Below are 55227 nucleotides of genomic sequence, written 5' to 3' on the forward strand. Positions count from 1 at the left end.
GCGATCAGCCGGTCGACGCCGCGCCGCGACTTCCCCGTCGCGAGGCCGATCAGCACGTCCCCACGGTCATGGAGCCGGGTCAGCAGGTCGGCCATCCCGGGGAACAGTGGTTCCTCATGGGCCGGATCGAGCCGCAGGCGGTTGTAGGCCTGCTTGTAGCTCTCCGAGAGTTCCGCAACGGGGCCGTCCTCGCCGACCAGACGCCGGAAGGCCTGCGGCAGTGACAGGCCCACCACGGACAACGCCTCGCGCCGCCCCGGGGCCGGCAGGCCATTCTCCGCGAAGGCCACCTCCTGGGCCGCCACGATCAGGTGCTGGCTGTCGACGAGGGTGCCGTCGACGTCGAAGACGACGAGCCTCATCGCCGACGACGCGCCAAAGGCCGCCCCGACGGCGCGGATGGGCGGATGTCGGACTCAGTCACGGCTTCCGGCCCGGCTGTGCCGGCGCGGCCGCGGCGGGCTGACCGCCGGGAACCCGGGTCCGCTCGTAGCCGAGCCGGCAGCGGATCAGGAAACGCCGGCGCTTGCCGCCGCGCAGGCCGCGCTGGTGCGAGGCGCGGTTGCAGGCCGCATAGGAACGCCGGCGGCGCTCCGCGCGGGAACTCGCGGCCGGGCGCTGCGCGGCCTGCGTGGGCGCCGCATTCGCGGCGGGAGCGGCGGGCGGATGCGGCGACGCCGCCTCGGCCGGATGGGCGCCGTTCGCGGTCGGCGCCGCCTTGGCTGCCTCGCCCGGTGCGGCGTGCGCGATCGGCCCGGTGAGGCACAGGGCGGCGAGGCAGGCCAGCATCGCGAGCTTCATATGTCAGGGTCTCGAACCGCCGGAAACTGGCCCCGCGGCGGATCGGCGGGGCGCGGGCAGCATATGAGGCGGCACGGCCGATTGCCAAGGCATGCGCGGCACGGCCCGCCCCGATGACGGTCCACTTTCACCGGGGATACCGCAGCGCACATCTCCCGCGACAATGATTTGGGGATGGAAGGGGGATCCGGCGATGGGGCTCCTGCGGCTGCCCGCTTTGATGCGCGAAACCGACCTCTCACCGGAGACCGAGACCGCCTCACGCGCGGTCCTCTGAGCGGGGATCCCGCCATCCGGCGCGTCGCGTCGCCGCAGTGGCACCTGGGCGATCGTTTGAACCGAACGCAGGCGCCCGTCTTCGTTGCACCCTGCGTGCCGGCACGGCGGCGCAGGCGCGACGGACCGCCGGAGCCATCATCCCTATCCGCCAGCGAAGCTTGCAGGAGCCTCGACCGGACGGGCGATCGTCCCGTCGATGCATCCGGGCCGGGTCGAGGATACCGGCATCGCGACGCGCATTCGGCCGAAGGGCGACGGGCAGGGCGAAGCGGTTCTCCTGCCCGACCCGGGTCGTGGCGGCAGCTCAGGAGGTCCGGCGCGGACTCGACCAGGCGCGGCACCGTCGCGACGGCATCCCGGGCGCGGCCCCGACGGCGATCGGCGGGTCGCGCCGCAGGGCGGCGGCCGGAAGTCCCGGACGCCCTGACGAACCCGGCCGTGCCCTGGCTGCCCGCTCAGGCTTCCGGGGCCTCGACGATCGGGTCGTAGCGGGTGGCGTCGAAGCCCAGCAGGTTCCAGCTCTGCGCCATGTGGGGCGGTAGCGGCGCGCTCACGTCCACGGGCTTGCCGGTGCGCGGATGCGGGATGACGATCCGGCGGGCGAGCAGGTGCAGGCGGTTCTGGATGCCCCCCGGCAGCTCCCAATTCTCCACGGAGAAGTATTTCGGGTCGCCGACGATCGGGTGGCCGATATGGGCCGCGTGGGCGCGCAGCTGGTGCGTCCGTCCGGTCACCGGCTTGAACGACAGCCAGGACAGCTTCTGGGCGGCCTGATCGACCATCGCGTAGTAGGTCAGCGCGTGGCTCGCCCCCTCGTCGCCGTGCTTGGCGACGCGCATCCGCGCGTCGGCGTCGGTGGGCTCCTCCTTGGCGAGGTAGGTCGAGACACGCCCCTGCCGGACCCGCGGCACGCCCGCGGTCAGCGCCCAGTAGATCTTCCGCGCGGCCCGGGAGCGGAAGCTCTTGGCGAGCGTCGCGGCGGCGAGCCGGGTCTTGGCGACGATCAGGCAGCCGGCCGTATCCTTGTCGAGCCGGTGGACGAGGCGCGGCTTCTGGCCATCCGGGCCGGTGAGGGCGGCGAGCAGGCCGTCCACGTGCCGGACCGTGCCCGAACCGCCCTGGACCGCGAGGCCGAAGGGCTTGTTGAGGATCATCATGTCGGCATCCTCGTAGAGGATGAGCGACCGGATGAATTCGGCATCGTCCTGCTCGCGGGCGGCGTTGCGCGGGCGCTCGGAGGGCTGGTCGAGGCGCAGCGGCGGCACGCGCACGCTCATGCCCGGCTCCAGCCGGTCGTTCGGCTTGGCGCGCTTGCCGTCGACGCGCAGTTCGCCCTTGCGGACGATGGTCTGCACGCGGGTGAAGGGCAGGAGCGGGAAACGCGCGGTGAGGAAGCGGTCGATCCGCATGCCGGCCTCGTCCGGCTCGACCATCAGGGTCTGCACCCCGGAGGCGAGGGTCGCGGAGGCGGCCGCGCGCTGCTCGCGGCGGGTCGGACCGGGTGTCGGCGCGGAGGCAGGGGCCGGGGCAGGCGCAGGGGCCTCCGAGCGCTTGGAAACGGGCCGGCTGCCGGGCTTCGCCGCCAGCGGACCGCGCGGCGCGGCGGCGTCGCGCCGCGGCTTCGCGGGCCGGGCCGGGGCTGCGGCTGCGGCGCCCTGCGCACCCCAGGGATCGCGCGCACCCGCATCGTCGCCGCGATTGCGGGCCGCGCGCTCTGCAGCGTCGCGGGCGCTGGTGCGCGGGCCCGTACGGGCACGGCCGTCGGCCTGGAACTTGCCGGGCTTGAACTTGCCCGCATCGAACTTGCCGGCCTGAGGCTTGCGCCCCTTCGGCCCGCCGCTTTTGGGAGGTCGTGTCGTCATGCTTCCGCCGGCACCCGTCTCCGCTTCGGACGGAGCGTCCGGGCGCATGGGCCGCGGCGTCGCGGACGTCCGGACCGATGGGATTGCACGGCTGTAGCATCGCCCGCGCGCAGCGGCAAAGGCGGCAGCGCGATCGCGCCCGTCAGGGCTCCGCGTCCCACGCCGCGCGGAGCAAGGCCTTCAGCCCGGCCGGGAAGAGTTCCGGCCCGCCCGGGACGTCGAGCCCGTCGAGATCGCACCATCGCGCCACGCAGGCGGTGCCGCAATCCTCGTGGAAGACGAAGCGCTCCTGTCCGTCGAACCGGCCGGGCGGCAGGGCGACCGGGAACAGGAACAGCACCTCGTGCCCGACCTGCCCCTCGTGCAGGAAGATGTTCTCCACGACGCGCGGGCCGCCGAGCACCGTGACGGTGATGCCGAGCTCCTCTTCGAACTCCCGGATCAGCGTGTCCTCGGCCCTCTCACCGAACGCAACGCTGCCACCGAGGGGCCGGACACCTGTCAGCCGTCCGTCATCCGCATGGATCTCCGCCACCAGCAGGCTATCGCCGCGCCGGGGGAGCCCCAAGGCCTTCACGCGGATCTCCGCAGGGGGACGCCAGACCGTCATGCCGAACCGGCTAAATCGTTCCCGACGGCGCCGCAACGAACCGGCGGGCCGCCGCGTCGATCCACGACAACTCCCGGACGTGCGGTTGACGCCTGGACGCACGACGGCCAAGCTGTTCCTCGACGGTTCCCCTAGGGGATCAAAAGGGAACGCGATGAGGGGTCCGCCCCGAAGCCGCGGCTGCCCCCGCAACTGTAAGCGGCGAGCCCTTCACCACCACGTCACTGGGTCACCCCGGGAAGACGGTGCGAGGGCGGCGACCCGCGAGCCAGGAGACCTGCCGTCAGCCGTGGTCACACGCGAAACGCGCCGGGCGGGGTGTCCTGGCGGGTGTCGAGGCGCCGTCAATCCCGAGGGGAGGCGGCCGCCGAGGCCTCGTTCGCGGTGACGTGCCACAGCAAGCGCGCCCGCGACGCCGTTCCCATGTCCGTCTCCACCGTTTCGCGACCTGCGATCCCTGTTCCGGGAGGCCTCCGCGCACCCGCTCAGGCTCAGGTTTCCAGGCGGTCAAAGCATTGTAATGTTATTACAATGCTTATAGGACGAAGGGGCCGGCGCGCGCCGTGCACGGACCGCTTCCCCCATGCTTCTCTCGATCCATCGCGCCCGCTCCGGCGGGCCGGCTCCCCTCTGCGGCGTTCTCCTCGCGCTCCTCGCCAGTCCGACCGCCGCCCAGGAGGCCGTCACCCTGGATGAACTCTCCGTGGCCGGCGCGGGCGGAGACCCGAACCGCGCTGCGCCGACCGGCCTCAATCTGCGCACCCCCGACCGGACCGCGAGCCGCCTCGGTCTGACGCCGCTGGAGACGCCGGCGAGCCTCGACATCGTGTCGGGTGAGACCGCGCGGCTGCGCGGTCAGGACACGATCGCCGAGGCCGTGACCCAGGACGCCACCGGCATCACCACGATCGCGGCACCCGGCAACGGCAACGGCGCCTTCACGTCCCGGGGCTTCGCCGGCCCGAACTCGATCCAGCAGCTCTACGACGGCACGCGCTTCTACGTCGGCGCCAACACGGTGACCTTCCCGTTCGACACGTGGAACGTCGAGCGGATCGAGGTGCTCCGCGGCCCGTCTTCGGTGCTCTACGGCGACGGCGCCATCGGCGGCGTGATCAACGTGGTGCCGAAGAAGCCGGTCTTCGTGCCGATCAACGCCGCCCGCGCCGTTGTCGGCACGGATGGCGTTGCGCGCCTTGCGTTCGATTCGGGCGGTGGAATCGGTCAAGCGGAGTTCGGCGACACCTTCGCGTATCGCCTCAACGTCAGCGGCAATCGCGCCGACGGCTGGATCCGGCCGGAGGGCGATTTCCGCAACCTCGCGGTCTCGGCCGCCCTGCTGTTCCGGCCGAGCGCCGATCTGGCGTTCACCCTGAGCCACGATCTCGGCTACCAGGAGCCCGCCCGCTACTGGGGCACGCCGCTCGTCGAGGGACGGATCCCGGATCTCATCCGGTTCAACAACTACAACGTCCGGGACGCGAAGATCACCTGGGCCGACAACTGGACCCAGCTCAAGACCGAATGGTCGCCCTCGGCCGACATCACGATCCGCAACACCGCCTACCGGCTCACCAGCCGGCGCCACTGGCTCGACGTCGAGCAATATTCCTACAACCGCGGCACCGGGCTGGTGGACCGGGGCGATTATCTGGAAATCTACCACAGCCAGGAGCAGGTCGGTGACCGGCTCGACGCGACGTTCCGGGGCAGCCTGTTCGGCTTGCCCAACCAGTTCGTGGCCGGGTTCGATGTGAACCACATCGACTTCCGGCACACCAACAACTTCTACTTCGACCAGACCACCAGCGTGCCGCTCGTCGGCTACGATCCGGGCCTCTTCCCGCAGAACGGGCGAGCCCGTCCGGCCTACGCCACGCAGACGAGCCAAGCCTCGGTCTTCGCGGAGGACCGTCTGATCCTGTCGGACAAGCTCTCGTTCCTCACCGGCGTGCGCCTCGACGTGCCGACGCTGAATCGGGAGGACCTGCAGACGGGATCGCGGTTCGAGAAGACCTACCGGGCGCTGGGCTACCGGTTCGGCCTCGTCTACAACCCGACGCCGGACAGCGCGCTCTACGCCCAGTACAGCTTCGCCACCGACCCGGTGAACAGCCTGATCACGCTGAACCAGTCGCTGGCGGGCTTCAAGCTCGCCACAGGCGATCAAGTCGAGATCGGCGCCAAGGGTCTTGCCTTCGACGGTGCCGTGGAATGGACCATCGCAGGCTACCGGATCGTCAAGGACAACCTGATCTCGGCAATCCCCGGCCAGCCGACGCTGTCCACGCAGGTGGGGAGCCAGTCCTCGCAGGGATTCGAGCTGGCCTTGGGCTGGCGCTTTGCTCCGGGCTGGCGGCTGGACGGCAACCTCGCGCTGCTGCACGCGCAGTACGACCGGTTCGACCAGACGGTGAACGGCGCCACCGTGTCGTATGCCGGCAACCAGCCCATCGACGTGCCCGAGCGCGTGGCCAACCTCTGGCTGACCTGGGACGTCTACCGCGACTGGACCGCGCGGGTCGGGCTTCAGAACGTGGGGCAGGTCTACAGCGACTTCGGCAATACGGCGCGGCGCCCGGCCTACAACCTCGTCAACGTGGTCCTCGACCATCAGGTCACGGCGGAGTCGCGCCTGTCCGTGCGGGTCTACAACCTGTTCGACAAGGTCTACGCGATCAGCGGCAATGCCGTGAACGGGGTCGGGACCAACTGGCTGCTCGGGCGGCCGCGCTCGGTCGAGGTCGCCTACACGGTGACGTGGTGAGCCTGCCGCGGCGGCTCGGCAAGGCGGGGCGGCGCTGGCTGCTGCTGTTCCACCGCTGGGCCGGGATCGCCGCGGGGCTGTTCTTCGCCCTGTGGATCGGCTCCGGACTGGTGATGCTCTACGTGCCGTTCCCGGCGCTCACCGGGGCCGAGCGCCTGGACCGACTCGCACCGATCGCCTGGGAGCGCGTCGCGGTGGCGCCCGACGACGCGCTGCGGGCCGGCGGTCTTGCCGGCGTGCCGGCGGCCTTCGCCCTGGAGATGCGCGGTGCGGAACCGGTCTACCGGATCGCCGACCGCGACGGGCGCCGGGCCACGGTCTCGGCGCGGACCGGGGAGCGGCTCGGCCCGCTGACGCCCGAGGATGCGTTGCGTCTCGCGGCCGAGGGGATTCCGGGCGCACATGTCGATCCGGTCGAGCGGGACCAGTGGACCGTCACGGCCCGGTACGATCCGCTCCGGCCGTTCCTGAAGGTCGTCCTCGACGATGCGGCCGGGACCGAGCTCTACGTGTCTCAGGTCACCGGCGAGGTCGCCCTCGACACGACCCGCTTCGAGCGTGGCTGGAACTGGGCCGGCGCCGTGGCGCATTGGATCTACCTGACGCCGCTGCGCGCCCGGGCCGATCTGTGGCGGACGGTCCTTCTGTGGCTGTCCGGCTTCGCCGCCCTCGGGGCGCTGAGCGGCCTCGCGATCGGGATCTGGCGCCTGCGCCTCCGCCGCCGCTACGCGGGCGGCGCCGTCACGCCCTATCGCGGTCTCGCACGCTGGCACCACCTGTTCGGCCTCGCGGGCGGAATCGGACTCAGCACCTTCATCCTCAGCGGCTGGATCTCGATGAACCCGAACCGCTGGTTCTCGTCGAACGCTGCGCCCGCCGAGATCCGCGCCGCCTATGCCGGACAGCCCGCCCCCCTCGGCCTCGACGCCGGAGCCCTGCGGGGCTTCGCAGAGGCCGGAACCCGCGCGCTGCGCTTCGCCGCCATCGGCGGGTCCTGGTGGATCGTCGCCGACACACCGGCGGGAGCCCGGAGCCGCAGGGCGGATGACGGCACGCTCCTCGATGCCGCCGCGCTCGCGCGGGCCGCCGGTCCGGCCCTGCTCGGCGGATTACGGACGGCAGAGACCCTGACCGCCTACGACCTGTACTGGTATCCGCATGGGATCGACCCACGGCCGCTTCCGGTGCTGCGCCTGCGCTTCGCTGATCCGGACGCCACGTGGCTCCACGTCGATCCCCGGGACGGGACCATCCTCCAGCGCCTGGATCGCTCCGGCCGCATCAACCGCTGGCTGTTCGACGCCGCGCACCGCCTCGATCTGCCCGGGCTCAGCGTCAACCGCTCGCTCCACGATGCCGCCCAATGGGTCCTGAACCTCCTAGCGGCGGGGATCGCGGTCACCGGTCTGGTCGCGGGCTGGCGCCGCCTGCGCCGCGTTCTGTCGGCCTAGGGGGCCGGCCGAGGCTCCCGGTGCCCGACGCGGCCGAGCACGCCCGCTTGGTCGTCACGCCGAAAGCGCAGTGACCCGGTGCCCGCCGACAGCGCGACGTCCGACGCAGCCCTGAATGGCTTCGCCGCGCGCGCAAGGACGGCGCCGCGGCGGCCGCAGCGTTCAGAACCGCGCCGTCAGGAACAGCCGCACGTTCCGCCCCGGCAGCAGGATCTCGTCCTTCTTGAACGAGGTCGAGTTGCGGATGTCGTCGTTCAGGAGGTTGCGGCCCTGGACGCCGAGGGTGATCGCGCTCGCCCCGTAGACCGCGGGATCGACCGCCTTGGTGTAGCTCAGCTCGGCCCGCAGGTCGTCGTAGCCGGGCGTGGGCGTCTCGTAAACCGCCGTGGCGTCGTGGCTGAAGGCGTGGATGAGGTTCACCCGCGCGAACCATCCGTCGGCCCGCAGATAGACGCCGCCGCCGAGCCGGTAGGGTGGGATGCGCGGCACGTTGGTGCCGTTGTCGAACTGAGCGCGGACGAAATCGAACTGCCCCTCGATGCCGGCGAAGCCGTTGCCCACCGGCAGGAGGTCGTACTGGCCGATGATCTCGGCGCCGTAGAAGGTCGCGTTCTGCTGCTGATAGACGATCTGCCGGTTGTCGGTGCCGACACCGCAGGAGGCGAAGTCGTCGTCGCAGGTCAGCCCCGTGTAGTTGCGGTAGATGAAGCCGGTGTAGCGCGTGAAGTAGCCGGTGGCGTCGAGGCGGAAGGGTCCCTCGGCCCGCCGGATGCTGGCCTCGACGGTCCGGGCGCGCTCCTTCTTGAGGTTCGGGTTGCCGATCTCGAAGGTCGCGGTGGCGTCGTGGGGCCCCTGCGAGAACAGCTCGTAGCCGGTGGGTCCGCGCTCGACATAGGAGCCGGTGAGGCTCGCCACGAAGCCGTAGGGCAGATCCTGCAGGGCGCCGATACTGGCGCTCTTCGGCGCGAAGCGGCGGGTCCGGGCGTACTGGAACGGCTCCTGCCCGTCGACCGGCACGTAATCGCTGGGGAACTGCGCGGCCGTACTCGACAGCCGATCGACCTCGTAGCGCCCGGCCGCCTGCAGACGCGTGCCCGGACGCAGCTCCAGCTCCTCGAACAGGTAGACCGCGTTCGCACGGGACTCGGTCTTGGGCAGGAACGATTCGAGCTGCGTGTTGATCACACGCCGGTCCGACTGGAAGCCGAGCGCGCCGGTGAGCTTGCCGAGATCCGTGAAGACCGGGACGTGCTGGAGTTCCAGGCGCCCTTCGGCCTCCCGGTTCTTGAAGATCGCCTGGACGCCCTCGATCCCGTCATCGCCGATGCCGACCTCGTTGTGGCGATAGACCGAGTAGCCCGCCCAGTAGCGGATCACCTCGAAGGGGCCGTCGAGGGGCCGGTACTCGCCCCGCGACAGCACCCGATCCTGGTTCGGGGTCAGCCGGGTCCGGTCCTGCTCCGCCACGCCGCCGGGGATCGCATAGATGGCGTCGTAGTGGCTGAAGGAGATGCCGACGAAGCCGCGGTCGCCGATCGCCGAGATGCCGACCGCGCCGCCCTGCGACTCGTTGTAGGAGTTGCGCTGGATCCCGCCGGGGATCGCGTAGCTGTCGTTGGCCGTCTTGAAGCCGTCGGCGTGGACCGCGATGCCATCGCCGCCGGCATCCACCGTGGCGGCCCCGAGCCGGCCGTTGTCCACGCTGGAGAAGCCGGTGGTCACCTGCCCCTGCACCCCGTTCGCCGGAATGAAGGTCGGCACCCGGTTGTTGTCCGCCGAGACCACGCCGCCGATGGCGCCGGAGCCGTAGCGCAGGGTCGCGGGGCCGCGGATCACCTCGATCCGGTCGGCCACCAGCGGATTCACCGGCACGGCGTGGTCCTCGCCGAGGTCGGACACGCCGCCGTTGACGATGCCGTTCTCCTGGATGCGCACCCGGGCGTTGTCGAGACCGCGGATGATCGGCCGTGAGGCCGCGCCCGGGGCGTAGGACGTGCCGGAGATGCCCGGCCTGTCGAACAGGGCGTCGCCCAGGGTCCGGGGCTGATCGCGCGCGATCTGCTCCTGGGTGACCACGGTGACGGGGGAGAAGGTGTTGGTCGCCACCGGCAGCACGCCGATCGGGACCGCCGCGTCGGCGATCGGCGCCGTGCGCGGGGCCTGGATCGGGCTCGGACTGGTGACGCTGATCTCGTCGAGGGTGACGGCCTGCTGGGCCCGGGCAACGGAGGGGACGAGCACGCCGGTGCAGACGGTCGAGGACAGCATTGTGCCGGCAAGGAAGCGGAGGCGACGCAGGCGGGACATGGAGACTCACATAGTGTTATACTGTTTCAGTGTCGCGGACCTCGGGTCCGGTGCAAGGTGTAATCCCGCGCCATCCCGACACGCTTGAGAAACGTTACATCGTTGCAACAGCTTCGCCGGGTCCCGCCGCTGCGGAGCGTTTCACCGCCTTGACTTTGAAATGTTATAACATTTTGATTGCGGCATGACACAGCCCGATCGCCGCCTGCCCGTCACCGTCCTGTCCGGCTTTCTCGGAGCCGGCAAAACGACGCTGCTCAATCATGTTCTGAACAACCGCGACGGCCGCCGGGTGGCGGTGATCGTGAACGACATGAGCGAGGTCAACATCGATGCCGACCTCGTCCGCGCGGGCGGAGCCGACCTGTCCCGGACGGACGAGACCCTGGTCGAGATGACCAACGGCTGCATCTGCTGCACCCTGCGCGACGATCTGCTCGCCGAGGTCCGCCGCCTGTCGGAGACCGGGCGGTTCGATTACCTGCTGATCGAGGGCACCGGCATCGCCGAACCGCTGCCGATCGCGTCGACCTTCTCGTTCCGGGACGAGGCGGGCCGCTCCCTGTCGGATCTGGCCCGGCTCGACACGATGGTGACCGTGGTCGACGCGGTGAACCTGCTGAAGGATTACGGCTCGGCCGCGTTCCTGCGTGAGCGCGGGGAGACCGCGGGCGCCGAGGATACGCGCACGCTCGTGGACCTGCTCGTGGAGCAGATCGAGTTCGCCGACGTGGTGGTGATCAACAAGGCGGACGACGTCTCACCCGAGCATCTCGCGCTGGTCCGCTCGGTGGTGCGCGGCCTGAACGCCGACGCCCGCATCCTCGAGACCGATCACGGACGTGCGCCGCTCGCGGAAATCCTCGACACCGGCCTGTTCGACGAGGAGAAGGCGCAGCAGCACCCGCTCTGGTTCAAGGAACTCTACGGCGCCCACGCGCACGTACCGGAGACCGAGGAATACGGCATCGCCTCCTTCGTCTACCGGGCCCGGCGCCCCTTCGACCCCGAGCGCTTCAACGCCTTCGTCAACGCCACCTGGCCGGGCCTGATCCGGGCGAAGGGCCATTTCTGGCTGGCGACGCGGCCGGATTGGGTCGGCGAGTTCTCCCTGGCGGGGGCCGTGGCCAGGGTCTCCGCGATGGGGTTCTGGTGGTCGGCGGTGCCGCGGCGGCGCTGGCCGGAGGCGCCCGAGTTCCGGGAGCGCCTGCATACGGTCTGGAGCGAGGTCTGGGGCGACCGGCGCCAGGAACTGGTCTTCATCGGATCCGGGATGGACCGCGCCGCGCTCATCGCCGCGCTCGATGCCTGCCTCGTGGACACCGGACCGGATCGCGCACCTTTCGATCCCGCGCCCTACCGCGAACTGCCGGATCCGTTCCCGGCCTGGCGCCGGGCCGCGGCCTGAGCCCCGCCGGTCAGGCCGGCAGGCCCTCCGTCTCGTCCTCGGCCTCGATCTCGGCATCGGCCTCCGCCACCTGACCGGAGGCACCGGCTGCCTCGGCGAGGCCGCGGGCGGCCTTGCGCAGGAGCTTGCGCAGGCGTCGGCGGTCGGTCTTGTCGAGGTGGTCGAGCAACTCGGCCTCGACCTCTTCCTGGATCCGCTCGATCGCCTCGGCCTTGGCCATGCCGGCTTCCGTGAGCTGAACCCGGACCACGCGGCCATCGCCCGACTCGGCCCGGCGCTCGACGATGCCGAGGGCCGCGAGCCGCGTCACGGTCTTGGACGCGGTGGGCGGCCGCACCCGCAGCAGCGCCGCGAGATCACCCATGGTCATGGTGCCGGCCGCAGCCAACGCCTGCACCACCTGCTCCTGGCCGGCGAAAAGCCCCAGCTTGGCCAGCCGGTCGCCGGTGCGGGCGCGGTGCAGGCGCGCCGCCTGCACCAGCGCCCAACCGACGCTGCGGACGCCGGGCGGCCGCATCTTCTTGGACGTGTGGCCGAGCACGGCCGCAGCTTCGTCCTGATGATCGCGCTTCTGCTTGTCGCCCACCGGAGCGCCCGAATTAATGCCGGCGGCCGCCGGACGATCCTGAAACTGCACCGTCCACCCCCGTCACGCGGCCGCTCCGGTCCGTGTGGCGCTGGCCGGTGACGGTGCGATGACGGGGCCGACGTGAAGGTCGGATCAGCAGTGCATGAGGCGCTGAAGACGGTCCAGGATATCCTCGCCGGTGCAGGGCCGGGCGATGAACTCGGCATGCTCGGGCATGCGGGCCGGATCCGGGGCCGCGCGCCCGGAGACGATCAGGATCGGCAGTTGCGGCCGCGCCTCGGCCACGGAACTCGCCAGATCGAACCCGTCGGTCTTTCCCGACAGCTGCACGTCCGTGACCAGGCCGCAGATGTCCGGGCGCGCCTGCAGGATGCTCAGCGCGCGCTCGGCCGAGGCGCACTGAACGGTGTCGTAGCCGCCTTCCTCCAGCACGTCCCCGAGGTCCATGATCGTCAGCGCCTCGTCCTCGACGAGGAGGATTACCGGCCGATCGCCGCTCGAACCCGTCTGCTCGCTCGCCACTGTGTACTCCCTTTGGCAGCGTCCGGCCGCGCGGGCCGCCGCACGCATCTCCAGCCGTAGGCCCAACGGCAGAAACGGTCACGGGTTGCAGGCGCCCGCGGAGACGGATCACGGGAATGTGGAACGCCCGGTCGTCATGCCGATCCGGGCGCCAGCTCGGTCACCACGGCGGCGACCGCCTCGATCAGCCGGTCGAGATCCGCTGCATCGATCGTGAGGGCGGGGGTGAGATAGACGATGTCGCCGAACGGCCGGACCCAGACGCCGCGGGCGAGCAATCGCGCCTTGAGGACGGCCAAGTCGGGCGCACGGGCGAACTGCACCGCTCCGATGGCACCGAGTACCCGGACATCCGCCACGCCCCGCACCCGCCGCAGGGGTTCCAGCCCCTCGGCAAGACGGGCCGCGATGGCGCGGGCCTGGATCAGCCGTGGCTCCGCCTCAAACAGATCGAGGCTGGCATTGGCCGCTGCGCAGGCCAGGGGATTGGCCATGAAGGTCGGGCCGTGCATCAGCGCGGCCGCGGGGTCTTCGGACCAGAACGCCGCGAACACCTCCGTGCGGGCGACCGTGGCGGCGAGCGCCATCGTTCCGCCCGTAAGGGCCTTCGACAGGCAGACGATGTCGGGCACGATTCCCGCCTGCTCGCAGGCGAACAGGCTGCCGGTGCGCCCGAAGCCGGTGAAGATCTCGTCGGCGATGAGCGGCAGTCCGTGCCGGCGCGCCAGCCCGGCGATCGCCGCGAGCACCTCAGGCGGGTGCGTCCGCATCCCGCCCGCACCCTGGACCAGCGGCTCGACAATCACCGCCGCCAGGGTGTCGCGATGAGACGCGAGGGCCGCGTCGAGCGCCGCGGTCTCGGCCGCGCTTCGCGGCAGGTCGCAGAAGATCTGGCTCGGCAGGTAGGCACCGAAGCGGCGATGCATGCCCTCCTCGGGGTCGCAAACCGACATCGCCCCCATCGTGTCGCCGTGATAGCCGCCCCGGAACGCCAGGACCTTCGTCCGGCCGCCCACCCCGCGGTTGATCCACATCTGCGCCGCCATCTTGAGCGCGACCTCCACGGCGACCGAGCCCGAATCGCTCAGGAAGACGTGGTCGAGATCGCCCGGCAGCAGGGCGGCGAGCCGGCGCGCCAGCGTCTCCGCCGGCGCATGGGTGAGGCCGCCGAACATCACGTGGGGCATGCGCGCGAGCTGGTCGGCGACAGCGCCCGCTATGTGCGGGTGATTGTAGCCGTGCACCGCGGTCCACCAGGAGGCGATGCCGTCCACGAGTTCGCGGCCGTCGGCGAGGCGGATGCGGGTGCCATGCGTCGCGACCGCCTCCAGCGGCGGCGGGGCGAGGCGCATCTGCGTGTAGGGCCGCCAGAGATGGCCTGCGGGCGTTTCGAGGGTCATGCGTCCGGCATGGAAGCCCCTCGGACGGGGGTCAAGAGTCCGGCACCCGCCGCTTGACTTTGCCGCCGCGGCATCGCCCATCCCCATCCCCATGGACAGCCTCGACGCCTTCGCCACCGGGAAACTCGAAGCCCTCGAGGCCGGTCGCCTGCGCCGCACGCTGGTGCCGACGGAGCGCGGCTCCGGCGCCGCGGCGGCACGACGGGGCCGGACGCTCGTCTCCTTTTCCTGCAACGATTACCTCGGCCTCTCGCATCACCCGCGGGTGATCGCGGCGGCTCAGGCGGCCGTCGCGAGCCACGGTGCGGGGTCGGGCGGGTCGCGGCTCGTGACCGGCGACCATCCGTATCTCGGCGCGCTGGAGGACGGCCTCGCGCGCCACAAGGGCACGGAGGCCGCCCTGGTCTTCGGCAGTGGCTATCTCGCCAATCTCGGCATCACCCCGGCGCTGGCCGGGCGGGGCGACCTCATCCTGCTGGACGCGCTGTCCCATGCCTGCATGTGGGCCGGCGCGCGGCTGTCGGGCGCGCGGGTCCTGACGTTCCGCCACAACGATCCCGGCGACCTCGCGGCCCAGCTCGCGGAGCACCGCCCCCATTACGGGCGCGCCCTGGTGCTCACCGAGCGGGTCTTCAGCATGGATGGCGACCGGGCGCCGCTCGGCGACATCCTGGGCATCGCGGAGACCTTCGACGCCTGGACGCTGGTGGACGACGCCCACGGCATCGGCGTGGTCGAGGACGGGCCGCGGGCGCCGCTGGAAATGGGCACCCTGTCGAAGGCGCTCGGCTCGTATGGCGGCTATCTCTGCGCCTCGCGCCCGGTCATCGACCTGATGACGAGCCGCGCCCGCAGCTTCGTCTACACCACCGGCCTGCCTCCGGCCTCGGCCGCCGCCGCCCTGGAGGCGCTGACGATCCTGGAGGCGGAACCCGACCGGCGTGCCCGACCGCTGACCCTCGCCCGGCGCTTCACCGCCCGTCTGGGCCTGCCGGAGGCCGAGAGCGCCGTCGTGCCGGTCCTGGTCGGCGAGGCGCAGGCGGCGCTCGACATCTCGGCCGCGCTGGAGGCCTCGGGATTCCTGGTGGTGGCGATCCGCCCGCCGACCGTGCCGGCCGGGACCGCGCGGCTGCGGGTAGCCTTCTCGGCCGCCCACGACGAGGCCCAGGTCGACGCCCTCGCGGAAGCGGTGGCCGTCCTCACCGGGCGCGCCTGAGAACCGCTTCCCGTCCGCGTGGCGCGCACCTATACCGGGCGCCTGACGGAGCCGGAACGCTCCGGCCGGCCCGCCGCCGAGAAGCGGGTCAGATCCGGAATTGAGAGGACGACGCCATGGACGCCACCACGCTGCGAGCCCTCCAGGCTCCGATCAAGGACAAGTACCGCACCGCACCGGACGCGGCGGTCATCACACTGAAGGCCAGGGGCACGCTGGACGACACCAAGATCGCCTGCAAGGTCGAGACGGGCCGCGCCATCGCGGAGGCCGGGCTCCATCCGGCGACGGGCGGTTCGGGGGCGGAGCTGTGCTCGGGCGACATGCTGCTGGAGGCGCTGGTCGCCTGCGCGGGGGTGACGCTCAAGGCCGTGGCCACAGCCCTGGAGATCCCGCTGCGCGCCGGCACGGTCAGCGCCGAGGGCGACCTCGATTTCCGCGGCACCCTCGGGGTCGACAAGGAGGCGCCGGTGGGCTTCCGCAGCATCCGCCTGTTCTTCGAACTCGATACCGACGCGCCGGAGGACAAGCTGGCGCAGCTCCTGAAGCTGACCGAGCGCTACTGCGTGGTGTTCCAGACCCTGAACCACAAGCCCGAGCTGTCCGTGGCCACGACCACGGTCTGACGGAGGGAGCATGGCGGGCGGCATCACCCAGACCGAATACTGGAACGGCGAGGTCGGCACGCGCTGGGCGCGCAATCAGGCCGTCCTCGACGCGATGTTCCTCCCGCTGACGGAGGCGCTGTTCGCCCGCACGCCCCTCGCTCCCGGCGACACGGTGCTCGATATCGGCTGCGGTGCGGGGGCCACGACCCTGGAGGCCGCCCGTCGGGTCGGGCCCGGCGGCACCGTCACGGGGGCCGACATCTCGGCGCCGCTGCTCGCCGTGGCGCGGGACCGCGCCGCCGCGGAGGTTGCACGCACCGCCCCGATCCGGTTCGTGGAGGCGGATGTCGGGACGGCCGATCTCGGTCCTTTCGACGGGATCCTGTCGCGCTTCGGCGTGATGTTCTTCCCGGATTCCGCCGGCGCTTTCGCCAACATTCGCCGGATGCTCAAGCCGGGCGGCCGGCTGACCTTCCTGTGCTGGCGGACCTTGCCCGAGAATCACTGGGTGAGCGTGCCGCGCGACGCGGTGCTTCCGCTCCTGCCGGAGCCCCCGCCTCCGCCGCAGCCCGACACGCCGGGACCCTTCCGCTTCGCCGACCCCGACCCGCTGGTCGCGCTCCTGCGCGACGCCGGGTTCGCCGGCGTGACCTGCGACGCGCTCGACCGGGACATCGTCGTCGGTCAGGGCGAGACCGACACGGCGGCGACCGCGGCGGCCACCCACGTCTCCCTGAACCTCGGCCCCAGCTCCCACCTCGTCCGCGAGGCCGCACCGGATCTCCGGGCGCGCGCCGAGGCGGCCGTGGCGGCGGCCCTTGCACGGCACGCGGCGGGCGGCGCCGTGCGCCTGCGCGCCGCCTGCTGGCTCGTTCAGGCGGGCTGAGCCGGCATCCCGCGCCGCCGGGCGGGCGGCGCGTTCTCTCAGAGTCCCAGGGCGCCGCCGTCCGAGCGCGGGTCGTGGGTCGCCTCGATCCGACCGTTCCGGGGATGGCGGACCAGCATGCCCGCGTGCCCGAGCGAGTCGATGTAGGGTCCGCCCAGTTCCTCGATCTCGTGGCCGAGTCGGCCGAGGGCCGCGATGCAGGCCGAATCGAACCGGTCCTCCACCTTCACGCTGAGCGAGGGCGCCCCCCAGGTGCGCCCGTAGAGCAGGCGCGGCGCGTCGACGGCATCGGCCACCGACATCCCGTAATCGGCGTAGCGGGTGAAGATCTGGGCCTGGAATTGCGGCTGCCCGTCGCCGCCCATGCTGCCGTAGCTCATCACACGGCCGTCGTCGAAGGCGGCGAGCGCCGGGATCAGCGTGTGGAAGGGGCGCCGCCCCGGCTCCAGGGGATTCACGGCCTTCGGGTCGAGGGAGAACGACATGCCCCGGTTCTGCCAGCAGATGCCGGTGGCGGGCAGCACCGTGCCGGAGCCGTACTCCCAGTAGACCGACTGGATGTAGGAGACGGCAAGCCCGTCCTTGTCGATCGCGCCCATCCAGACCGTGTCGCCGTGACCCGGATCGGGCAGGGGCACCCGGGCTGCGCGACCCATGTCGATCAGCGCGGCCTCGCGGGCCAGCCGTTCCGGGGTCAGGAAGGCAGCGGGGTCGTGCCGCAGGCGGGTGAAATCGGTGACCACCCGGTCGCGGATCGCGAAGGCCCGCTTCGTCGCCTCGATCAGCCCGTGATAATGGGCCGTGCGTTCGGGCTCAGAGACATTCAGCCGGTCGAAGATCCCGAGGATCAGCAGGGCGGCGAGCCCCTGGGTCGGCGGCGGGAAGTTGTAGAGCGTCGCGTCGCGGCGCCGGATCGACAGGGGCGCCCGCTCCACCGCCGCGAAGGCCTCCAGATCCGCCCGGGTGACCGGCGCACCGAGGCGCTCCAGGTCGGCGGCGATCTCCCGGCCGATATCGCCGCGATAGAAGTCGCCGAGCCCCGCATGAGCGAGCTGCTCCAGGGTATCGGCGAGGCGGGGCAGCGCGCGGGTCTCTCCGGCGGGATAGGGCTTGCCGTCCTTCAAGAAGGTTGCCGCAAAGTTTGGCGCGTCGTGGAGCGTGTCGAGTTCCTGGGGCACGTAGCGTGCCTCCGAGGGCGAGACCGCGACGCCGGCTCGGGCCTGACCGATCGCGTCGGCGAAGAGCGTCTCCAGGGGCAGGCGGCCGCCGAGCGCCCGCGCCAGCTCCAGGGCGAGGCGCCAGCCGCCCACCGCGCCCGCCACCGTGACCATGGCGTCGGGTCCCCGCGCGGGGATCGCGTCGTAGCCCTTCTCGCGGTAGCGGGGGATCGTGGCGAGACGCCCGGCCGGGCCGCAGGCCTCGATGCCCCGCACCCGGCCGCCCCGCTCGCGCACCAGCCAGAACCCGTCGCCGCCGATGCCGTTCATGTGCGGATAGACCACCGCGATGGAGGCGGCCATCGCCACCATCGCCTCGATGGCGTTGCCCCCCTGGGCGAGGACGGTCTGGCCGGCCTGGGCGGCGAGGCTGTGGGGTGCGGCGACGGCGGCGGACGTGAAGACGGGGGTCTCGGGCATCGACGGTCCTGTGGTGTACCGGCCGCAGGGTTAGGCGAGGCGACGCCTCCTGCAAAGACCAAGCGCATACGGGCGGCGGGCCATGCTATGCTGCGCGTGTGCTGTCGCCCAGAAGCGGCCGATGTCCTGCAAACTCATGTCCTGGCTGGCCCTCGGCCTGTCGACCCTTCCCGCTGCGGCCCAGACGCGGACCGTGTACGAGGGCGCGGGCGCCGATCCGCGCATCTCGGTCTCGCAGCCGGAGACCACCAGCCAGGCCTCGGGCGGCTATGTCCGCTCGGTGGAGCCCTCTCTCGGCCCGCTCGGCGACCCGCTCGGGATCCGCCCGGTCCTGAAGGAACGGGGCATCGCGTACAGCCTGACCTACATCGCCGACGTGCTCGGCAATCCGGTTGGCGGCCTTAGACAGGGTGCGATCGTCGAGGATCGCCTCAACCTGCGCCTCAACCTCGACCTCGACCGGCTGGCGGGCTGGCAAGGCGCCACGGTCCATGCCAACGCCTACTTCATCCACGGCACCGGCCTGTCGCGCTACTATGTCGGCAACCTGCTGACCACGAGCGTCATCGAGGCGCTGCCGTCCACGCGGCTCTACGTGCTCTGGTTCGACCAGAGCCTGATGGACGGCCAGCTCGGGATCCGGATCGGGCAGCAGGCTGCCGACACCGAGTTCTTCGTCAGCCAGACCGCGACGCTGTTCGTGAACTCGACCTTCGGCTGGCCGGTCATCACCGGGCTCGACCTGCCGAGCGGCGGGCCGGCCTACCCGCTCGCAGCCCCGGCGATCCGGGCCAAATACGTGCCGGGCAACGGCTTCTCCCTGCAGGTCGGGCTCTACGACGGTGATCCGGCCGGTGCGAACCGTCCGGGTGACGATCCGGAGGCGCAGCGCCTCAACCGGACGGGCACCAATTTCCGCCTGCGCGATCCGGCTCTGATCATCGCCGAGGCCACCTACGCGTACAACATCGCGCCCGGTTCCCGGGGCCTGCCCGGCGACATCACCCTGGGCGGCTGGCAGCATTTCGGCCGGTTCGACAGCCTGCGCTTCGACATCACCGGCGTGCCGCTCGCCGACCCGAACGCCACCGGGATCGGCCGGCCGGTGCGCGGCAATGCCGGCCTCTACGCGATCTACGACCAGACCCTCTACCGGGAATCCGGCAAGGACGACGAGGGCCTCGGCTTCTTCGTGCGTGCCGCGTGGTCGCCCACCCGCTCCAGCCTGATCGACGCCTACCTGGATACCGGGCTGGCCTACAAGGGCCTGTTCGACGGGCGCGACGACGACACGATCGGCCTCAGCGTCGCCTACGCGCGCATCAGCGACGAGGCCCAGCGGGCCGACCGGGACACGATCCTCTACTCGGGCATGCCGATGCCCCGCCGCCGCGCCGAGGCGGTGATCGAGGCGACCTATCAGGCCGTGGTCGTGCCGGGCTTCACGGTCCAGCCCGACGCGCAATACGTCATCCGGCCGGGCGCCGGCATCGCCGGTCCGGACGGCCGCCGGCTGCGCAACGCGGCGGTGCTTGGGGTACGCGCCACCGTGCAGTACTGAGCCGGCCTGCGACCGTGGGCCCCGGAACGGTCCCGGGGCTCCGCCTCTTTCAGCAGCATGTTAGTCTTCGAGTGGGTCGTCGGCGTCCTGTTCGGCGCCGTCCTACTGGCCGGTGTCGCACGTCGGCTCGGGGCGCCATATCCGGCCTTCCTGGCGCTGGGCGGTGTCGGCCTCGCCTTCGTCCCCGGCGTCCCGAACCTGCGGCTCGATCCCGAACTGGCGCTCGCGCTGTTCCTGGCTCCGGTCCTGCTCGATGCCGGCTTCGACGCCTCCGTGCGGGATCTGAAGGAGAACTGGCGCGCGGTGGCCGGGCTCGCGGTCGGGGCGGTGGCGGTGACCACGCTCGCCGTCGCGGTCGTGGCGCGGCTCGTCGTCCCGGACATGCCGCTCTCCGCCTGCATCGTGCTCGGTGCCGTGGTCGCGCCGCCCGACGCCGTGGCGGCACTGGCGGTGCTCAAGCACGCGCCGATGCCGCACCGGCTCGCCACGATCCTGCGCGGCGAGAGCCTGCTCAACGACGCGGCCTCGCTGCTGATCTACCGGCTCGGCGTGACGGCCGCGATGGCCGGCACCTTCCACCCGGCGGAGGTGGCGCCGGCGTTCCTCCTGGGCGTCGTCGCGAGCCTCGTCGTCGGCCCCTGCCTCGGCCTGCTGTTCGTGGCCGTGACCCGGCGCGTGACCGACCCGGCGAGCGCGATCGTGATGCAGTTCGTCGCCGCCTTCGGGATCTGGCTCGCCGCGGAGCGGCTCGAGCTGTCGGGGGTCCTGACCATCGTGACCTTCGCGGTGACGGTCGCCCGCCGGGCCCCCGGCGTCACCGCGCCCCGGGCTCGGGTGATCTCCTACGCCGTCTGGGACACGGCGGTGTTCGTGCTCAACGTCCTGGCTTTCGTGCTGATCGGCATCCAGATCGACCCGATCCGGGAGCGGCTGAGCGGCGCGGATGCGTGGCAGGCCCTGATCCTCGCGGGCGCGACCTTCGCCACCGTGGTGGTGACCCGCCTCGCCTGGGTCCTGCCGACCACCGGGAGCCGCGAATTCGGCCTCCGCCAGGCCGGAGTTCCGGCGCGGCTGGGGCCGGGCATCGCCCTGTCCTGGGCGGGCATGCGCGGGATCGTCACCGTGGCGGCCGCCCTGGCGCTGCCTGCCCAGTTCCCGCACCGGGATCTCGTGGTCGTCGCCGCCTTCGTTACGGTACTCGGAACCCTGATCGTTCAGGGCCTGACCCTGCGGCCGCTGCTCGCCCATCTGCGGCTCGAGGACGACGACCCCGTGGGGCGTGAGACGGGCCGGGCCCGGGCGGCGGCCTACAAGGCCGCCCTCGACAGCCTCGCGGATGCGGAGGACGCACCGGCGACCGACGCGCTGCGCGCCGAGTTCCGCGCGGCCCTCGCGGAGGCGGAGGCGCACGACGAGGGCCTGGCGCCGGAGAGCCTGCCGGCGGACGCCGCCCGGCGCCAAGCCGTCGAGGCCGCCCGCGACGCGGTGCTCGCCCTGCGCCGCCAGGGCCGGATCGGCGACGACGCCTATTTCCTGCTGGAGGAAGAGTTCGACTGGGCCGAACTCAGCGCGACGCCGCGCGCGGAGACCTGAGGCCGCGCGCCGTCACACGCCCTTGCGTGCCGCGATCCGGGCCTCGATCGCATCCCAGACGGCGACGGACAGGTCGGGGCCCCCGAGCCGCTGGATCGCCCGGATGCCGGTGGGCGAAGTGACGTTGATCTCGGTGAGGTGCCCGTCGATCACGTCGATCCCCACCAGGATCAGGCCCCGCCGCGCCAGCTCGGGCCCGATCGTGGCGCAGATCTCGCGCTCGCGGTCGGTCAGCTCGGAGGCGGAGGCGGCCCCGCCGCGGACCATGTTGGAGCGGATGTCGTTGGCCGCCGGGACGCGGTTGACCGCGCCCATGGGGACGCCGTCGACCAGGATGATGCGCTTGTCACCCTCCGTGACCCGGTCGAGGTAACGCTGCACCACCCAGGCCTCCCGGAAGGTCGTGGCGAACAGGTCGAACATCGAGCCGAAATTCGGATCCTTCTCGGTGACCTTGAACACGGCCGCGCCGCCATGCCCGTGCAGCGGCTTCATCGCCACCGTCCCGTGCTCCAGCCGGAAGGCCTCGATCTCCGCCTTGTCGCGGCTGATCAGGGTCGGCGGCATCAACTCGGGAAAATCGAGGACGAACAGCTTCTCGGGCGCGTTGCGCACCTCGAAGGGATCGTTGACCACGAGGGTCTCCGGATGGATCCGCTCGAGCATGTGGGTGGCCGTGATGTAGGCCATGTCGAAGGGCGGATCCTGGCGCATCAGCACCACGTCCGCCTCGGCCAGGTCGAGCCGCTCCGGTGGCGCCAGAGTGTAATGCGCGCCTTCGACGTCCTGCACGCTCAGGCGTTCGACCCGCGCGGTGACGCGCCGGCCCTGCATCGAGAGCCGGTCCGGCGTGTAGTAGACGAGCGTATGCCCCCGCCGCTGGGCCTCCAGCAGCAGGGCAAAGGTCGTGTCACCCGCGATCCGGATATTCTGGATCGGGTCCATCTGAACCGCGACGGTCAGGCTCATACCAAACGCCCCTCGCCAACGGCGGACATCACAACCGGATGCGGCAATCTCAATCGTCGGACAGAGACTTGCTGCCCGTGCGCTTGTCGTAGTCGCCGATCGCCGACCGGCATTCGGGAGACAGGCGCTTGCGGTTGCGCATCATGCAGCGATCCGCGTCCTGGCTGTTCGGGTCGACGCCCGCGCAGAGGCGGAAATAGTCGTTCGCGCAGCCAAGCTGCAGGCCTTGGTCCTCGCGCTGGGCATAGGCGGGGCCAGCCGTCAGCGCGAACAGCGCCAGCGCCGCAGTAGCCAACCCGCGGCGGCGGGCGGCGCGCAGGGATCGTTCCGGAACCAGTCGCATTCAGCGGTGTCCTCAATCTCGCTCGGGCGGAGAACCGACGCGGCGGTCCCGCAATCGCCCGCGTCCGGCATATCGGTCGGGCCGGGCGGTAGGCAAGCGTTGGAGGTCCCGAGGGGTTCCGCGCAGGAACGTCGCGACCACGCTTCGCCGCGGTGTGGCTCGCGGGTCGCACGGCGGCGGCGTCCGACAAGACACGACGGTCCACATAAGAAGGCCCCGTCCGGGATCGGACGGGGCCTCAAGTCGAAGGGAGGAAACGCCCGCCATGGGCACGGAAGGCCACGCAAGTCGCGCGCCAACTCCCATCAGAGCGCTCTTCGGGCGCCGATGCCTGGAAAGACTCCGTTAACCACGTCGTGCTGGATTGTTTCGGTAGCCCTTGCCGACGCCCTCCGAAGGGCCCGGGCCAGATGCTCGGACCGCCGACAGGAGCCGGAGACCATGACCCTTTTCAAGCCGCAGGAGACCGGCGAAATCCGCTCGTCGAAGTCGGCCGCCGATCTGTCCCGCAGAGTTGCGCCGGCCGCGTCCGCGGACCTGATTCCCTTTCCGGGCGCCGAGGCGCGTCGGAGTTCCCGCATTCCGCGCTCCGGCGAGCGGCGCGGCGAGATCCTCCTGTTCCTCGGCGTGCGCTACGAGCGCCTCGCGTCCTGAGGACGTCGCGGTCCATGTCACATCGGCCGCACGCCGCCACAGACGGTTCTCCCATGTCAGCCCCGGATCGCCGGCCGTTCGACCGCGCACGCCGAGCGATGCGCCTCGGCCCCGTCGGCGCTGCACTGGCCGTGCTCGCAGCCTGCACCCAGAGCGGCGATTTCGGCCGACCGCGTACGGGGGTCTGGAACGGGCTCATCGATACGACAGGCAGCTTCAGCACCCGAGACCGCGGGCGCCTGCTGCTCGAATCCGGCCTCACCGACGACGAGCAGGCCCTGCGCGACCGCGCATGGCGATTCGTCCAGCCCGCCAGCAGCTTCACCGCCTTTCAGGACGCGGTGCTGGGCCTCGCCAGCGCCCACGTGCTCCCGCCGACCTGGCGCTACGAGGAAGTGGGATCCTATTACGAAGCCCTCACGGCGGAGCCGTCCCGCTCCCCGGTCTCCCGCTACCGGAAGCTCGGCGACGACGCCACGGCCGATGCCCGGCTGATCCCGATCTTCGTGGCGCTGGCCGCCCGCGTCATCGACGCCGATGCCGCGCGTCTGCGCAGCCTGCCCTTCGCCAAGACCCTCGACAACGCCGACGTGCTGGAGGCCGCCCAGCGGGTCGCCGAGAATCGCTGCCTGATCGCCTGGGTGCGCTTCGAGGCCGGCCTGCGGCTCGCGCGCTACCGCTTCGCCCTGGAACACCTGTTCGCCGCGGCGCCGGCACCGGAATCGGTCTCGGCCGAGCGGTCCATCATGATGCTGGCCGCCCGCCGCAACCTGCTCGACCCGCTCCTCCCGCCGGATGCCGCGGCCCGCTGCGGCCTCGGACCGGCTCCGCTGCCGCCCCCGGTGCCGGTCGCGCAGGCGGAGCCGCTGGTGGTCAAGTATTGAACGACCGAGACTGCGGTCGCGCCCCACCCTGACGACGACAGCGCCCGTGCTGCCGCGACATCGGCCGCGGGGCCGACCTGCAGGCCTGCGCGTGTCCGGATCGTGGGTCACGGCGATGGGCAGGCCCATCCGGCCGACCGCACAGCGCTGGAGACGCGGACGATCAGCGGACCCCCGAACGGACGAAGGTGGCTGAGGGCCGCCGCACGTCGATCGACGCAGCCAGCCCGTTCGAAGGTCCCGCTAGCGTCCCGTCCCCTTGCCGGGCCCATCCTTGCCGGGCCCATCCTTGCCGGGCGCGTCCTTGCCGGGCGCGTCCTTGACGGCCGCGTCCTTGCCCGTCGGCGCATCGTCCGTCGACGTGTCGGTGGTGCAGGAGACGGCCTGGACCGCGGCATTCGCGGCGGGACGCTGGCTCGGGAGACCGGCGATCACCCGCACCACCACGAAGCCGCGCGTGTCGGGCGCCACGATGCGCACGTCGCGGCTCGGATCGTTCTCGTCGTCGTCCGCAAGCGCCTCGTCGTACTGGGCGCGGGTCAGGATGACGAGGTCGAGGGCGCCACGGACCGCGGCCTGGTCGGTCACCGCGTAGAAGGCCCCGCGGCGGGCATGCGCGGCGAGCGACAGGGACAGGGGACCGGTGCGGGCGGAGACGCGCATGGGCCCGTCCGCGAGGTTGTAGGCGCAGACGCCCACCGCCACCGCCGGATCCGGGATCGGCAGCCATGCCTCGGGCGGGGAGGGGTCGTCACCGGTGGCGACCGTGTAGATCGACTGCGGATGGTCCAGGTTCTCGCTGGTGCGGGCGCGCGAGACGGCGTCGGCTTCCGAGAGGGCAGGGATCGCCAGGACCGCCGCGATGTGGACGATCCCGGCGAGCACGAGGCCGATCAGCGTGGCGTAGACGAAGCGCAGGCTCACGAGGCGCATCCGAGGCGAGTGACGGCCGGCACGGAACTCCGGTCGAGGGACCCGACGCTGGCGGCCACCGGCGTATCGTAGAGGCGCAGCGCCAGCCGGACCGGACCGGTCGCCCGCGGGCTCGGGAGCCAGTTCCCGGGCTGCACATCCGGCGCGAGCACGATCGAGAACCAACCGTCGGGCGCGCGCAGCACCTCGGTGGAGGTGAAGCCCTCGCGCAGGGGCGCACGGCCGGGATCGCGCGGGCCGCGGCCGGCCACCGTGATCGTCCAGGCGCGGGCGGGCGGCGTCGCGCCGCCGATCCGGTAGGTGCAGGTGGCGTCGAGCGCCTGTCCGGCATCGTCGACCGCCGCCGTCAGGAGCAGGCCCTCACCGACCGCCAGAGGGATCTCTCCCCGGCGGGCATTGACGGCGCGGGTGTAAGGATCCGCATTCGCCGCGCCGGCCCGCGGCCAAGCGGTCCAGGCACCGACCTGAACGCCCCCGAACGGATAGCCGCCGCTCGTCGCCCAGTCGGCGCTGGCGAGGCCCAGGAGGGCGCCCAGCGCCAGGGCGTAGACGGCAAGGCCGGCGATCGAAGTCTTGCGCCACAGCCGTCGGACGAACCGGACCGCGCGGCTGCGCGGGGCGCCGGCGGACATGGAGACGCGGCCGAACGCGTCGGGAATCGTGAGCTTCATGCGCTCACCGAACCTCGGTGAAGCCGCCGACCGGGCGGCTGCCCTCGGCAAGTTCGCGCAGCTGGCCGGACGGCGGCACCGCGGCCCGGTCGCCGGGCTTCCTGCCGGTCTTCCGCGCGTCTCCGGTTCCGGAGGGTGCGTCCGGAGCCGGTTCTGCGGGGGCGCGCTCGACCGTGCGGAACAGGCCGTTCAGGCCGCTGATCACCTCGAAGGAGCGGCGCGAGAGCTTGCCGTAGGCGCTGGCATTGGGGTCGATCGGGGCGGTCGGGCCCCCGGAAGCCTGCTGCTGGGCGGCGCGCGGGCTGTCCTTCAGGCCGGGCAAACCCTTGATCTCGATGCCCTGATGGGCCGGCTCCATGATGTCGTGCCAGGTCTGGGCAGGGAGCGAGCCGCCGGTCAGCTTGTTGGTGGAGGTGTGATCGTCGTTCCCGAACCAGACGGCGCCCACGTAATTGCCCGTGTAGCCGACGAACCACGCGTCCCGGTAGGCGTTCGTGGTGCCCGACTTGCCGGCCACCTTCACGCCCTCGAGCTGAGCCCGCTTGCCAGTGCCCTCCTCGACCACCTTGTTCAGCATGAAGTTCATGTCGGCCACGACCTGGGGCGAGAGCACCCGCTCGGGCGCCTCGTCGGCGTGGCGGTAGATCACCTCGCCGGACGAGTTCTTCACCTCGATGGCCGCGTAGGGCTTGGCGCGGAAGCCGCCGTTGGCGAAGACCGCATAGCCCGCCGCCTGGTCGATCACCGTCACCTCGTCCGAGCCGATCGGCATCGACACCGTGTCGATCAGGTTCGAGGTGATGCCCATCTTGTGGGCAAGTTCGGTGATCTTTGCGCGGCCCGCCTTGGCGGCCCGGGCCTCGTGACTGATGCCCATGGCCTTGCCGAGGGAAATCGAGATCTTGATCGGGATCGTGTTGATCGACTTCGCCACCGCGAGCCACATCGGCACCCGGCCGGCATAGGAGCGGCCGTAATTCTGCGGGCACCAGTTGCCGATGCAGACGGGACTGTCGACCACCGTTGTGTCGGGCTTGAACAGGCCGGAGGCGAGCGCGGCCGAATAGACGTAGGGCTTGAACGACGAGCCGGGCTGGCGCAGGGCGTCGGTGGCGCGGTTGAACTGGCTCTCGCCGTAATCGGCGCCCCCCACCATGGCGCGCAGCGCCCCGTCCGGGTCGAGGATCACCATCGCGGCCTCGTCGACGTCGTAGGCGTCGCCGGACTTGCGCAGGATGTCGGCCACGACCTCGTCGGCCCGCTTCTGGATGGCGAGGTCGAGGGGCGTCTTCACGGTCAGCACACGGTCGCTGCGCAGCTTGCCCGCGTCGGCCATGGCCTTGATCTCGCCGAAGGCCCAATCGAGGTAATAGTCGGCGGTGATGTCGCGGGTGCGGGTCACAGGGGTCGCAGGGTTGCGGAGCGCCGTCTGGATCTGGCCCTCGGTGACGAACCCCGCCTCCACCATATTGTGCAGCACGTCCGCCGCCCGGGCGCGCGCCGCCGGCAGGTTGACGTGCGGGGCGTACTTGGTGGGCGCCTTGAACAGGCCCGCCAGCATGGCGGCCTCGGCGAGGCTGATGTCCTTGAGCGGCTTTCCGAAATAATAGTCCGCCGCCGCCACGGCGCCGAAGGTGCCGCCGCCCATATAGGCGCGATCGAGGTAGAGCTTCAGGATCTCGTTCTTGGTGAGGTGGCTCTCCAGCCACAGGGCCAGGAACGCCTCGTTGATCTTGCGCTCCAGGGAGCGCTCGTTCGTCAGGAACAGGTTCTTGGCGAGCTGCTGGGTGATCGAGGAGCCGCCCTGCGTGCCGCCGCCGCCGCGCGAGTTGTTGACCAGCGCCCGGAGGGTGCCGATCGGGTCGATGCCCCAATGCTCGTAGAAGCGCCGGTCCTCCGTGGAGACCAGCGCCTTGATCATGATGTCGGGAAAGTCATCGAGCTTGAGCGAATCGTCATGCTTGATGCCGCGGCGGCCCACCTCGGTGCCGTAGCGGTCGAGGAAGGTGACGGCGAGGTCCTGCTGCTTGAGCCAGTTCTCGCTCGTCAGCTGGAAGGCGGGCTGAGCCAGGGCGAGCATCAGGACAGCGCCCCCGGTCCCGATGGTGACGCCCTCGCTCGTCAGGTCGAGGGCGACGCGCTTCCAGCCGCGCACGGCGAACCGGCTCATGACGCGCTGGAAGCGCTCGTAGGCTTCGCCCGTGGACTGGCCGCCATCGTACAGGCTGGCATTGACCCAGGCGTCGAAGGCGAGCGCGGCGCGTTCGAGGCGGACCTTGATCTCGGTGAGCGTCGGCAGGCGCACGATGTCGAACCCGGCTTGTCGAGCGCCTCTGCGGCGGATCCTGGCGGCGGATGGTCGAGGGCCCGCGCCGCGGACACGAACCCTGCGCCTGCGCCACCGCACGGCATCCGAGGTCCATAGCAGGATCCGGAACCGTCGGCGAGGCTCTGCGCAGTCTCGCGAATCGCCGCGGACCAGCTTGGGCGTAACGCACGACGGTGCGATCCGGTCGCATGGAGGTCGTCGGCGGCCACGCTTGCAGCGGTGCCCGGGCTCGGGCAGAGAGGCGGCTTCCCATCCGAGAGACTTTCCCGATGCCCAAGCCCGAGGCGCCGCGCCGCGGGGCGGTCGAGCCGTTCTGGCGGACCAAGACGCTCGAAGCCATGACCCCGTCCGAGTGGGAGAGCCTGTGCGACGGCTGCGGCCGGTGCTGCCTGATGAAGCTCGAGGACGAGGATACCGGCGAGGTCCATCACACCGATATCGGCTGCACGTTGCTCGACGGCCTCACCTGCCGGTGCCGCGACTACGCGCGGCGCCAGAAGCGGGTGCCCGACTGCGTGCGCCTAACGCCGGAAGCGGTGCGGTCGATCGCCTGGCTGCCGCCGACCTGCGCGTACCGGCTCGTGCGCGACGGGCAGCCGCTCTACCCGTGGCATCCCCTGATCTCCGGCCGGGCCGCGAGCGTTCACGAGGCGGGCATCTCGGTCCGCGGCCGGCTCGCCGGCAACGAGGAGGAATTCTCCGAGGACGAGCTGCCGGACCGGATCGTGGACTGGCCGGGCCTCGATCCCAGCGCCGCCTGAGGCGAGCGCGCCGGACGCCGGGGCCCGCAGACCGGCTGACGCCGCGTGGTCGCGGCCCGGCGCCCCGACCGGTACGCCCTAGCCGGCCTCGGAGTGCCGGCCGAGCAGCCGGCCGCCCGCCAGGCCGTTCGCCGCGATGACGATGGTCACCGCCGCCGCGTGGAACAGGAGATCCGTGGCGGTGGCGTCGTGGGGATGGACGGGCATGAGCAGCGCCGCCGCCGCCGCCGCCACCGCCAGCCCCCCGAGGGCGGCGGTGAGGTTCGGCCGCAGCGGGCAGGCGCGCCGCAGCATCACGACGATCAGCACCGACAAGGGCACCGAGACGCAGATCAGGAAGCTGAAGCAGCCCGTGATCGTGTGCTCGCCGGGCACGTCGGCCCCCGGCGCGATCCAGTCGCGCAGGCAGCCCAGCCCGCTCGCGCCGACCCAGAGGGCGAGGGGCGGAAGCGGCAAAAGCGCCCAGCGGCTGGACCGTCCCGGCACGCTCGTGGCGAAGGCCGCGAAGGCGGCCGTGATCGCCGTCAGCACGGCGCCGACCGCCGCGAGGGCCAGATCCGGCACATGCATGCGCAGCATGAAGCCGCCGGTTCCGATCCAGGCCGCGAGGACGACGCCGACCACTAGCGTCACGCCGAGCCAGAGCGCCGCGCGGGCCTCCGGGGTCGGCAGCGGCCGCACGGGTTCGAGGCCGCCTGCGAGTTCCTCGACGAGTCGGTCGTAACGGGACAGGTCCCCGCCGGCCCGATTGCTCCCCTCTCCGGGCATCACTCCCGCTCCTGCGTCAGACTGGCCCGGAGCGCCTTCAGCGCCCGGTGCAGGTTCACCTTGAGGGCTCCCTTGCTGCGACCGGTGAGGGCCGCGGTCTCGTCGAGCGACAGCTCGCGCAGGCCCAGGTGCTCCACGGCCTGCCGCTGGCCGTCGGGCAGGGCCGCCACCGCCCTGGCCAGGGCGGCCGCCCGATCCCGCGCCTCCAGCCCATGACCGGGGATCGGGCCCGGATCGACCTCGGCCTCGTAGGCCAGGGGGTCGTTGACCTCCCGCGGGCGCCGCCCGGCGCGGCGCAGCCGGTCGATCGCCCGCCGCTGGGTGATGGCGCGCAGCCAGGGCAGGAAGGGACGGGCCGGATCGTAGCTCGCCCGGGCCCGGTGGACGGTCATCAGCGCGTCCTGCACGACATCGTCCACCGCCTCGCCGCGCACGCCCTGTGCCCGGGCGATCGCCGAGACCACGGGCAGACACGCCTTCAGCAGCGAGCGGTAGGCGGCCGCGTCGCCGCCCTGCGCCGCCGCCATCAGGGTCGCCAGTTCCTCTTCGAGCGCCATCCGGGCTCCGCCGTCGTTCCGCCCCCCGGCCCGCGTCGTGTCTACCCCGCGGTGGGATCCCGACGCCAGCGCCCAAGCGCGCGCGGGCATCCCGCCCGAAACGGCGAGCATCATCGTACGGCCTCCCGTCCCGTCTCGGCGGGGGCCGCGGCGAGTCGCGCCGCGCCGAGGATGCGCCCGTCATCGGCCTGAAGCAGCAGGGCCGCCGTCTCGCCCTCCGGGCGGGTCGCCGTGAAGGTCGCGGCGGTACCGGACCAGCGCCCGAGATCCTGCAGCGAGCGGACGACGTTGGCCTGCTCGAGGGTCCGCCCGGCATTCTCGCCGCGCAGCACCCGCGTGGTGTGGCTCGGATCGTATCCGATCAGCAGGACGCGGCCGGAGGCCCCTCCGGCGTCGGGCGCAGGCCCGATCTGCGCGACGACGCGCCCGCCGTCGCGGGCCAGGGTCGCCGGGATGCCGGGGCCGGCCTCCCGGGCGCGGGCGATGGCAGCGCGCAGCCCGACCTCGTCGGAGCCGACGAGCCCGGTCTGTCCGTCGATCACGGCCTGCGGCGTGTAGGCGGGTCCGCCGAGGCGGGCCGCGTAGGATTCCTGGCGTGCGGTGGCGGCCGGCAGGGCGTAGGGGTCGCGCCAGTTCAGGTGGTTCCAATAGGTGACGTGGAACGCGAGCGGCAGGACGTCGCCCTGCGCACCCGCCGGCTCATGGGCGAGGCGGCCGATCAGCGCCTCCGCGGGCGGGCAGGAGGAGCAGCTCTGCGAGGTGAACAATTCGACGACGACGGGGCGCGCCGCCGCCTCGGCCGAAGGGAGGACGGCACACGACAGGACGGCGGCGATCAAGAGGGCAGGGCGCATGGCCGGAACTCCCGCACGCCGGCGGTTCGGACCCGGCGTACCGGCTCCTTCGGCGCTGCCGCGGCGGCGGTTACACGTCCGGGTCGAGTTCGAAAGCGTCGACGTCGCGCAGGAGGGCGAGGAAGGCCCGGGCGCCGTAGTCCAGCGCCGCACGACCCGCCTCGGCGGTTCCGAGACGCGCATCGCCCATGGCGCCCGAAGGATGGAGGTCGCCGGCCTTCCACGCGAAGGCGGCGGGGCGGCCGGCACGCAGGTGAGTGAAGTCGCGGACCATCGCCCGCGTCCGCGGCGGGAAGTCGGCGATCCGGTCGGCCCGGACGAGGTCAGGCCGCAGGGCCAGCATCAGCGCCGTCTCGATCCCGCCGGCATGGATGCCGTGAGCGATCTCGTCGGCGGGGAACAGGAACTCGGGATAGCCGAGTCGCGCCCAGGAGGTCGTGACCGCCACCATGCGGAATCGGGCGCGCAACTCGCCCGCCACGAGATCGATGAGCCCGCTGTTGCCGCCGTGACTCGTGACGAGCACCAGCTTTCGGCAGCCGGCGCGGTGGACGGCCGCGCCGATTCCCGTCCAGGCGGCGAGCGCCGTCCCGGTGTCCAGGGAGAGCGTACCCGGGAAGGAATCGTGCTCGTCCGACTTCCCCACCGGCTGGACTGGCAGCAGCAGCACGTCGAGATCGGGCGGCGCGTGGTCGCGCACCCGGGCGAGGTAGCCCTCGGCGATGAGGGTGTCGGTGGCGAGCGGCAGGTGCGGGCCGTGTTGCTCGATGGCGGCCACCGGCAGCACCGCGATCGCCCGCCCCATATCGCGACGCGCCAAGTCTTCGGTGGTCAATTCGGACCAGAACCGCGCCGTCATTCCTGCCGAGGCCTCCTTCCGGCGCCGCCGGGCGGCAGCGGGTTCGGGAGGCGATCTAACCGGCAGGCCGCCGCCGAGTCGACTAGCGCGTCGGCGGTCGACGCCTCGCCGGCAGGGTTCGCCTCAGGCGAACAGCGCGTCGATGTCGTCCTGGGAGGGCGTGGCGTCCACAGCCTGCGGACCGTTCAGCAGGAGATCCTCCGCCCGGGCCCGCCGGGCGCGCTCGGCGGGATCCATGGAGGACGCGTCGCGGGCCTTCACGGCCCCCACGAACCGCGCCAGGCGCTGCTCGAACAGGCGCAGCGATTCGACCACCTTGGCGATCCGCTGGCCGGTGATGTCCTGGAACGCGCAGGCTTCGAAGATCGTGTTGATGCGCTCCTCGACGGCCTCGCGGTAACCCGGTCCGTCGGGCAGGCCGAGCATCGCCTCGGCGGCCTCCATGATCGTGTTGGTGGCGCCTGCCGTCGCCGCGACAACGCTGCCGAGTTCCTCGTGCGCCATGGGGATGCGGTCACGGCTCATCTCGTTCGCGCGCAGCGCCCCGATCTCCTCACGGAGATGGGCGATGTAATCCGCGATCTCGATCAGCTCGGCGATCACGGTCTGCGGTTCACGAAACCGCAGATCGGCCTGCCGTGAGGCGGCTGACGACATGCTCTTCTCCTCGGATCTGTGGCCGTCCTGACCGGCCACGCCACGTCTCGGCGCCCGGCGGCGCAGGAGCGAACCGCCCGGACGGCGAGGGGACGAAGAAGGGGAGCCGGTCAGCTTCCGCAGACCGCCTCGATCTTCGACTTCAGCGTGGCCGCGTTGAAGGGCTTGACGATGTAATTGTTCACGCCGGCCTTCTTGGCCGCGATCACGTTCTCGGTCTTCGATTCGGCCGTCACCATGATGAACGGCGTCGTCCGAAGATTTTCGTCGGCGCGCACGTGCCGCAGCAGCTCGTAGCCCGTCATCGGCTCCATGTTCCAGTCGGAGATGACGAGCCCGTACTTGCGGCCCTTCAGTCGCGCCAGCGCCTCGGTCCCATCGGACGCGTCATCAACCTCTTCGAAGCCGAGCTGCTTCAGTAGATTGCGAATAATGCGGACCATCGTCTGGTAATCGTCGACAACGAGGATCGGCATGCTCAGGTCGAGAGCCATCGAACAACTGCTCCGTATTGCCCGGCGGGAAGCCGCGGCGGCTCCCGGATAGATTAACGCTTCGCTAACGCTGCGTTTTAGCTGCGCTGCACAGCATTGAAAATAGGGCACGCGCATTGCGAAGCGGTTAATCGGGACGGCCGGGGCGAGGCCGCGCGCCCCGAGGGCAGCCCGGCGCCCTCGGAATGCCTCGCTTGACCCTCCGGGCGCCTTTGGGCAGGGTCCGGCCGCGTCGGGCCCCTCGCGGACATGTCAGGCGATCCCATCCGACCCTTCCGAGCATTCGACCCCGAACCGATGGCCCCAGGCGACGACACGGCCGCGCGGCCCTTCACGATCTGCCGCGCCGATGCGCCCGTCCCACCCGCCCTGGCCGGGGCCGTGGCGGCGATCGGCAATTTCGATGGCGTCCATCTCGGTCATCGGGTGCTCGTCGAGGGCGTGCGCGCCGAGGCCCGTGCGGCCGGCCGACCGGCCGTGATCCTGACCTTCGAGCCGCATCCGCGGGCCTATTTCACGCCCGACGCGCCGATGTTCCGGCTGACCGGCCTCGCCGCCAAGGAGATCGTGTTCGCGCATCTGGGCCTCGACGGCCTGATCGTGCGCCGCTTCGACGGGGCTCTGGCTGCCACGGGCGCCCGTGCCTTCGTGCTCGACTTCCTGAAGGGGGCGCTCGGCCTGTCCGGCGTTGTCGTCGGGCACGATTTCCATTTCGGCCGCGGCCGCGAGGGTACCCCCGCGATCCTCGCCGAACTCTGCCGTGAAGCCGGGATGCGCTGCCGGATCGTGGCGCCGGTCGCCCTCGGCGGCGAGACCGAGCCGGTCTCGTCGAGCGCGATCCGCGCCGCCCTCGCGGCCGGCGACATCGTCCGCGCCAACGCGCTTCTCGGCTATCGCTGGTTCGTCCTCGGCGCGGTGCGCCACGGCGACAAGCGCGGGCGGCAGCTCGGCTTTCCCACCGCCAACATGATGCTGCCCGATTGCGGGCTGGCACACGGCATCTACGCGGTGCGGGTCCGCCTGACGTCGGGGGACTTCCGCGACGGCGTGGCGAGCTATGGGCGCCGTCCGACCTTCGATGACGGCGCGCCGCTGCTGGAGACCTATCTCTTCGATTTCTCCGACGATCTCTACGGGCAGGACATCGCCGTGGAGTTCGTCGGACACATTCGCGGCGAGGAGCGGTTCGCCAGCGCCGACGCGCTGGTCGAACGCATGCATGTCGATGCGGCGATGGCGCGGGCCCTGCTGGCGCGCGATGAAACCCCGTCGATGATGACCTGAACCTCGCGGGCATCGCGGGGCGTGCAGATCGTGTAGAAGGCGCCATCGAGCAGGAGGCGGACGTGCTGGGTCGTTACGAGCGCGCGAACAACGGCGAAGCGGTCGTCGAGTACGGCGACGGCACCATGCGGGTGGTCAAGCCCGGCAGCTTCGTGCGCTGCGCGGTGACCGGCGAGCCGATCCCGCTCGACGGGCTGCGCTACTGGAGCGCCGCCCGCCAGGAGGCCTACGCCTCCCCCGAGGCGATTCTGCAGCGGCTCAAGGAAACCGGCCGTCCCTGAGGGTCACGGCGCGCGGAGCGCGTCGCGGATCTGCCGGCGCAGGGCGTCCACGTCGTCGAGCACGAGGCGGACGCGCAGGACGCGCACGTCTGCCGAGAAGGCCGGCGGCAGGCGCACGGCGTCCTTCTCGGTGGTGACGAGGTCTGCACCGAGGCGCCGGGCCGACTCGGCCAGGGCAGCCAGTTCTCCCGGCCGGTAGGGATGATGATCCGGGAACGGACGCGTCCCGGCGATCACCGCGCCCGCCGTCGCCAGGGTCGCGAAGAACTTTTCAGGGCGGCCGATGCCCGCGAAGGCGAGGCAGCGCCGGCCCGCCAGATCATCCGCCTCCCGCACGAGTCGCGCCCGGTGGACGGGCAGGCCGCGCCGCTCGGCCGTCCGGGCGACCGCGTCGCCCCCGGCGCCGTCACCGATCACGATCAGCCCGCCGACATGCGGCCATTGCCGGGCGAGGGGCGCGCGCAGCGGCCCCGCCGGGAACGGCAATCCGTTGCCGAGGCCGGCGGGGCCGTCGACCACCGCGAAACTGAGATCCTTGACGAGGCTCGGATTCTGCAGGCCGTCATCCATGACGATGACGTCGGCGCCAAGCTGCCGGCAGAGGGCGGCGCCCGCCGGCCGGTCCCGGGAGACGATCGCGGGCGCCCTGCGGGCGAGGAGCAGCGGCTCGTCGCCGACCTCCGCGGCGGCGTGGCGGTCGGGATCGACCCGTACCGGGCCCGCGTTCCGGCCCCCGTAGCCGCGGGACAGGAAGGCCGGCCTGCGGCCGAGCTCGGCGAGGAGGGCCGCGACCGCGAGGGCGGCCGGCGTCTTGCCGGCACCGCCGAGGGTGAAATTGCCCAGGCACAGGACCGGGCAGCCGGCCGGGGCGCCGGGACGATCCATGCGCCGGGCCACCAATGCCCCGTAGAGCGCCGCGAACGGGGCGAGGCCGCGCGCGGCCGGGTGATCCGGCCCCGCCGCCCAGAAGGCCGGGGGCCGCATCAGGCCCGCACGAGCGGTCGCGCGCGGCTACCCCGGTCGAGGCGCTGGAGCTTCATCTGCGCCACGAAGGGATCGAGCACGGCGAGCGTGCGCGCCACCGCCCCCTCGAAGGGCTCCAGGGCACGCTGCCCCTCACGGGCCATGTCGGCGAGCCGGCTCCGATCGCCGAGGAGCTCCGCGGCGATCGCCGCCAGTTCGACGCCGTCGCGCACGGGCAGGGCGCCCCCGGCCCGGTCGAGGGCCTGATAGACCACGCTGAAATTCTCGATGTGGGGCCCGTGCAGCACCGCAGAGCCGAGGCGCAGCGGCTCGATCGGGTTCTGTCCGCCCCGCGGCACCAGGGAACCGCCGAGAAACACCAGGGGACTCAGGCGGTAGAACAGGCCCAGCTCACCGATCGTATCCGCGACGTAGACCTCGATGGACGGGTGAGGCCGCCCGCCGGTGGAGCGCCGGGCGCTGCGCAGGCCGACGGCGTCGGCGCACGCCACCACCTCGCCCCCCCGGGCCGGATGCCGCGGGGCGATGATGGTCAGGAGCTGGGGGAACTGCACCTTCAGCATCGCGTGCGCGTAGGCGACCATGGTCTCCTCGCCGGCATGCGTGCTCGCGGCGACCCAAACCGGCCGGCCGGCCATCATGGCCCCCAGATAGGCAAGCTGCTGCGCGTCGGCCGGGGGCACCGACGCGTCGAACTTCAGATTCCCCGCGATGCTCACCCGCGGCGCCCCGAGCTTGGCGAAGCGCTCGCCGTCCTCCTGGGTCTGCGCGAGGCAGATCGCGATCCGCGTCAGCAGAGCCTTGGCGGTGCGCGGGCAGCGCTCCCAGCCCCGGAACGAGCGCTTCGACATGCGGCCGTTGACCAGGATCAGCGGGATCTCGCGCTCGTCCAGCGCCAGGATCGTGTTCGGCCAGATCTCCGATTCGGCGATGACCGCGAGGTCCGGCTGCCAATGCTCCAGAAACCGTCCGATCCAGCGGGGCGCGTCGAGCGGCATGTACTGATGCACCGCGCCGGGCGGCAGCCGCACGCCGACGAGTTCGGCCGCCGCGCGTGTGCCCGTGGTCACGAGCACCGAGAAGCCGCGGGCGATCATGCCCTCGACGAGCCCGATCAGCGACAGGGCTTCGCCGACGCTCGCGCCGTGCATCCAGGCCAGCGGCCCGACCGGCCGGGCCCGCCCCGGCAGACCGCGCCGCTCCGGAAGCCGACGCGGATCCTCCTTGCCGCGCTGCGCACGCCACGCGAGTAGGCCGGTCAGCGCCGGCTCGCCGATGCGCAGGCCGGCCCGGTAGGCCTGCAGCGGCAGGGTGACGGAGGGACGCCTCACGCGAGGTCTCCCACCGGCGCGTCTCGGAGCTCGGGAAGCGGGTCGCGGTAGAGCGCCGCCCGGTCGGCGCGCCCGACGAGCGCGTAGGCGCGGGCATGCACCCGATTCATTTCGGCCTCGACGAAGCGGCGCAGCGTCTCGAAGGCCTCGCCGTCGCTGTCCCGCGGAACATAGATCGGGTCGCCCAGCACGATCGCGCCGCGGCCGAAGGGCAGGCCCAGGCAGGCCCGGTCCCACGAGTTGAAGCGCAGATGCCGGCTCGTCACCACGGCCGCCGGGACGATCGGCCGCCCGGAGAAGCGCGCCAGGGTCAGGATCCCGGCATCGCACCGGCGCGAGACCTTGGGAACGTCGGCGCTGAAGGCCACCGATTCGCCGCCCTTCAGGGCCCGCAGCATGGCCCGCAATCCTTCGGCTCCGCCCTTGGCGCGCAGATCGGTGGCGCGGCTGCGGCCGCGGGCGCCGGAGGCCCGCATCACACGGACGCCGAAGCGTTCCAGCGCGATGGTGTTGATGTTCCCATCCGGATTCCGCGAGATGATCGTGGCCACGCGGTCGCCCGGGCGACGCATGAGCGGCATCATGATGTGCTGGCCGTGCCACATGCCGATGATCAGCGGCTTGCGCGCGTCGATCCAGCCGTCCGCGGCCCCAGGGGACGCATCGCCCGCATGGATCTCGAAGCGGTTGGTGAGTCGCACGAGCCGCAGATAGCCGGCCGCGAAACGGCCGAGGAGGCCCTGCACGGACGGATGGCGGATAAGACGCTTGCCGAGGTTCATGTCACGCGTGGGGCGGCTGGACGGCCGCCCGATCAGTTCCGGATCGAATTCGACCGGGCATGGTCTAGCCCCCGCCCCCGAGACGAGACAATCGGCCCCGCCCACAACCACACGTTTGAGCCACCGGTGTCGACCGGCCTGCCGGCGTCGCGGATGCTCCCGCGGAGCGGCGAAAACACGGCAAGCACCCTTGTTTGGATTGATTCCAGACTGTAGATTGGAATTGATCCAAACAAGGAGATTCGCATGGCCGCCGCCCTCGAAAGTGCCGTTGCATTGGACGCGGAAGCGCGCCGCGCCTTCGTCTTGCGCTACGTGCAGCCCGGCCTTGCGGGCCTGATCGACGGCTCGGTCTCGACCCTCGCGCCGATCTTCGCGGCGGCTTTCGCCACGGGACATAACGGCGCGACCTTCCTGGTGGGGCTCGCGGCGTCGGTCGGGGCCGGCATCAGCATGGGCTTCACCGAGGCGCTCTCGGACGACGGCCAGGTCACGGGCCGCGGCGACCCCTGGCTGCGCGGCCTGGTCTGCGGGGCCATGACCACGCTGGGCGGCCTCGGCCACACGCTGCCCTACGCGATTCCCGACACGCTCCCGCCCGGCTGGCCGAACCCGTTCGTGCTCGCCACGAGCCTCGCCGTCCTGGTCGTGGTGGTGGAACTCGCGGTCATCGCGGCGATCCGCACGCGCTTCATGGCGACGCCCTTCTGGCGCGCGGCCCTGCAGGTCATGCTCGGCGGAGCGCTGGTGCTGGTGGTCGGGATGCTGATCGGAAGCGCTTGACGCGAGGCGCCGCGCCCGCGATGCGGGGCGCCTTCCGTCCCCGTGTCGAGGGTGACCACCGGCGTTGACCTTCCGCCTCGCCCATCTCAGCGATCCGCATGTCGGCCCCCTCGGCCGGGTGCGTCTCCACCAGCTCATCGGCAAGCGCGCCACCGGCTACGCCAATTGGCGACGCGGGCGCTCGCGCAGCCACGACATGACCGTGCTGGAGGCGCTGGTCACCGATCTGAAGGCGCAGGGCGCCGGACACATCGCCTGTACGGGCGACCTGTGCAACATCGGCCTGCCGAGCGAATGGGAGACGGCGCGTACCTTCCTGGAGGCACTGGGCTCGCCCGAAGCGGTGAGCTTCGTGCCGGGCAACCACGATGCCTATGTCCGCGGCTCCCTCGAAGGCCTGCTCGCCGCCTGCGGCCGCTACACGGGCGACGATTCCGGCTCGTGGGGCCGCTTTCCCTACCTGCGGCGGCGTGGGCCCCTGGCGCTGGTCGGCCTGTCCAGCGCGATTCCGACCAAACCCTTCGTGGCGACGGGCCGCCTCGGTGCGCCGCAGCTGGCCGCGGCCGAAGCCCTGCTCCGCGCCCTGGCCACGGAGCCGGGGCGCCCGTTCCGCGTGGTGATGATCCACCATCCGCCGCAGCCCGGGGGCGCCTCGCCCGGCCGCGAGCTGAAGGATGCCGCAGCGTTCACCGCGATGATCGCACGGGCCGGGGCGGACCTGATCCTGCACGGTCACAATCACGTCACCAGCGCCGCCCGGATCCCGGGGCCGGACGGCCGGGCCGTCCCGGTGGTGGGTGCCCCCTCCGCATCGGCGCGCCCGCACGGACACGGGGCGATGGCGTCGCGCCGGGCCTCCTACCTGCTGTTCGAGATCGACCGGTCGGACCAGAGAGTCTCGGTCACAGCCCGGCGACGGGGCCTCGATGCGTCAGGCGCCATCAGCGATCTCGGCGCCCTGGATCTCGACGGGTCGGACCTCGACGCGTCAAACCTCGCCTGACGAGCCGGGCCGGCCGGCCCGTGAGGGGGGCGCCGGCCCGGGATCGGGATGCAGATCAGATGCCGACGACTGCCAAGTCGGTGCGCTGCTGTCGGCTGAGGCTCGCTTCGTAGCGCTCGGCCTGGAGGCGGGTAAGACCGCAGATCAACGCGAGTGTCCCGCGATACACAGTGTAGGTGCCGTCGTGTGTCGGCCTGACGCGAATCACCTCTGCCATGGAAGCCTGCCTTCTGCTGGAGGTTGCCTGCCCTCGTCTAAGAAAGTCGTTCCTTCTCGCTGAATTGGCCGGTCGAACGCGCGAACGGGGGGAGGTTATCAGTCGTTCCAAAGGTAGCAAGAGCCGCCTACGTCGGAATGCTTAGGTCTTTTCTGCTGCATTGCGGCAAAGCCTTGCCGGCGTTGGCGATCCGCAGAAGCGGAAAAAAGCGGCCGTCGGCTTGCATATTGAATATGCTGCGCGGGCCGGCCGGGAGCCGCTCGGGCGGTGCGAATCGTAGGATGGACCCCGCCCGTCCGGGCGCGCGAAAGGAACCCCCATGCAGCTCTGGCGTCTGACGGCGACCGACCTCGCGGCCCTGATCCGCACCGGCCAAGTTTCGGCCCGGGAGGTCGCGCGGGACGCCCTCGACCGGCTCGAGACGGTCAATGGGCGGATCAACGCCGTGGTCGAGCACCGCCCGGAGGATGTGCTGGCGCAGGCCGACACGGTGGACGCCGCCCGGGCTCGGGGTGAGGCGCCCGGTCCGCTCGCGGGTGTCCCGGTCACCATCAAGGTCAACGCCGACCAGCGGGGCTTCGCGACGACGAACGGGCTGCGTCTCCAGCGCGACCTCGTGGCGACGGACGACAATCCCGTGGTCGCCAATTTCCGCCGGGCCGGCGCGGTGCTGCTCGGTCGGACCAACACGCCCGCCTTCTCGCTGCGCTGGTTCACCACCAACCAGCTCCACGGCGACACCAAGAATCCGCGTGATCCGGCTCTGACGCCCGGCGGCTCGTCCGGAGGCGCGGGCGCGGCTGTGGCGGCCGGGATCGGCGCGATCGCCCACGGCACCGACATTGCCGGATCGGTGCGCTATCCAGCCTATGCCTGCGGCGTGCACGGGCTGCGTCCGAGCCTGGGCCGGATCCCCGCCTGGAATCCGTCCTCGCCCGAGCGCGGGATCGGTCCCCAACTCATGGCGGTCTCGGGGCCGCTCGCCCGCAGCATCGCGGATCTTCGCCTCGGCCTCGAAGTCATGGCGGCCCCGGATCCGCGCGATCCATGGTGGGTGCCGGCGCCGCTGGAAGGGCCGTCCGTGCCGCGCCAGGTCGCCCTCTGCGTGCGGCCTGGGGGCCTCGCCACCGCCCCGGAGGTCGAAGCCGGCCTGCGGGAGGCCGCGCGCCGCCTGGCCGAGGCCGGATGGACGGTCACGGAGATCGCCGACACCCCGCCGATCCGGGAAGCCAGCGAACTCCAGCTCCAGCTCTGGCTCGGGGACGGCTACGCGGCGGTCCGGGCTGCGGCGGAGCGGGAAGGGGATCCGGCGGCCATCGGGCTCCTGGAGAGCTTCCGGTCGCGGGCCGAGGCGATGGCGCCCGACGCCATCGCCCGGGCGCTCACCCGGCGCGCGACGCTGGCGCGGGAATGGTCGCTGTTCCTTGCCGAGAACCCTGTGCTCCTGGTCCCGGTCTCGGGCGAGCTGCCCTTCCCCGACGGGCTCGACCGCACCGGGGATGCCGGCGTCGCCCGGGCCTTCGAGGCGAACCTGCTGCAGGTGGGACTGGCACCGATCGGGGTCCCGGCGCTCACCGTGACGACCGGCCTCGTCGGACGGACCCCTGTCGGGGTGCAAGTGGTCGCCGCCCGCTACCGGGAAGACCTATGCCTCGCGGCCGGCGCGGCGATCGAGGCCGGAGGCGTGCCGGAGATGCCGGTCGACCCGGTCTGACGCCGGGCCGCCCCTGTCCGGACCCGAAAAGTGGCAGGCCTGCCGGTCCGACGATCGGCTGCAGGAGTCGCGACGGCTCGAGGATCGCCACAGGCGGGTGCGTGTGAAGCCCCTGACCGGTCTGCCGACCGCGCCGTCAGGTCCGCTCCCCGCCCTGACGGGCTTCGTCCGCGGCGGCACGGCGGGAGGGCCTGCCGGGGGTGCCGTCGCGATCGCGACCGTCGGCCGGGTCGGCGTCTGACATCACGCCGGCCGGGCTCAGGACCGGCCTGCGGCTCCGAGGTTTGCCAGCAGGGCCGCGAACAGCCGCGCCCGCTGCGGCAGGGTCTCGATCAGCACGTGCTCCTCCAGGGTGTGGTAGCCTTGGCCCAGCGGCCCGAGCCCGTCGAGGGTCGGGATACCGTTGGCGCCGGTGAAGTTGCCGTCCGAGCCGCCGCCGGCGCTGCGATGAGGCAGGGGCTGGCCGAGCGCCCCGCTCAGGGCACGCGCCTGCTCGTAGAGCGCCATGCAGCCCGCATCCGGCTCCCAGACCGGCCGGGTCACGCCCCGGGTGACGGTGAAGCGGACGCCGTCCTCCTCGCCCGACAGCGCCAGCATCCGCTCGACGCCGCGGTCGAGGTCGGCCTGGCGCTTGGCCATGCTGAGCGCCTGCCCGCGGCAGACGGTCGAGACGCAGTTCACCCACTGCCCGCCCGACACGATCCCGGTGGAGACGGTGCAGTCGGCGTCCGAGAGCGCATCGATCGCGAGGATCTTGCGCGCCATCGCGCGGATCGCCGAGCGCCCCTCGTGGGGCGAGGCGCCGGCATGGCTCGGACGGCCCAGGGCCTCGAGGTCGAATCGGGCGATGGCGTAACGCCCGGTAACCACGCCGTTGTCGGGCTGCCCGGGTTCGGGCACCAGCACGACGGCGTGGCGGGCCGCCTCAGCCTCGATCAGGTCGCGGGTCGAGGGGCTGCCGACCTCCTCGTCGCCGGTGAACAGGACGGTCACCGGCAGCGGCGTCTCGATCCCGGCCGCCGCCAGGGCGCGGATCGCCGCCAGGGCGATGACGTTGCCCCCCTTCATGTCGAGGATGCCCGGGCCGTAGGCGCGGTCGCCCTCGATCCGCCAGGGCAGGCTTCCGAGGGTGCCGACCGGATGCACCGTGTCGAGATGGCCGAGCACCAGAATGCCGGGCCGGTCGCGGTCCCGGTGCGGGAACCGCGCGCGGACGCAGTCGCTCAGGCCCATGCGGCCCGGGATCGTCTCGACGGTCGCCCCGAGGAGCGCGAGATCGCGGGCGGCGACGCTCATCATCCGATTGACCGCCGCCGCGTCGTGGGTGGGACTCTCGCACAGGACCCAGGGCTGCAGGGTCGCGAGGATGTCCTGAGCGTCGAAGCGCAGATCCGGAATCATCGGGCTTTCTCCTCGGCGAACGGATCGGCGACCCGCGGCCAGTAGTGGCCCGACCGCTTGGTGTAGGGGATCGCGCCGTAATCCGGCGGAACGGCTCCGGGCGCCGCGACGTAGCGGACCTCGCTCGCGATCGGCGCGAAGGCGGCGTAGAAATGCTGCATCGACTTCACCACAACCATCCGCTTGTCGTCGAGGGTGAGGCCGAGACCCGTGAACGCGTCGGGCGCGAAGGCCTGCTGGCGCTTGTGGGTCAGCACCACGTGGATCCCGTCCGCCTCGACCCAGGCCGCGGGGCCGAGATGGGCGTGGCCGCCGCTGAGGCCGGTCTGGCTGTGGTTGTCCGACAGGCCGCGCACCGTGACGCGCAGGTCCACCGGGTTCCCGGAGGTCACGCCGCACTTGCCGCCGATCCGCAGCGTGAAAGACGCCCCGAGCCCGGCCTCGTGGCAGATGCCGACCGCCCCGGGATCCCAGATCAGGCCGAGGGCCACGTCCTTGACGCCCCGCTCTGCGAGGCGGGCGAGGAGCGCGGTGTTGTCCGAAGGCGCGCCCGCGCCGGCATTGTCGGCGAAGTCGGCGAGGACCATCGGGCGCGGGTCGGCGGAGGCGAGGGCGAAATCGATGGCCGCGTCGATCGTATCGCAGCGGCTCGCGGCCTCTTCCCGCATCGCCCAGACCGCGCCGGCCAGCTCATCGGCCAGCGCCTGCGCCTTGCCGGCATCACCGTCGGCGACGACCAGCATCTTGGCACCGACATCCGCCACGTCGCCCCAGGGGAAGCCGTGCCCGAAGGAGACCGACAGGATGCCGTCGCGCCCCTCCAGGGACTCCATCCGGCGGACGAAGCCCGCGACCGGCTCGCGGCTGGTGCGCCACATGTTGACGATCCGGCAGTCGGCGTACGCCATCACCGGCCGGATGTCCTTCGACACCGTCTTGACGACCAACGGATACAGGTCGCGGGCGCGGTCGACGATGTCGGTGTGCGGGTATTCCTTGTAGATCACGATGACGTCGGCGTTGGTCCGCATCGTCTCGGTGAGATGGCAGTGGAGGTCGAGCTCGACGCCGATCGTGGCGTCCGGCCCGACGATGGCGCGGACCCGCTCCAGGATGTCGCCCTCGCAGTCGTCATAGCCCTCCGCCACCATGGCGCCGTGCATGAACAGCAGCACCGCATCGACCGGCATCGCCGCCTTCAGGTCCTCCAGCAGGGTGTCGCGCAGCGCCTCGTAGACGGCCCGCAGGGTGATGCCGCCGGGCTGCGCGAAGGTCGAGAGGCTCTCGACCACCGCATGCCCGTCCGCCTCGGCCATCGCGCGCCAGGCCTTGAGGCCGATATTGCTCAGGCTCGGCGGGTTCCGGCTGCCGTCGCGGCGGGCGTAGTCGGCGTGAAACGCCGCTTGTCCGGTGGGCAAGGGCGCGAAGGTGTTGGTCTCTGTGGCGAGACCCGCGATGAAGATCTTCAAGGTCCTGTCCCAATCCGTCCCGGCCGCCGGGTCAGGCGGGGCTCGGGGTCAGCGTGATCACCGTCTCGGTGGCCGCGTCCACGGCCGCGCGGCCGTAGAGCATCGGCACATAGTCCTGGCGCCCCCAGACCGGGGCCAGATCGGCGTAGTGCGGGCTTGCCGGGTCCCCCGACTGGCCCGGCACGTTGATGAAGACCGAACGGTCCCAGTCCCCCACATCCACGACCATGCGGAACGAGGCGCCGTGGGTGAGCCGGAACGTGTCGGTCCGGTACTCCGCGTGCATGACCGATGCCGCGGCTCCGCCCACGGGCAGCGGACCGATATCCCAGCGGGAATCGGGCCTCAGGGCGGTCAGCGGATGCGCGAACAGCGCGTGGTGCAGGCGGCCCCAGGACCAACCCGCCGGATCGGCGCCCATCCGCTCCCGGGAGGTGCGGTAGGCGGCGGCGAGGGCGTCGGTGAGCAGCGCCGCGCACGCCGCCGGGTCGAGACCGGTCTCCAGCCGCTCGATCAGGCTCTGCGTGTCGCCGGGCGGCAGCAGGCGCCGCGTCCCGGCATCGGGCACCAGCGCCGCGAGCAGGGCCGGGCGCAGGTGCCGGACCCAGACCACCTCGATGAGGGCCGCCGCCGCGGAGCCGTGGTGCAGGGCGCCGTGGAACGACGCCAGCAGAGCCTGGGCCGCGGCGACATCGGGATCGCCCGCCGCCGGCAGGGCCCGCACCAGATCAGCCAGCCGCCGGGCCGGCTCGGAGACGACATCCCCCTGGAGCGCCTGCGAGTCGGCGAGGCTGTGCCGGTCCGGCCCGCCGAGCACCGCCCGGATACGGCCGGCGCGCCAGGGCTCGGCCCATTCGAACCCGACCTTCCGATCCTCCGCGGGATAATCCGGCGGCAGGTTCATCTCGTTGGCGGTGGCGAGCCAGCCCGAGGCCGGATCGACGCTCCGGGGCAGGGCGCCGGGATCGTGGAAGCCGGCCCAATCGTAGCGGCCGTCGCCCGGCACCGGCAGCAATCCGTCATGGCCGGGGCGGACCGGCGCCTTGCCGGCCATGAACCACGCGATGTGCCCCGCGGTGTCGGCGTAGAGCTGGTTCACCGAGGGCGCCGACCAATGGCGCAGGGCCTCGCCGAAGGCCTCGGGCGTCGTGGCGCCGAGATAGGCGAGGCTGCCGAGATAGGCGGCAGCGCCGGGCTCCGACCAGACGGTCCGCAGCGCGAAGGCGCGGCCCTGGTCCTCGCGAAGCACCGGCCCGTGCCGGGTGAAGCCGAGGATGACGGTCTCGTCCGGTCCGCCGCGCACCGGGATCCGCTCCGTGATGCGCGTGATCGCCGCCCAACCGTCGCCGGAGCGATAGCGGTCGGGATCGGCCGGGTCGGTCTCGCAGACGAAGAGATCCTCCTGGTCCATCGGCGCGATGGTGAGGCTGAAGGCGGCCTGGCCGTTATGGCCGATGGAGATGCCGGGCAGGGCCGGCTCGCCGGCCCCGATCACGTCGAGCCCCGGGGCGGTCAGGTGCACGGCGTAGCGCAGCGAGGGCTGCAGGTAGACCCGGTGCGGATCGCTCGCCAGGATCGGCCGTCCGGTGGCGGTGCGGGACGGCGCCACCGCCCAGTTGTTCGAGCCCTCGGCCGGCTCCTTCGGCGCGCTGCGGGGGCCGCGCGTGACGGCTCCGTGCGCGTCGACCTTGGACCAGTCCCAGGCCTCCGCGCGGGTCGCCGCCATCCGGTCCGGGCTGAACCCCACCGTCGCCGTGGCCAGTCGGAAGTCGTCGAGGAGATCGTCCGGCCAGTCGACGGCGTCGAAACCGTCCGGGACAATGGGTTCGTGGGGCGGGCTGATCCGCTTGCGCAGGTCGTCCGCGGCGAGCCCGTCCGCCCGGCTCTCCGCACGGGCGAACACCCGTGCGCGGGCGACCTCGGACAGGACGTTGCGGATCAGCCCGTGGCTGCGGATGCGCACCACGTCCTCTGGCTGCCACAGGGCCGGGCGCGTGTCCGTCACGGCGAATTCCGGCGGGCGCAGCTCGGGACGCGCCTCGGTCAGGGTCACGTAGGCGTTGATCCCCGCCACGAACGCCGTGACGATGGCCCGCGTGTCCTGCGGCCCGTAGGCCGCCCACTCGGCCGCCATGTCACCGCGGTAGAGGAACAGCCGGGCCGCGCGATCCTGGGCGAGGTAGCCGGGCCCGAAATCCGCCGCCAGCAGGCCGAGGCCGCGCTTGCGCCAGAGGTCGAGCTGCCAGAGCCGGTCCCGGGCCGCGTTGAACCCCTGCGCCCGAAAGGCGTCGAGCGCCGTGCCGGCGCGGATATGCGCCAGCCCCCAGCGGTCGAGGCGGATCTCCACCGACGCGTCGAGGCCGGGGAGGGGATAGGTCGCGCCGCTCACAGAGCCACTTCGATGAGGTGCGGACCTGCATTGGCCAGCGCGTGCTCGAACGCCGCGATGAAGTCGGGCAGGGTCTCGACCCGCCGCCCCGCGACCCCGAATCCTCGGGCGAGGCTCACCCAATCCACCGCCGGATCGTCGAGGCTCAGCATGCCGAGCGCCTTCGGGCCGGGATTGAGCGCGCCGACATTGGCGAGTTCCGCCCGCAGGATCGCGTAGGAGCGGTTCGACCAGACGAGCGTCACCACGTCGAGGCGCTCGCGGGCCTGGGTCCAGAGCGCCTGCACCGTGTAGAGACCGCTGCCATCCGCCTGCAGGTTGATGACCTTGCGGTCGGGGCAGGCCACGGCGGCGCCGGTCGCCATCGGGATGCCGAGGCCGATCGACCCGCCGCTGAGCTGGAGCCAGGTATGGGGCGCGGCATCCCGGGTCAGGGCGAAGAAGTTGCGCCCCGTCGTGATCGACTCGTCGCAGATCACCGCGCCCTCGGGGATCAGCGCGCCGAGCACCTGCCCGATCGTGTCCTGGTCCAGCGGACCTGAGGTCGGGAGCTTCGGCCGCGGGCCGACGGCGACCGGTTCGGCGGGCGGGGCCGCGACGGCCTCGGCGAGCCGCTCGAGGGCGTCGATCTGGTCCTCCTCGGGCGTCGCCAGCGTGATCGTGGTGCTGCCCTCCGGCGCCAGCAGGCTCGGCTTGCCCGGGTAGGCGAAGAAGCCCACCGGCGGGGTCGCGCCGATCAGGATGATGTGGCGGAAGTCCTTCAGGGCCGCGATGCCCTGGTCGATCGGGTAGGGCAGGCGCTCGATCGGCACGGTGGCGGCGCCGCGGTCGATCCGGGCATTCGACGTCATGGCCATCAGCTGCGCGCCGGTCTTGCGGGCGATCCGGTCGGCGATCACCCGGCCCTCGTTCCGGACTGCCCGGTCGCCGAGATGCAGGAGCACCGGCTCGCCGCTCCGGAGCGCCTCCACGGCCGCCGCGATCGCGTCGTCGCTCGCCCGCGCACGCTCGGGGATCGGCGGCACGGGCGCGGGTCCGGTGCCGGGATCCCAGGCGGTGTTGGCCGGCAGGATCAGCGTCGCGACCTGACCCGGGGCGGTACGGGCGGCCGCGATGGCGGCGGCGCCGTCGGAGCCGATCTCGGTCGCGCTCATCCCGGTCCGCACCCAGGACGACATCGGATGGGCCAGCCCCTCGATGTCGGAGGTGAGCGGCGCGTTGTATTCCCGATGGTAGGTCGCGTGCTCGCCGACGATGTTGACGACGGGGGTGCGTGCCTTCTTGGCGTTGTGGAGGTTGGCCAATCCGTTGGCGAGGCCCGGCCCGAGATGGAGCAGGGTCGAGGCCGGCTTGTCGGCCATGCGGGCGTAGCCGTCGGCGGCACCCGTCGCCCCGCCCTCGAACAGGAACAGGACGCAGCGCATCCCCTCGACCCGGTCGAGGGCGGCGACGAAATGCATCTCGGACGTGCCGGGATTGGTGAAGCACACCTCGACCCCGCCCTCGACAAGGGTCCGGACCAAGCTCTCGGCCCCGTTGATGGCGCGCGGCGTCTCGTCGGTCACGGGTGTCTCCCTCGCGGTGCCGCCGAGTTGGCCGGCGAATCGCATTTTTTATTATCGTGACGCGGCTGACGCCACGCGCAAGAGGCGAAGTCCGGCATCTTCTGTTCGCCGAACGCAGGACCTAAACTTGAGCGTGGCGCGGGAATTGCGCTTGGCGCGCCGCAACTACGACGATTGGGATCCGGATGACATTTCGCCGCCTGATTGCCGCCGCCCTGGCGGGTTCCGTGGCCCTGACGGGATCGGCCAGCGCCGAGAGCGTCCTGCGCATCGCCATGACGGCGAGCGACATCCCCACCACGACGGGCATGCCCAACAACGGCTTCGAGGGGATGCGCTTCCTCGGCTACCCGATCTTCGAGGGGCTGGTGCAGTGGGATCTCAAGAGCACCACCAAGCTCGCCGGGCTCATCCCGGCTTTGGCCGAGCGCTGGGAGCAGGATCCGAACGACAAGGCGGTCTGGACCTTCCACCTGCGCCAGGGCGTGAAGTTCCATGACGGGACGCCGTTCAACGCCGACGCGGTGATCTGGAATCTCGACCGCTACTTCAAGAACGACAGCCCGCAATTCGAGGCCCAGGGCGCCGGAATCACACGGGCGCGGGCGCCGCTCGTCGGGAGCTACAGGAAGATCGACGATTCGACCGTGCAGATCACCACCACGCAGGTCGCCTCGTACTTCCCCTACATGGTGGTCTACGTGCTCTTCACCTCGCCCACCTCCTTCGAGAAGGCGGGGCGCGACTGGAGCAAGGTCGCGGCGCTTCCGGCAGCCGGCACGGGCCCGTTCAGGATCACCCGCGTGGCCCCGCGGGAGGCGGTCGATCTCGCCAAGTTCGACGGCTACTGGGACCCGGACCGGATGGCCAAGGTCGACAAGGTCCGGCTGCTGCCGATCCCGGAGGCGAATGCCCGGGTCGCGGCCCTCCGGGCCGGCCAGGTCGACTGGATCGAGGTACCGGCGCCCGACGCGATCCCGTCGCTGAAACAGGCGGGCTTCACGATCACCACGGGCTCATACCCGCATGTCTGGCCCTACCTCTTCAACATCGGCGCCAAGGACAGCCCGCTGAAGGATGTGCGCGTCCGGCAGGGCCTGAACTACTGCATCGACCGGGCGGGCATCGTCGAACTCCTCAACGGGACCGCCGAGCCGGCGACGGGGTGGCTGAACGACAAGGACCCGAATTTCGGCAACCCGAAGAACCGCTACACCTTCGACGCCGCCAAGGGGAAGGCGCTGCTGGCCGAGGCCGGCTTCACCGACAAGAAGCCGCTCAGCCTCAAGGTGATGATCTCCTCCTCCGGCTCGGGCCAGATGCTGCCGATGCCGATGAACGAGTACCTGCAGGAGAACCTGAAGCAGGCCTGCAACGTCGATCTGACCTTCAACGTCGTCGAATGGCAGGTTCTGCTGAACGCCGCCCGGGCGCTCCCCGACGCGCCGAACCTTCAGGGGGCGATGGCGCTCAATGTCTCCTCGCCCTCGTCGGATCCCGCCGTCATGGCCCGCTACTTCGCGGGCGACCGGTTCCCGCCCAACGGCTTCAACTTCCCCAACTGGAAGGATGACCCGTTCGACACGGCCCTGAAGGCGCTTGCCGAGACCACCGACGCCAAGGTGATCGACGCGCAGACCAAGACCGCCCATGAGCGCCTGGTGGACAACCCGCCCTGGCTGTTCGTCGTCCACGACCTCAATCCCCGCGGGATGTCCAAGAAGATCCACGGTTTCGTCTCGCCGCAATCCTGGTTCGTCGATCTCACCCTCGTCAGCGTGCAGTAGAACCCATGTCCGACATCGATCCCGTACACGCCTCCGCGGCCGAACTCGCCCGGGCGATCCAGGGGCGGACGCTCTCGCCGGTCGAGGCCGTCGATGCCCTTCTCGGGCGGATCGACCGGCTGGAGCCCAAGCTCCAGGCCTTCACGGAGGTCTTCGCCGCCGATGCCCGCCTCGCCGCCGAGGGCGCCGACCGGGCGATCCGGTCGGGCCATGCCGTGGGGCCGTTCCATGGCGTCCCAGTCGTGCTCAAGGACCTGATCGACCTGGAGGGCCGAATCACCATGGGCGGCTCGGCCGCCCACCGGGCCCGGCGGGCGGAGCGCACCGCGACGATCGCCAAGCGCCTCATCGGCCAGGGCATGATCGTGCTCGGCAAGACCCACACGGTGGAGTTCGCCTATGGCGGCTGGGGCACGAACCAGCATCTCGGCACACCGTGGAATCCCTGGGACACCGAGACGCCGCGCACCCCCGGCGGCTCGAGCAGCGGCACCGGCGTTTCGGTGGCGGCCCGGATGGCCCCCTGGGGCATCGGCACCGACACCGGCGGATCGGTGCGCCTGCCGGCCGCCTTCTGCGGGCTGACGGGGCTCAAGGTGACGGTCGGGCGCGTCTCGACCTGGGGGATCGTGCCGCTGTCTATGACCCTCGATACGCCCGGACCGCTGGCCCGCACCGTGGAGGATGCCGCGCTTCTCTACGAGGCGATCTCCGGCCCCGATCCCCGCGACCCGACCACCCGCGGGATCCAGCCGGACGCCCCCTGGCCCACCCTCACCCGCGGCGTCCGCGGTCTGCGCCTCGGCCGGATGCCAGCCTCGGAACGGGACGGGGTCGCCCCCGACATGCTGGCCGCCTACGACGCGGCCCTGGACCTCCTGGCCGGGCAGGGGGCGGAGATCGTGGATGTCGATCTGCCGTTCCGGTTCAGCGACTGCATGGCGCTGACCGAGATCACCAACGCGGAGGCCTACTTCGTCAATGGGAGCCTGGCGGAGGACCCGTCCGCGCAACTCGGCGACGCCGTGCGGGGGCGGATCCTGGCCGGCGCGACGGTCTCGGCCCAGGCGTACCTCGGCACGCTTCACCGGCGGGCCGCGATGAAAGAGCAATACGCTGCCGCCCTCGAGGGGATCGACGCCCTGCTGACGCCGACCACCGAGAGCGCGGCCGTGGCCCTCGCCGCCGTCGACGAGGCGCACCTGCCGTCGCGCTTCACCCGCTTCGGCAACCTGCTCGACCTCTGTGCCCTGGCTCTGCCGAACGGCTTCACCGGCTCCGGCCTGCCGCTCTCGCTGCAGATCGTCTGCCGGGGATACGAAGAGGCAACGGCTTTGCGGATCGGACAGGCCTACCAGCGGGCGACCGACTGGCACCTGCGCCGGCCGCCGATGTGAGGGGCGTTCGGATGCGTGCCGCCGGCTCCATCACCGGCTCACGGGACGGCGCGGCGAAAGGAACACGTCCGCCGCGCCGCCCTGCACCGGGCATCAGCGGGCGAATAGAGTCCAGATCCAGACGACGAGCGCCCAGAACGCCTTCAGGTTCAAGATCAGCGCTCTGAACCAGACCGACAGAAAGCTGAGAAAGATCACGGCACAGAGGAACGCGCTCATCCAGGCGGAATCCTCGGTGACGAGACCGAGCCGCCAGATGGCCCAGGAGCAAGCGAGTCCGAGGAGGCAAAGACCGAAGGCGATGACCACCGGGTGCGCCAGCCCCCGGTGCGCGGCGCTTCCGCCGTCTTGAGACGAAGCGTCCATGCGCGCGGCCCGTCGCGGAGATCGCCAGGAGCCTACGCGGCCACGGCTTACGATCGCCTTAGCGCCGAAGACCAATCAGCCGGACCGGCATGCCGCCGAGCCGCCGGCTCAGACAGCCGGTGCCTGGCCCGAGACCACGACGCCGAGGGTATCGAGCAGCGACGACCGGGCCCGGCTCACCCGGCTCTTGACGGTCCCGACCTGACAGCCGAGCTTCAGGGCGGCCTCCTCGTAGGTGTGACCCTCCGCCCCCACCAGCAGCAGCGCCTGCCGCTGTGCCGAGGGCAGGTCGCCGAGACGCTCCCAGACGACCTTGAGGGTGCTGGCATCCTCTTGGTCGGAGGGGCTGCTCATCTGACCCGCATGCGTCCCGTCCACATCCTCCACCTCCCGCCGCGTCTTGCGCAGGTCCGTGTAGAACTGGTTGCGCAGGATGGTGAACAGCCAAGCGGTGAAGTTCGTGCCCGGCCGGAACTTCTGCTGGTTCGCCCAGGCCTTCACGAAGGTCTCCTGCACCAGATCGTCGGCGCGACTCACATCGCCGACGAGCGACAGCGCGAAGGTGCGCAGAGCCGGCAAGGCCTTGATGATGTCGCCGCGGAAGTCGAAGGGCACCGTGTCGCCATGCGCCTTGATCGCCACCTCGAACCGGGTGACCAAGGCGGCGAGCTGCGCCGGCAGCGGCTCCTGCTCGACGACCCGGAAATACTCGCGGATCGGCAGGACGAGGTGCTGGCCGATGGCTGCGGCGTAGCTGTCATCCCGGGCACGTACGACGGCGTCGGGCAGGTCCGCAGCAGCATCAGTCATGAATCTTTCCGCCTCCAACACCGATTTACTGGAATCGCTCTAACGTCGGTAGCGGTAAAATTCTGAACCTATGCCAAACGCTCCCGAACGTGACAGGGAATTTAGGCAGAGCGCCCGGCAAGACGGACGAATCGGATCCGCGCAGCCGGACTGGCGCCGCCCCCTCGGGGGATGCACACTGCGCGCAGCCAGGAGAGCGGGATGAGCCACGATCACGCCGATCATGAGCATGATCACCACGATCATCAGCACGATCATCACCATGGCAGCGCCTTGTCGCCGGTGGAGGCCCGGGTGCGCGCCCTCGAATCCCTGCTCACCGAGAAGGGCTATGTCGACCCGGCGGCGCTCGATGCCCTGGTCGAACTCTACGAGACCAAGGTCGGCCCGCATGCGGGCGCCCGGGTCGTGGCACGGGCCTGGACCGATCCCGCATACCGGGCGCGGCTCCTGGCCGACGCCACGCCGGCCATCGCCGAACTGGGGATCGGCGGCCGCGGCGGCGAACACATGGTGGTGGTCGCGAACACGCCGGAGACGCATAACCTCGTCGTCTGCACCCTGTGCTCCTGCTACCCGTGGCCGGTGCTCGGCCTGCCCCCGGTCTGGTACAAGGCGCCGCCCTACCGGGCCCGGGCGGTGATCGACCCGCGCGGCGTTCTCGCCGAGTTCGGGGTGACGCTGCCGGAAACCACCCGCATCACCGTCTGGGACTCGACGGCCGAGACCCGCTACATGGTCCTGCCCATGCGGCCTGCCGAGACGGAGGGCTTTTCCGAGGAGTCGCTGGCCGCCCTCGTGACCCGCGATTCCATGATCGGCACGGGCCTGCCCAAGGGCATACCGGCCTCGCCCGTGGAGATGCCGGTATGAACGGCGCCCAGGATCTCGGCGGCTGCCACGGCTTCGGGCCGGTGACGCCGGAGCCGGACGAGCCGGTCTTCCACGCCCCTTGGGAGCGCCGCGTCTTCGCGATGGCGATGGCCATGGGCTACACGGGTGCGTGGAACCTCGACGGCAGCCGCGCCAATCGGGAATCCTTGCCGCCCGCGGAGTACCTTGCGGCGAGCTACTACGAGATCTGGCTGAAGGCCCTGGAGAAGCAGGTCGCCGCCACCGGATTGGCGACGCAGGCCGAGATCGAGGCCGGCAAGTCCGCGGCCCCGGCCGAGCCTGTCGCGCGCGTCCTGCACCGCGAGGGACTGGAAGAGCGCTTCCGGGCCGGCTTCCCGAGCAGCCGCACCGCCGCTGCCGCGGCCCGTTTCGCGGTGGGCGACGCGATCCGGGCGCGCAATGATCACCCAACCGGCCATACGCGGCTGCCGCGCTACGTCCGGGGCAGGCACGGCCGGATTGTGCGCGTCGACGGTGTCTTCGTCTTCCCCGACACCAACGCCTACGGGGCGGGCGAGAACCCGACATGGCTCTACACGGTGGCCTTCACCGCGCAGGAGTTGTGGGGCGAGAGCGGCGATTCGGGCGGCATCGTCACGGTGGCGGCCTTCGAACCCTATCTGGAGCCCGCGTGACCGATCCGTCGCCGAACGCCTTCGCGGCGCCCTGGGAGGCGCAGGTCTTCGCGCTGGTGGTCGCCCTGCGGGAAGCCGGAGTGTTCACGTGGTCGGAATGGGCAGCGCGCCTCGGGCGGGAGATCCGCCCGGCGGGCGCGCCGGAGCAGGCGGCCGATTACGGCGCGTGGCTCGCGACGCTGGAGGCGCTCCTGGCCGAGCGCGGCGTGGCCGGACCCGAGACCGTCGCGGCGCGGACCGCGGCCTTCCTGCGGGCCGCGGAGGCCACGCCCCACGGCCAGCCGATCCGCCTGGAGAACGATCCGCTCTACCGGCCCTGAGGCCGGAGCCCGTCGAGCGGCACCGGAGCCGCGTGAGACCGGCCGCTCATCAGCTGGTCGAGCAAGGCCAGGACCTCGGGCCGCCCGCAATTGCGCGCGGGCTCGAACGGCGTCCAGGTCTGGACGAAGTCGAGGCGCTCGAACACGTCACGGTAGCGGCGCAGTTCGCTCGGCGTGAGCGGTACCCCGCGGACGAAGGCCTTGTGGGCCGAGATCGTCGTGGCGCGGCGAAAATCGTCTGGGTCGAGTTCGAATTTCAGCGCGTCGCCGCAGAAGCAGATCTTCCGCGACCGGTCGTACAGGACCGCGTGGCCATCGAAATGGCCGGCGGTCCGGTGCAGTTCCAGGCCGGGCAGGGGCTCGAGGAAATCGTCGTAGGGCCAGCTCACCTGGAGCGCGGCGCTCCAGGTGAAGTCGGCCGCCGGCAGGCATAGCTCCGGGTCGAACCGGTCCTGGAGCTGCGGCAGCGCCCCGTAGGAATGCGGGTGCGAGGCCGAGAGGACCGCCATGCCGCCGAGCCGGGCGATCTGGTCGAGGGCGGCCTCGCTGAAGACCGGGCAGCCCTCGAAGCCCATATTCCCGTGC

General features: G+C 71.6%; 51 protein-coding genes, 1 pseudogene and 1 riboswitch (2 of these 53 only partly in view). Of the genes and pseudogenes, 21 read left to right on the plus strand and 31 right to left on the minus strand.

Features of this window, described 5'->3' with window-relative positions:
* The 4 genes from MCBMB27_RS01900 to MCBMB27_RS01915 form a co-directional block, all read right to left on the minus strand.
* Positions 1-362, minus strand: the 5' portion of a protein-coding gene (locus MCBMB27_RS01900) for an HAD-IA family hydrolase (RefSeq protein WP_043352067.1). Its footprint begins 304 nt before the window's first position; only the first 362 of its 666 coding nucleotides appear in the window; its start codon is at positions 360-362; the stop codon falls past the left edge of the window.
* A gap of 58 nt (positions 363-420) precedes the next feature.
* Positions 421-801, minus strand: coding sequence for a hypothetical protein (locus tag MCBMB27_RS01905; RefSeq protein WP_043352069.1), 381 nt, complete (start codon positions 799-801; stop codon positions 421-423).
* Between the two features lie 734 nt (positions 802-1535).
* The gene (locus MCBMB27_RS01910) at positions 1536-2942 is read right to left on the minus strand and encodes an RluA family pseudouridine synthase (protein WP_075379734.1); all 1407 of its coding nucleotides are present in this window, start codon (positions 2940-2942) and stop codon (positions 1536-1538) included.
* Positions 2943-3084: 142 nt separating this feature from the next.
* Positions 3085-3519, minus strand: a complete 435-nt coding sequence (locus MCBMB27_RS01915; RefSeq protein ID WP_418287722.1) for an NUDIX hydrolase — start codon at positions 3517-3519, stop codon at positions 3085-3087.
* Positions 3520-3658: 139 nt separating this feature from the next.
* A riboswitch (cobalamin riboswitch) is annotated at positions 3659-3851 on the plus strand.
* 284 nt (positions 3852-4135) lie between these two features.
* Here MCBMB27_RS01915 and MCBMB27_RS01920 point away from each other — a divergent pair.
* Both MCBMB27_RS01920 and MCBMB27_RS01925 read left to right on the plus strand, forming a co-directional pair.
* On the plus strand, positions 4136-6319 hold the full coding sequence (locus MCBMB27_RS01920; protein WP_075379736.1) for a TonB-dependent receptor: 2184 nt from the start codon (positions 4136-4138) through the stop codon (positions 6317-6319).
* Positions 6313-7770, plus strand: a complete 1458-nt coding sequence (locus MCBMB27_RS01925; RefSeq protein WP_075379737.1) for a PepSY domain-containing protein — start codon at positions 6313-6315, stop codon at positions 7768-7770. The genes MCBMB27_RS01920 and MCBMB27_RS01925 overlap by 7 nt, the downstream gene beginning before the upstream one ends.
* A 162-nt stretch (positions 7771-7932) precedes the next feature.
* Here MCBMB27_RS01925 and MCBMB27_RS01930 read toward each other — a convergent pair whose 3' ends face one another.
* On the minus strand, positions 7933-10038 hold the full coding sequence (locus MCBMB27_RS01930) for a TonB-dependent receptor (RefSeq protein WP_075381848.1): 2106 nt from the start codon (positions 10036-10038) through the stop codon (positions 7933-7935).
* Positions 10039-10261: 223 nt separating this feature from the next.
* Between MCBMB27_RS01930 and zigA the strand changes: the two genes are divergently transcribed.
* On the plus strand, positions 10262-11485 hold the full coding sequence (gene zigA / locus MCBMB27_RS01935) for a zinc metallochaperone GTPase ZigA (protein ID WP_075379738.1): 1224 nt from the start codon (positions 10262-10264) through the stop codon (positions 11483-11485).
* Between the two features lie 10 nt (positions 11486-11495).
* Here the strand turns inward: zigA and MCBMB27_RS01940 are convergent, their stop codons facing one another.
* The 3 genes from MCBMB27_RS01940 to MCBMB27_RS01950 form a co-directional block, all read right to left on the minus strand.
* Entirely contained in the window at positions 11496-12122 is a 627-nt protein-coding gene (locus MCBMB27_RS01940; RefSeq protein ID WP_043388777.1) for a MarR family winged helix-turn-helix transcriptional regulator, read from the minus strand.
* Between the two features lie 84 nt (positions 12123-12206).
* Positions 12207-12596 (minus strand): response regulator, encoded by a 390-nt coding sequence (locus MCBMB27_RS01945; RefSeq protein WP_020093672.1) that lies wholly within the window; start codon positions 12594-12596, stop codon positions 12207-12209.
* A 134-nt stretch (positions 12597-12730) separates the two neighbouring features.
* Positions 12731-13996 (minus strand): adenosylmethionine--8-amino-7-oxononanoate transaminase, encoded by a 1266-nt coding sequence (locus tag MCBMB27_RS01950; protein WP_043348472.1) that lies wholly within the window; start codon positions 13994-13996, stop codon positions 12731-12733.
* Between the two features lie 91 nt (positions 13997-14087).
* Here MCBMB27_RS01950 and MCBMB27_RS01955 point away from each other — a divergent pair, with 91 nt between their 5' ends.
* From MCBMB27_RS01955 to MCBMB27_RS01965, 3 genes are all read left to right on the plus strand, one after another.
* Positions 14088-15212: an aminotransferase class I/II-fold pyridoxal phosphate-dependent enzyme gene (locus tag MCBMB27_RS01955; RefSeq protein WP_075379739.1), complete on the plus strand. Its 1125-nt coding sequence runs from the start codon at positions 14088-14090 to the stop codon at positions 15210-15212.
* Between the two features lie 116 nt (positions 15213-15328).
* Positions 15329-15838, plus strand: coding sequence for an OsmC family protein (locus MCBMB27_RS01960; protein WP_043349744.1), 510 nt, complete (start codon positions 15329-15331; stop codon positions 15836-15838).
* A 10-nt stretch (positions 15839-15848) separates the two neighbouring features.
* Positions 15849-16706 carry a class I SAM-dependent methyltransferase gene (locus MCBMB27_RS01965; protein ID WP_075379740.1) on the plus strand — a complete coding sequence of 286 codons (858 nt, stop codon included), beginning with the start codon at positions 15849-15851 and terminating at the stop codon, positions 16704-16706.
* Between the two features lie 38 nt (positions 16707-16744).
* Here the strand turns inward: MCBMB27_RS01965 and MCBMB27_RS01970 are convergent, their stop codons facing one another.
* Positions 16745-18343, minus strand: a complete 1599-nt coding sequence (locus MCBMB27_RS01970; protein ID WP_075379741.1) for a gamma-glutamyltransferase family protein — start codon at positions 18341-18343, stop codon at positions 16745-16747.
* Between the two features lie 121 nt (positions 18344-18464).
* On the opposite strand from MCBMB27_RS01970, the gene MCBMB27_RS01975 reads away from it, so the two are divergent.
* On the plus strand, positions 18465-19904 hold the full coding sequence (locus MCBMB27_RS01975) for a carbohydrate porin (protein ID WP_075379742.1): 1440 nt from the start codon (positions 18465-18467) through the stop codon (positions 19902-19904).
* 57 nt (positions 19905-19961) lie between these two features.
* Positions 19962-21497, plus strand: a complete 1536-nt coding sequence (locus tag MCBMB27_RS01980) for a cation:proton antiporter (RefSeq protein ID WP_075379743.1) — start codon at positions 19962-19964, stop codon at positions 21495-21497.
* A gap of 12 nt (positions 21498-21509) precedes the next feature.
* Here MCBMB27_RS01980 and gshB read toward each other — a convergent pair whose 3' ends face one another.
* Positions 21510-22466 (minus strand): glutathione synthase, encoded by a 957-nt coding sequence (gene gshB / locus MCBMB27_RS01985; protein WP_043388789.1) that lies wholly within the window; start codon positions 22464-22466, stop codon positions 21510-21512.
* A gap of 49 nt (positions 22467-22515) precedes the next feature.
* Entirely contained in the window at positions 22516-22809 is a 294-nt protein-coding gene (locus MCBMB27_RS01990; RefSeq protein ID WP_043349730.1) for a hypothetical protein, read from the minus strand.
* 441 nt (positions 22810-23250) lie between these two features.
* Here MCBMB27_RS01990 and MCBMB27_RS01995 point away from each other — a divergent pair, with 441 nt between their 5' ends.
* On the plus strand, positions 23251-23463 hold the full coding sequence (locus MCBMB27_RS01995) for a hypothetical protein (RefSeq protein WP_043349728.1): 213 nt from the start codon (positions 23251-23253) through the stop codon (positions 23461-23463).
* Between the two features lie 98 nt (positions 23464-23561).
* Positions 23562-24347 (plus strand): hypothetical protein, encoded by a 786-nt coding sequence (locus MCBMB27_RS02000; protein ID WP_043349725.1) that lies wholly within the window; start codon positions 23562-23564, stop codon positions 24345-24347.
* 243 nt (positions 24348-24590) lie between these two features.
* Here MCBMB27_RS02000 and MCBMB27_RS02005 read toward each other — a convergent pair whose 3' ends face one another.
* The 3 genes from MCBMB27_RS02005 to MCBMB27_RS02015 are packed head-to-tail and all read right to left on the minus strand — an operon-like array spanning position 24591 to position 28256.
* Positions 24591-25280 (minus strand): DUF1254 domain-containing protein, encoded by a 690-nt coding sequence (locus MCBMB27_RS02005; RefSeq protein WP_075379744.1) that lies wholly within the window; start codon positions 25278-25280, stop codon positions 24591-24593.
* Positions 25268-25951 carry a DUF1214 domain-containing protein gene (locus MCBMB27_RS02010; protein ID WP_043388792.1) on the minus strand — a complete coding sequence of 228 codons (684 nt, stop codon included), beginning with the start codon at positions 25949-25951 and terminating at the stop codon, positions 25268-25270. Before MCBMB27_RS02010 ends, MCBMB27_RS02005 begins: the two co-directional genes overlap by 13 nt.
* Before the next feature lie 4 nt (positions 25952-25955).
* A complete protein-coding gene (locus MCBMB27_RS02015) occupies positions 25956-28256 on the minus strand; it encodes a transglycosylase domain-containing protein (protein WP_043755990.1) in 2301 nt (766 codons plus the stop codon).
* A gap of 293 nt (positions 28257-28549) precedes the next feature.
* Between MCBMB27_RS02015 and MCBMB27_RS02020 the strand changes: the two genes are divergently transcribed.
* Positions 28550-29041 carry a YcgN family cysteine cluster protein gene (locus MCBMB27_RS02020; RefSeq protein WP_043388797.1) on the plus strand — a complete coding sequence of 164 codons (492 nt, stop codon included), beginning with the start codon at positions 28550-28552 and terminating at the stop codon, positions 29039-29041.
* A 78-nt stretch (positions 29042-29119) separates the two neighbouring features.
* On the opposite strand, the gene MCBMB27_RS02025 is transcribed toward MCBMB27_RS02020, so the two are convergent.
* From MCBMB27_RS02025 to MCBMB27_RS02050, 6 genes are all read right to left on the minus strand, one after another.
* Positions 29120-29809: an NrsF family protein gene (locus MCBMB27_RS02025; protein WP_075379745.1), complete on the minus strand. Its 690-nt coding sequence runs from the start codon at positions 29807-29809 to the stop codon at positions 29120-29122.
* Positions 29809-30366 carry a sigma-70 family RNA polymerase sigma factor gene (locus tag MCBMB27_RS02030; RefSeq protein ID WP_043349707.1) on the minus strand — a complete coding sequence of 186 codons (558 nt, stop codon included), beginning with the start codon at positions 30364-30366 and terminating at the stop codon, positions 29809-29811. Before MCBMB27_RS02030 ends, MCBMB27_RS02025 begins: the two co-directional genes overlap by 1 nt.
* Positions 30367-30476: 110 nt before the next feature.
* On the minus strand, positions 30477-31220 hold the full coding sequence (locus tag MCBMB27_RS02035; protein WP_075379746.1) for a DUF1223 domain-containing protein: 744 nt from the start codon (positions 31218-31220) through the stop codon (positions 30477-30479).
* 70 nt (positions 31221-31290) lie between these two features.
* Positions 31291-32079, minus strand: coding sequence for a creatininase family protein (locus tag MCBMB27_RS02040; protein ID WP_075379747.1), 789 nt, complete (start codon positions 32077-32079; stop codon positions 31291-31293).
* A gap of 123 nt (positions 32080-32202) precedes the next feature.
* Entirely contained in the window at positions 32203-32736 is a 534-nt protein-coding gene (locus MCBMB27_RS02045) for a protein phosphatase CheZ (protein ID WP_051044744.1), read from the minus strand.
* Between the two features lie 110 nt (positions 32737-32846).
* Positions 32847-33230 (minus strand): response regulator, encoded by a 384-nt coding sequence (locus MCBMB27_RS02050; RefSeq protein WP_012317888.1) that lies wholly within the window; start codon positions 33228-33230, stop codon positions 32847-32849.
* Positions 33231-33527: 297 nt separating this feature from the next.
* Here MCBMB27_RS02050 and MCBMB27_RS02055 point away from each other — a divergent pair, with 297 nt between their 5' ends.
* Together MCBMB27_RS02055 and MCBMB27_RS02060 are read left to right on the plus strand one after the other, a co-directional pair.
* Entirely contained in the window at positions 33528-34514 is a 987-nt protein-coding gene (locus MCBMB27_RS02055) for a bifunctional riboflavin kinase/FAD synthetase (RefSeq protein ID WP_075379748.1), read from the plus strand.
* A gap of 62 nt (positions 34515-34576) precedes the next feature.
* A complete protein-coding gene (locus MCBMB27_RS02060) occupies positions 34577-34795 on the plus strand; it encodes a DUF2093 domain-containing protein (RefSeq protein ID WP_043349698.1) in 219 nt (72 codons plus the stop codon).
* A gap of 3 nt (positions 34796-34798) precedes the next feature.
* Here MCBMB27_RS02060 and lpxK read toward each other — a convergent pair whose 3' ends face one another.
* The 3 genes from lpxK to MCBMB27_RS02075 are packed head-to-tail and all read right to left on the minus strand — an operon-like array spanning position 34799 to position 37892.
* On the minus strand, positions 34799-35779 hold the full coding sequence (lpxK, locus tag MCBMB27_RS02065) for a tetraacyldisaccharide 4'-kinase (protein WP_043349695.1): 981 nt from the start codon (positions 35777-35779) through the stop codon (positions 34799-34801).
* Complete coding sequence (locus MCBMB27_RS02070) at positions 35779-37110, minus strand: 3-deoxy-D-manno-octulosonic acid transferase (protein WP_075379749.1); 1332 nt, start codon at positions 37108-37110, stop codon at positions 35779-35781. Before MCBMB27_RS02070 ends, lpxK begins: the two co-directional genes overlap by 1 nt.
* Positions 37107-37892, minus strand: a complete 786-nt coding sequence (locus MCBMB27_RS02075; RefSeq protein WP_053610916.1) for a lysophospholipid acyltransferase family protein — start codon at positions 37890-37892, stop codon at positions 37107-37109. The genes MCBMB27_RS02070 and MCBMB27_RS02075 overlap by 4 nt, the downstream gene beginning before the upstream one ends.
* Positions 37893-38171: 279 nt before the next feature.
* On the opposite strand from MCBMB27_RS02075, the pseudogene MCBMB27_RS02080 reads away from it, so the two are divergent.
* Both MCBMB27_RS02080 and MCBMB27_RS02085 read left to right on the plus strand, forming a co-directional pair.
* Positions 38172-38675, plus strand: a pseudogene (locus MCBMB27_RS02080) (VIT1/CCC1 transporter family protein); the annotation flags it as partial.
* A 64-nt stretch (positions 38676-38739) separates the two neighbouring features.
* The gene (locus tag MCBMB27_RS02085; RefSeq protein WP_043388809.1) at positions 38740-39678 is read left to right on the plus strand and encodes a metallophosphoesterase family protein; all 939 of its coding nucleotides are present in this window, start codon (positions 38740-38742) and stop codon (positions 39676-39678) included.
* Positions 39679-39733: 55 nt separating this feature from the next.
* On the opposite strand, the gene MCBMB27_RS30120 is transcribed toward MCBMB27_RS02085, so the two are convergent.
* Complete coding sequence (locus MCBMB27_RS30120; RefSeq protein ID WP_164706402.1) at positions 39734-39895, minus strand: hypothetical protein; 162 nt, start codon at positions 39893-39895, stop codon at positions 39734-39736.
* 319 nt (positions 39896-40214) lie between these two features.
* Between MCBMB27_RS30120 and MCBMB27_RS02090 the strand changes: the two genes are divergently transcribed.
* Positions 40215-41609 (plus strand): amidase family protein, encoded by a 1395-nt coding sequence (locus MCBMB27_RS02090; protein WP_075379750.1) that lies wholly within the window; start codon positions 40215-40217, stop codon positions 41607-41609.
* Positions 41610-41867: 258 nt separating this feature from the next.
* On the opposite strand, the gene MCBMB27_RS02095 is transcribed toward MCBMB27_RS02090, so the two are convergent.
* Genes MCBMB27_RS02095 through MCBMB27_RS02110 form a run of 4 tightly spaced genes read right to left on the minus strand, consistent with a single transcriptional unit; the run spans position 41868 to position 48409 of the window.
* Positions 41868-43010 (minus strand): M20/M25/M40 family metallo-hydrolase, encoded by a 1143-nt coding sequence (locus MCBMB27_RS02095; protein WP_075379751.1) that lies wholly within the window; start codon positions 43008-43010, stop codon positions 41868-41870.
* Complete coding sequence (locus MCBMB27_RS02100) at positions 43007-44479, minus strand: M81 family metallopeptidase (RefSeq protein ID WP_075379752.1); 1473 nt, start codon at positions 44477-44479, stop codon at positions 43007-43009. Before MCBMB27_RS02100 ends, MCBMB27_RS02095 begins: the two co-directional genes overlap by 4 nt.
* A 31-nt stretch (positions 44480-44510) precedes the next feature.
* On the minus strand, positions 44511-46868 hold the full coding sequence (locus tag MCBMB27_RS02105) for a penicillin acylase family protein (RefSeq protein ID WP_075379753.1): 2358 nt from the start codon (positions 46866-46868) through the stop codon (positions 44511-44513).
* Complete coding sequence (locus MCBMB27_RS02110) at positions 46865-48409, minus strand: acetolactate synthase large subunit (RefSeq protein ID WP_075381849.1); 1545 nt, start codon at positions 48407-48409, stop codon at positions 46865-46867. Before MCBMB27_RS02110 ends, MCBMB27_RS02105 begins: the two co-directional genes overlap by 4 nt.
* Before the next feature lie 209 nt (positions 48410-48618).
* On the opposite strand from MCBMB27_RS02110, the gene MCBMB27_RS02115 reads away from it, so the two are divergent.
* Positions 48619-50220 (plus strand): ABC transporter substrate-binding protein, encoded by a 1602-nt coding sequence (locus tag MCBMB27_RS02115; protein WP_052083552.1) that lies wholly within the window; start codon positions 48619-48621, stop codon positions 50218-50220.
* A 5-nt stretch (positions 50221-50225) separates the two neighbouring features.
* On the plus strand, positions 50226-51617 hold the full coding sequence (locus tag MCBMB27_RS02120; protein WP_075379754.1) for an amidase: 1392 nt from the start codon (positions 50226-50228) through the stop codon (positions 51615-51617).
* A gap of 93 nt (positions 51618-51710) precedes the next feature.
* Here MCBMB27_RS02120 and MCBMB27_RS02125 read toward each other — a convergent pair whose 3' ends face one another.
* Together MCBMB27_RS02125 and MCBMB27_RS02130 are read right to left on the minus strand one after the other, a co-directional pair.
* Entirely contained in the window at positions 51711-51983 is a 273-nt protein-coding gene (locus MCBMB27_RS02125; RefSeq protein WP_139231585.1) for a hypothetical protein, read from the minus strand.
* A gap of 108 nt (positions 51984-52091) precedes the next feature.
* Positions 52092-52793 carry a sigma-70 family RNA polymerase sigma factor gene (locus tag MCBMB27_RS02130; protein WP_043358038.1) on the minus strand — a complete coding sequence of 234 codons (702 nt, stop codon included), beginning with the start codon at positions 52791-52793 and terminating at the stop codon, positions 52092-52094.
* Between the two features lie 201 nt (positions 52794-52994).
* Between MCBMB27_RS02130 and nthA the strand changes: the two genes are divergently transcribed.
* From nthA to MCBMB27_RS02145, 3 genes are read left to right on the plus strand one after another with little or no spacing between them, the layout of a single operon-like run.
* Positions 52995-53666 carry a nitrile hydratase subunit alpha gene (nthA, locus tag MCBMB27_RS02135; RefSeq protein ID WP_075379756.1) on the plus strand — a complete coding sequence of 224 codons (672 nt, stop codon included), beginning with the start codon at positions 52995-52997 and terminating at the stop codon, positions 53664-53666.
* On the plus strand, positions 53663-54322 hold the full coding sequence (gene nthB / locus MCBMB27_RS02140) for a nitrile hydratase subunit beta (RefSeq protein ID WP_075379757.1): 660 nt from the start codon (positions 53663-53665) through the stop codon (positions 54320-54322). Before nthA ends, nthB begins: the two co-directional genes overlap by 4 nt.
* The gene (locus MCBMB27_RS02145; RefSeq protein ID WP_043388833.1) at positions 54319-54642 is read left to right on the plus strand and encodes a nitrile hydratase accessory protein; all 324 of its coding nucleotides are present in this window, start codon (positions 54319-54321) and stop codon (positions 54640-54642) included. The genes nthB and MCBMB27_RS02145 overlap by 4 nt, the downstream gene beginning before the upstream one ends.
* Here the strand turns inward: MCBMB27_RS02145 and MCBMB27_RS02150 are convergent.
* Positions 54630-55227, minus strand: partial view of an MBL fold metallo-hydrolase gene (locus MCBMB27_RS02150; protein WP_043756023.1) — the 3' portion only. It continues 278 nt past the right edge of the window; only the last 598 of its 876 coding nucleotides appear in the window; its start codon lies off the right edge, out of view; it ends in the stop codon at positions 54630-54632. The two genes, MCBMB27_RS02145 and MCBMB27_RS02150, sit on opposite strands and share 13 nt — an antisense overlap.

This window comes from Methylobacterium phyllosphaerae, from assembly GCF_001936175.1.
Lineage (GTDB): Bacteria > Pseudomonadota > Alphaproteobacteria > Rhizobiales > Beijerinckiaceae > Methylobacterium > Methylobacterium fujisawaense.

Bases quoted from the DNA above. Each gene is read 5' to 3' on its own strand.
- MCBMB27_RS01905 (WP_043352069.1), bottom strand. From the start codon at position 801: ATGAAGCTCGCGATGCTGGCCTGCCTCGCCGCCCTGTGCCTCACCGGG.
- MCBMB27_RS01910 (WP_075379734.1), bottom strand. From the start codon at position 2,942: ATGACGACACGACCTCCCAAAAGCGGCGGGCCGAAGGGGCGCAAGCCT.
- MCBMB27_RS01920 (WP_075379736.1), top strand. From the start codon at position 4,136: ATGCTTCTCTCGATCCATCGCGCCCGCTCCGGCGGGCCGGCTCCCCTC.
- MCBMB27_RS01930 (WP_075381848.1), bottom strand. From the start codon at position 10,038: ATGCTGTCCTCGACCGTCTGCACCGGCGTGCTCGTCCCCTCCGTTGCC.
- zigA (WP_075379738.1), top strand. From the start codon at position 10,262: ATGACACAGCCCGATCGCCGCCTGCCCGTCACCGTCCTGTCCGGCTTT.
- MCBMB27_RS01950 (WP_043348472.1), bottom strand. From the start codon at position 13,996: ATGACCCTCGAAACGCCCGCAGGCCATCTCTGGCGGCCCTACACGCAG.
- MCBMB27_RS01955 (WP_075379739.1), top strand. From the start codon at position 14,088: ATGGACAGCCTCGACGCCTTCGCCACCGGGAAACTCGAAGCCCTCGAG.
- MCBMB27_RS01960 (WP_043349744.1), top strand. From the start codon at position 15,329: ATGGACGCCACCACGCTGCGAGCCCTCCAGGCTCCGATCAAGGACAAG.
- MCBMB27_RS01965 (WP_075379740.1), top strand. From the start codon at position 15,849: ATGGCGGGCGGCATCACCCAGACCGAATACTGGAACGGCGAGGTCGGC.
- MCBMB27_RS01970 (WP_075379741.1), bottom strand. From the start codon at position 18,343: ATGCCCGAGACCCCCGTCTTCACGTCCGCCGCCGTCGCCGCACCCCAC.
- MCBMB27_RS01975 (WP_075379742.1), top strand. From the start codon at position 18,465: ATGTCCTGCAAACTCATGTCCTGGCTGGCCCTCGGCCTGTCGACCCTT.
- MCBMB27_RS01980 (WP_075379743.1), top strand. From the start codon at position 19,962: ATGTTAGTCTTCGAGTGGGTCGTCGGCGTCCTGTTCGGCGCCGTCCTA.
- gshB (WP_043388789.1), bottom strand. From the start codon at position 22,466: ATGAGCCTGACCGTCGCGGTTCAGATGGACCCGATCCAGAATATCCGG.
- MCBMB27_RS01990 (WP_043349730.1), bottom strand. From the start codon at position 22,809: ATGCGACTGGTTCCGGAACGATCCCTGCGCGCCGCCCGCCGCCGCGGG.
- MCBMB27_RS01995 (WP_043349728.1), top strand. From the start codon at position 23,251: ATGACCCTTTTCAAGCCGCAGGAGACCGGCGAAATCCGCTCGTCGAAG.
- MCBMB27_RS02000 (WP_043349725.1), top strand. From the start codon at position 23,562: ATGCGCCTCGGCCCCGTCGGCGCTGCACTGGCCGTGCTCGCAGCCTGC.
- MCBMB27_RS02005 (WP_075379744.1), bottom strand. From the start codon at position 25,280: ATGCGCCTCGTGAGCCTGCGCTTCGTCTACGCCACGCTGATCGGCCTC.
- MCBMB27_RS02010 (WP_043388792.1), bottom strand. From the start codon at position 25,951: ATGAAGCTCACGATTCCCGACGCGTTCGGCCGCGTCTCCATGTCCGCC.
- MCBMB27_RS02020 (WP_043388797.1), top strand. From the start codon at position 28,550: ATGCCCAAGCCCGAGGCGCCGCGCCGCGGGGCGGTCGAGCCGTTCTGG.
- MCBMB27_RS02025 (WP_075379745.1), bottom strand. From the start codon at position 29,809: ATGCCCGGAGAGGGGAGCAATCGGGCCGGCGGGGACCTGTCCCGTTAC.
- MCBMB27_RS02030 (WP_043349707.1), bottom strand. From the start codon at position 30,366: ATGGCGCTCGAAGAGGAACTGGCGACCCTGATGGCGGCGGCGCAGGGC.
- MCBMB27_RS02035 (WP_075379746.1), bottom strand. From the start codon at position 31,220: ATGCGCCCTGCCCTCTTGATCGCCGCCGTCCTGTCGTGTGCCGTCCTC.
- MCBMB27_RS02040 (WP_075379747.1), bottom strand. From the start codon at position 32,079: ATGACGGCGCGGTTCTGGTCCGAATTGACCACCGAAGACTTGGCGCGT.
- MCBMB27_RS02045 (WP_051044744.1), bottom strand. From the start codon at position 32,736: ATGTCGTCAGCCGCCTCACGGCAGGCCGATCTGCGGTTTCGTGAACCG.
- MCBMB27_RS02050 (WP_012317888.1), bottom strand. From the start codon at position 33,230: ATGGCTCTCGACCTGAGCATGCCGATCCTCGTTGTCGACGATTACCAG.
- MCBMB27_RS02055 (WP_075379748.1), top strand. From the start codon at position 33,528: ATGGCCCCAGGCGACGACACGGCCGCGCGGCCCTTCACGATCTGCCGC.
- lpxK (WP_043349695.1), bottom strand. From the start codon at position 35,779: ATGCGGCCCCCGGCCTTCTGGGCGGCGGGGCCGGATCACCCGGCCGCG.
- MCBMB27_RS02075 (WP_053610916.1), bottom strand. From the start codon at position 37,892: ATGAACCTCGGCAAGCGTCTTATCCGCCATCCGTCCGTGCAGGGCCTC.
- MCBMB27_RS30120 (WP_164706402.1), bottom strand. From the start codon at position 39,895: ATGGCAGAGGTGATTCGCGTCAGGCCGACACACGACGGCACCTACACT.
- MCBMB27_RS02090 (WP_075379750.1), top strand. From the start codon at position 40,215: ATGCAGCTCTGGCGTCTGACGGCGACCGACCTCGCGGCCCTGATCCGC.
- MCBMB27_RS02095 (WP_075379751.1), bottom strand. From the start codon at position 43,010: ATGATTCCGGATCTGCGCTTCGACGCTCAGGACATCCTCGCGACCCTG.
- MCBMB27_RS02115 (WP_052083552.1), top strand. From the start codon at position 48,619: ATGACATTTCGCCGCCTGATTGCCGCCGCCCTGGCGGGTTCCGTGGCC.
- MCBMB27_RS02120 (WP_075379754.1), top strand. From the start codon at position 50,226: ATGTCCGACATCGATCCCGTACACGCCTCCGCGGCCGAACTCGCCCGG.
- MCBMB27_RS02125 (WP_139231585.1), bottom strand. From the start codon at position 51,983: ATGGACGCTTCGTCTCAAGACGGCGGAAGCGCCGCGCACCGGGGGCTG.
- MCBMB27_RS02130 (WP_043358038.1), bottom strand. From the start codon at position 52,793: ATGACTGATGCTGCTGCGGACCTGCCCGACGCCGTCGTACGTGCCCGG.
- nthA (WP_075379756.1), top strand. From the start codon at position 52,995: ATGAGCCACGATCACGCCGATCATGAGCATGATCACCACGATCATCAG.
- nthB (WP_075379757.1), top strand. From the start codon at position 53,663: ATGAACGGCGCCCAGGATCTCGGCGGCTGCCACGGCTTCGGGCCGGTG.